The sequence below is a fragment of the Streptomyces sp. NPDC006207 genome (assembly GCF_040613835.1).
Taxonomy (GTDB): Bacteria; Actinomycetota; Actinomycetes; order Streptomycetales; family Streptomycetaceae; genus Actinacidiphila.
Genome location: NZ_JBEXSX010000016.1, coordinates 115,343 through 160,896, shown reverse-complemented (window position 1 = coordinate 160,896; position 45,554 = coordinate 115,343). Strand labels below are relative to the sequence as shown.

At 72.3% G+C, this 45,554-nt stretch carries 43 protein-coding genes (1 of these 43 cut by a window edge); 31 read left to right on the top strand and 12 right to left on the bottom strand.

The genetic code is table 11. From position 1 onward, the window contains the following. Window positions 1-84: 84 nt before the first annotated feature. The 4 genes from ABZ312_RS15935 to ABZ312_RS15920 form a co-directional block, all read right to left on the bottom strand. Window positions 85-2,631 carry a transglutaminase TgpA family protein gene (locus tag ABZ312_RS15935; protein WP_500437882.1) on the bottom strand — a complete coding sequence of 849 codons (2,547 nt, stop codon included), beginning with the start codon at window positions 2,629-2,631 and terminating at the stop codon, window positions 85-87. Beyond that, window positions 2,631-3,974: a DUF58 domain-containing protein gene (locus ABZ312_RS15930; protein WP_500329855.1), complete on the bottom strand. Its 1,344-nt coding sequence runs from the start codon at window positions 3,972-3,974 to the stop codon at window positions 2,631-2,633. The genes ABZ312_RS15935 and ABZ312_RS15930 overlap by 1 nt, the downstream gene beginning before the upstream one ends. Before the next feature lie 34 nt (window positions 3,975-4,008). Continuing rightward, window positions 4,009-4,986 carry an AAA family ATPase gene (locus tag ABZ312_RS15925; protein ID WP_500329853.1) on the bottom strand — a complete coding sequence of 326 codons (978 nt, stop codon included), beginning with the start codon at window positions 4,984-4,986 and terminating at the stop codon, window positions 4,009-4,011. Window positions 4,987-5,094: 108 nt separating this feature from the next. After that, a complete protein-coding gene (locus ABZ312_RS15920; protein ID WP_499511367.1) occupies window positions 5,095-5,637 on the bottom strand; it encodes a beta-class carbonic anhydrase in 543 nt (180 codons plus the stop codon). A 194-nt stretch (window positions 5,638-5,831) separates the two neighbouring features. Here ABZ312_RS15920 and mraZ point away from each other — a divergent pair, with 194 nt between their 5' ends. The 17 genes from mraZ to ABZ312_RS15835 all read left to right on the top strand — a co-directional run bounded on the left by mraZ (window position 5,832) and on the right by ABZ312_RS15835 (window position 24,774). Further along, the gene (gene mraZ / locus ABZ312_RS15915) at window positions 5,832-6,305 is read left to right on the top strand and encodes a division/cell wall cluster transcriptional repressor MraZ (RefSeq protein WP_500329851.1); all 474 of its coding nucleotides are present in this window, start codon (window positions 5,832-5,834) and stop codon (window positions 6,303-6,305) included. Window positions 6,306-6,461: 156 nt separating this feature from the next. Beyond that, window positions 6,462-7,430, top strand: a complete 969-nt coding sequence (gene rsmH, locus ABZ312_RS15910; RefSeq protein ID WP_500437876.1) for a 16S rRNA (cytosine(1402)-N(4))-methyltransferase RsmH — start codon at window positions 6,462-6,464, stop codon at window positions 7,428-7,430. Then, entirely contained in the window at window positions 7,427-7,864 is a 438-nt protein-coding gene (gene ftsL / locus ABZ312_RS15905; protein WP_500329848.1) for a cell division protein FtsL, read from the top strand. Before rsmH ends, ftsL begins: the two co-directional genes overlap by 4 nt. Window positions 7,865-7,937: 73 nt before the next feature. Continuing rightward, the gene (locus ABZ312_RS15900) at window positions 7,938-10,313 is read left to right on the top strand and encodes a peptidoglycan D,D-transpeptidase FtsI family protein (RefSeq protein WP_500437874.1); all 2,376 of its coding nucleotides are present in this window, start codon (window positions 7,938-7,940) and stop codon (window positions 10,311-10,313) included. 169 nt (window positions 10,314-10,482) lie between these two features. After that, complete coding sequence (locus ABZ312_RS15895) at window positions 10,483-12,078, top strand: UDP-N-acetylmuramoyl-L-alanyl-D-glutamate--2,6-diaminopimelate ligase (protein WP_500437872.1); 1,596 nt, start codon at window positions 10,483-10,485, stop codon at window positions 12,076-12,078. Then, window positions 12,075-13,499 (top strand): UDP-N-acetylmuramoyl-tripeptide--D-alanyl-D-alanine ligase, encoded by a 1,425-nt coding sequence (locus tag ABZ312_RS15890; RefSeq protein ID WP_500330486.1) that lies wholly within the window; start codon window positions 12,075-12,077, stop codon window positions 13,497-13,499. The genes ABZ312_RS15895 and ABZ312_RS15890 overlap by 4 nt, the downstream gene beginning before the upstream one ends. Further along, the gene (gene mraY, locus ABZ312_RS15885; protein WP_499511361.1) at window positions 13,499-14,563 is read left to right on the top strand and encodes a phospho-N-acetylmuramoyl-pentapeptide-transferase; all 1,065 of its coding nucleotides are present in this window, start codon (window positions 13,499-13,501) and stop codon (window positions 14,561-14,563) included. Before ABZ312_RS15890 ends, mraY begins: the two co-directional genes overlap by 1 nt. Before the next feature lie 80 nt (window positions 14,564-14,643). Continuing rightward, window positions 14,644-16,053, top strand: a complete 1,410-nt coding sequence (gene murD / locus ABZ312_RS15880; RefSeq protein ID WP_500330579.1) for a UDP-N-acetylmuramoyl-L-alanine--D-glutamate ligase — start codon at window positions 14,644-14,646, stop codon at window positions 16,051-16,053. A gap of 40 nt (window positions 16,054-16,093) precedes the next feature. Continuing rightward, window positions 16,094-17,494 carry a putative lipid II flippase FtsW gene (gene ftsW, locus ABZ312_RS15875; RefSeq protein WP_500437870.1) on the top strand — a complete coding sequence of 467 codons (1,401 nt, stop codon included), beginning with the start codon at window positions 16,094-16,096 and terminating at the stop codon, window positions 17,492-17,494. 6 nt (window positions 17,495-17,500) lie between these two features. Next, the gene (gene murG, locus ABZ312_RS15870; RefSeq protein WP_500330489.1) at window positions 17,501-18,592 is read left to right on the top strand and encodes an undecaprenyldiphospho-muramoylpentapeptide beta-N-acetylglucosaminyltransferase; all 1,092 of its coding nucleotides are present in this window, start codon (window positions 17,501-17,503) and stop codon (window positions 18,590-18,592) included. 184 nt (window positions 18,593-18,776) lie between these two features. Further along, entirely contained in the window at window positions 18,777-19,550 is a 774-nt protein-coding gene (locus tag ABZ312_RS15865; RefSeq protein WP_500330490.1) for a cell division protein FtsQ/DivIB, read from the top strand. Between the two features lie 246 nt (window positions 19,551-19,796). Then, a complete protein-coding gene (ftsZ, locus tag ABZ312_RS15860) occupies window positions 19,797-21,017 on the top strand; it encodes a cell division protein FtsZ (RefSeq protein WP_500330492.1) in 1,221 nt (406 codons plus the stop codon). Window positions 21,018-21,032: 15 nt separating this feature from the next. Next, window positions 21,033-21,773 carry a peptidoglycan editing factor PgeF gene (pgeF, locus tag ABZ312_RS15855; protein WP_500330581.1) on the top strand — a complete coding sequence of 247 codons (741 nt, stop codon included), beginning with the start codon at window positions 21,033-21,035 and terminating at the stop codon, window positions 21,771-21,773. Continuing rightward, window positions 21,766-22,506: a YggS family pyridoxal phosphate-dependent enzyme gene (locus ABZ312_RS15850; protein WP_500360106.1), complete on the top strand. Its 741-nt coding sequence runs from the start codon at window positions 21,766-21,768 to the stop codon at window positions 22,504-22,506. Before pgeF ends, ABZ312_RS15850 begins: the two co-directional genes overlap by 8 nt. A gap of 63 nt (window positions 22,507-22,569) precedes the next feature. Next, on the top strand, window positions 22,570-23,151 hold the full coding sequence (locus tag ABZ312_RS15845) for a cell division protein SepF (protein ID WP_018557119.1): 582 nt from the start codon (window positions 22,570-22,572) through the stop codon (window positions 23,149-23,151). 62 nt (window positions 23,152-23,213) lie between these two features. Then, the gene (locus ABZ312_RS15840; protein ID WP_018557120.1) at window positions 23,214-23,504 is read left to right on the top strand and encodes a YggT family protein; all 291 of its coding nucleotides are present in this window, start codon (window positions 23,214-23,216) and stop codon (window positions 23,502-23,504) included. Between the two features lie 46 nt (window positions 23,505-23,550). Continuing rightward, window positions 23,551-24,774 carry a DivIVA domain-containing protein gene (locus ABZ312_RS15835; protein WP_500330496.1) on the top strand — a complete coding sequence of 408 codons (1,224 nt, stop codon included), beginning with the start codon at window positions 23,551-23,553 and terminating at the stop codon, window positions 24,772-24,774. A 662-nt stretch (window positions 24,775-25,436) separates the two neighbouring features. Here the strand turns inward: ABZ312_RS15835 and ileS are convergent. Then, a complete protein-coding gene (gene ileS, locus ABZ312_RS15830) occupies window positions 25,437-28,598 on the bottom strand; it encodes an isoleucine--tRNA ligase (RefSeq protein ID WP_500437868.1) in 3,162 nt (1,053 codons plus the stop codon). 555 nt (window positions 28,599-29,153) lie between these two features. On the opposite strand from ileS, the gene ABZ312_RS15825 reads away from it, so the two are divergent. From ABZ312_RS15825 to ABZ312_RS15805, 5 genes are all read left to right on the top strand, one after another. Then, window positions 29,154-30,377, top strand: a complete 1,224-nt coding sequence (locus ABZ312_RS15825; protein WP_500437866.1) for a TraR/DksA family transcriptional regulator — start codon at window positions 29,154-29,156, stop codon at window positions 30,375-30,377. Between the two features lie 119 nt (window positions 30,378-30,496). Then, window positions 30,497-31,057, top strand: coding sequence for a signal peptidase II (gene lspA / locus ABZ312_RS15820; RefSeq protein WP_500330501.1), 561 nt, complete (start codon window positions 30,497-30,499; stop codon window positions 31,055-31,057). 58 nt (window positions 31,058-31,115) lie between these two features. Continuing rightward, on the top strand, window positions 31,116-32,051 hold the full coding sequence (locus tag ABZ312_RS15815; RefSeq protein ID WP_499516802.1) for an RluA family pseudouridine synthase: 936 nt from the start codon (window positions 31,116-31,118) through the stop codon (window positions 32,049-32,051). Next, entirely contained in the window at window positions 32,044-32,481 is a 438-nt protein-coding gene (locus ABZ312_RS15810) for a GNAT family N-acetyltransferase (protein WP_500330503.1), read from the top strand. The genes ABZ312_RS15815 and ABZ312_RS15810 overlap by 8 nt, the downstream gene beginning before the upstream one ends. A gap of 36 nt (window positions 32,482-32,517) precedes the next feature. Beyond that, window positions 32,518-34,113, top strand: coding sequence for a Na+/H+ antiporter (locus ABZ312_RS15805; RefSeq protein WP_500437864.1), 1,596 nt, complete (start codon window positions 32,518-32,520; stop codon window positions 34,111-34,113). Between the two features lie 17 nt (window positions 34,114-34,130). Here the strand turns inward: ABZ312_RS15805 and ABZ312_RS15800 are convergent, their stop codons facing one another. After that, window positions 34,131-35,234: a mechanosensitive ion channel family protein gene (locus ABZ312_RS15800; RefSeq protein WP_500330504.1), complete on the bottom strand. Its 1,104-nt coding sequence runs from the start codon at window positions 35,232-35,234 to the stop codon at window positions 34,131-34,133. A gap of 79 nt (window positions 35,235-35,313) precedes the next feature. On the opposite strand from ABZ312_RS15800, the gene ABZ312_RS15795 reads away from it, so the two are divergent. Beyond that, a complete protein-coding gene (locus ABZ312_RS15795; protein WP_500330506.1) occupies window positions 35,314-35,910 on the top strand; it encodes a dienelactone hydrolase family protein in 597 nt (198 codons plus the stop codon). 51 nt (window positions 35,911-35,961) lie between these two features. Further along, the gene (locus ABZ312_RS15790) at window positions 35,962-36,450 is read left to right on the top strand and encodes a hypothetical protein (RefSeq protein WP_500437862.1); all 489 of its coding nucleotides are present in this window, start codon (window positions 35,962-35,964) and stop codon (window positions 36,448-36,450) included. On the opposite strand, the gene ABZ312_RS15785 is transcribed toward ABZ312_RS15790, so the two are convergent. Together ABZ312_RS15785 and ABZ312_RS15780 are read right to left on the bottom strand one after the other, a co-directional pair. Then, entirely contained in the window at window positions 36,429-36,785 is a 357-nt protein-coding gene (locus ABZ312_RS15785; RefSeq protein WP_500330509.1) for a hypothetical protein, read from the bottom strand. The genes ABZ312_RS15790 and ABZ312_RS15785 overlap by 22 nt on opposite strands. A gap of 65 nt (window positions 36,786-36,850) precedes the next feature. Continuing rightward, entirely contained in the window at window positions 36,851-37,501 is a 651-nt protein-coding gene (locus tag ABZ312_RS15780) for a hypothetical protein (RefSeq protein ID WP_500330511.1), read from the bottom strand. 208 nt (window positions 37,502-37,709) lie between these two features. Here ABZ312_RS15780 and ABZ312_RS15775 point away from each other — a divergent pair, with 208 nt between their 5' ends. Further along, on the top strand, window positions 37,710-38,315 hold the full coding sequence (locus tag ABZ312_RS15775) for a helix-turn-helix domain-containing protein (RefSeq protein ID WP_500330513.1): 606 nt from the start codon (window positions 37,710-37,712) through the stop codon (window positions 38,313-38,315). A 315-nt stretch (window positions 38,316-38,630) separates the two neighbouring features. Here ABZ312_RS15775 and ABZ312_RS15770 read toward each other — a convergent pair whose 3' ends face one another. Both ABZ312_RS15770 and ABZ312_RS15765 read right to left on the bottom strand, forming a co-directional pair. Continuing rightward, the gene (locus ABZ312_RS15770; RefSeq protein WP_500437860.1) at window positions 38,631-39,062 is read right to left on the bottom strand and encodes an SMI1/KNR4 family protein; all 432 of its coding nucleotides are present in this window, start codon (window positions 39,060-39,062) and stop codon (window positions 38,631-38,633) included. Window positions 39,063-39,095: 33 nt separating this feature from the next. After that, window positions 39,096-39,833, bottom strand: coding sequence for a GNAT family N-acetyltransferase (locus tag ABZ312_RS15765; protein WP_500356935.1), 738 nt, complete (start codon window positions 39,831-39,833; stop codon window positions 39,096-39,098). Window positions 39,834-40,148: 315 nt separating this feature from the next. On the opposite strand from ABZ312_RS15765, the gene ABZ312_RS15760 reads away from it, so the two are divergent. Together ABZ312_RS15760 and ABZ312_RS15755 are read left to right on the top strand one after the other, a co-directional pair. Beyond that, on the top strand, window positions 40,149-40,472 hold the full coding sequence (locus ABZ312_RS15760) for a hypothetical protein (RefSeq protein ID WP_500437858.1): 324 nt from the start codon (window positions 40,149-40,151) through the stop codon (window positions 40,470-40,472). A 117-nt stretch (window positions 40,473-40,589) separates the two neighbouring features. Continuing rightward, complete coding sequence (locus ABZ312_RS15755) at window positions 40,590-40,715, top strand: hypothetical protein (protein WP_500330519.1); 126 nt, start codon at window positions 40,590-40,592, stop codon at window positions 40,713-40,715. A 228-nt stretch (window positions 40,716-40,943) separates the two neighbouring features. Here ABZ312_RS15755 and ABZ312_RS15750 read toward each other — a convergent pair whose 3' ends face one another. Together ABZ312_RS15750 and ABZ312_RS15745 are read right to left on the bottom strand one after the other, a co-directional pair. Beyond that, window positions 40,944-41,363 carry a DUF5958 family protein gene (locus ABZ312_RS15750; protein WP_500356937.1) on the bottom strand — a complete coding sequence of 140 codons (420 nt, stop codon included), beginning with the start codon at window positions 41,361-41,363 and terminating at the stop codon, window positions 40,944-40,946. A gap of 251 nt (window positions 41,364-41,614) precedes the next feature. Next, window positions 41,615-42,151 carry a VldE C-terminal domain-containing protein gene (locus ABZ312_RS15745; protein WP_500330520.1) on the bottom strand — a complete coding sequence of 179 codons (537 nt, stop codon included), beginning with the start codon at window positions 42,149-42,151 and terminating at the stop codon, window positions 41,615-41,617. Window positions 42,152-42,310: 159 nt separating this feature from the next. Here ABZ312_RS15745 and ABZ312_RS15740 point away from each other — a divergent pair, with 159 nt between their 5' ends. The 4 genes from ABZ312_RS15740 to ABZ312_RS15725 all read left to right on the top strand — a co-directional run. Beyond that, window positions 42,311-43,627 carry a DUF2252 domain-containing protein gene (locus ABZ312_RS15740; protein WP_500330522.1) on the top strand — a complete coding sequence of 439 codons (1,317 nt, stop codon included), beginning with the start codon at window positions 42,311-42,313 and terminating at the stop codon, window positions 43,625-43,627. A gap of 63 nt (window positions 43,628-43,690) precedes the next feature. Then, window positions 43,691-44,338 (top strand): hypothetical protein, encoded by a 648-nt coding sequence (locus ABZ312_RS15735; protein WP_500330523.1) that lies wholly within the window; start codon window positions 43,691-43,693, stop codon window positions 44,336-44,338. Between the two features lie 53 nt (window positions 44,339-44,391). Next, window positions 44,392-45,198: a thioredoxin domain-containing protein gene (locus ABZ312_RS15730; protein WP_499511336.1), complete on the top strand. Its 807-nt coding sequence runs from the start codon at window positions 44,392-44,394 to the stop codon at window positions 45,196-45,198. A 127-nt stretch (window positions 45,199-45,325) separates the two neighbouring features. Further along, on the top strand, window positions 45,326-45,554 hold the 5' end (the start) of the coding sequence (locus tag ABZ312_RS15725) for an alkaline phosphatase D family protein (protein ID WP_500330525.1). The gene runs 1,436 nt beyond the window's last position; only the first 229 of its 1,665 coding nucleotides appear in the window; the start codon lies at window positions 45,326-45,328; its stop codon lies beyond the right edge, outside the window.

Genomic DNA, 45,554 nt, shown 5'->3' with positions numbered 1-45,554 from the left:
GATCGCGCCCACGAAGCCGCCGCTCGCGGAGGCCACGATCACCGCCAGCGAGGTGGCGATGAACAACGCGTTGCCGATGCCCCCTCAGGAGCTCCGGCGCTGCCGCAGCGGTCGCATCACGGCGTCGCCCGCACCGCGCAGCCTGGCAGAGAAGCGGGCCGAGGCCGCCGACCAGCGCTCCGCGGACCGCCAGACGACCCGGACCGTGGAACGCGGCAGCAGCACGGCACGGATCCGCGTCATGCCGTCCGCGTTCCTGCGCAGCCCCTCCCGCACCAGTTGGACGTCCTTCGCCGAGCCCGTGGCCGCCGGCGGTCGCGGCGAGAACAGGGCCTGCTCCACCGAGGTCGCCAGACGCTGCGCCGCCTCCGCCGAGGGCCCTTCCAGCCCGCCGTCGCGGACGAGGCGCGCCGCGACCCGGCGCGGGGTCTCGGACTCGTCGGGCCGCAGACCGTAGTCCCAGGCGGTGTCGATCAGCTCCAGCCAGGCCGCCAGGGTCCGGGCACCGTCCCGGGCGCCCATGGCGTCCAGCTCGCCGGCCGTCAGGCCCTGCGATGCCCCGCCCTGCCCCTGCCCGTCGGCTCCCGCCGTGCCCCGGGCACGCCCGGTGAGCTCCAGCCATGCCGCCAGTGCCGCCGGGTCCTGGCCGCCGCCGCGCAGTCGCTGGAAACGCTGCCTGCGCCGCAAGAGCAGCGGCAGCAGCAGGACCAGGACCACCAGCGGCACCACGGCCCAGGCGAGGACGCGCAGCGTCCACGTGACGATCCGCGGCCACAGCCGCTCGTCCTGCGTGCCGACGCCCGAGGCCTGCCCCAGGGGGTCGCAGTTGCCGAGCTGGGCGTCCTTGCCCAGGCAGGACGGGGAGACGGTCGGGCCGGTGCTGGCCCCGGCCCCCGCGGACTGCTCAGGGGTGTCGGGCGCCGTGGGCCCGGAGTCGGAGGTGGCCGCCTCCTGGGTGTAGCCCGGCAGGGTGCCGCGGGTCGGCGTGGGCTCGAACCGCGTCCAGCCGACGCCCTCGAAGTACACCTCGGGCCAGGCGTGCGCGTCCTTCAGCCCCACCGCGTACGCACCGTCCGACTCCGAGGTGCCGGGCGTGAAGCCGACCGCCACCCGCGCGGGGATGCCCAGGGTCCGCGCCATCGCCGCCATCGTGAAGGCGAAGTGGATGCAGAACCCTTCCTTGTTGCGCAGGAAGCGGGTGATGGCCTGCACACCGGTGCCGGAGCGCACCGAGGTGTCGTACGAGAAGGCGCCCGAGGTGAACCACCGCTGCAGCGCGAGGGCACGCTCGTAGTCGTTGGTGGCGTCCTTGGTGACCTCCAGGGCCGTCTGCGCCACCACCGGGGGCAGCGAGTCCGGCACCTTCGTGTACTCGGCCCGCAGCCGGGCGTCGGCAGGCGGCGCGCTCGCCAGCTGCTCCGCGGTCGGCTCCAGCGCCAGGCTGCTGACCTGGTAACGGGTGTCCGAGGTGGTCTGGCCCCGGTCGCCGATGATGGTGCGGCCGGTGGGCTCGAAGCGCCAGCGCCCGTCGACCTGCACCTGTGTGGCCGGGTACGGCAGCGGCAGCCACATCTGGACGTAGCTCTTGTCCGCCGCGACCGAGGTGGCGACCTCGGTGGCCTTCACGTCGGGACCGAGCCCCTGGGGGCTGGGCAGCACCTTGGGCACGCCCGTCAGGGAGCGCTGCGCGGGCTCCCACTTGTCACCGGTGAAGCGGTCCAGCGCCACGATCCGCAGGTACATGTCCGCGTTGGAGACGGCGTTCGTCCGGTACCGGAGCACGACCCGGTCGTCGGGCTGGTTGAGGTTGTCCTGGAGCGCGACCACGGGGTTGACCGCGGAGATCGTGCCGCCGCCGCGTCCGTTGCCCGTGCCCGAGCCCCCCGTCGGCAGCAGCCCGACGCCCATCGAGGGCAGCGCCGCCGGCGCCACCAGGGCGATGCCGAGCGCCATCGCCCCTATGCGGCGCCCGGTCCGCACCGGGGCCACCGCCCCGGTCGGTCCTCCGTACCCGGCGCGCGCCCCGGACCCGACGCCGCCGAAGACCCGGCCCCAGCGCGAGATCCGGTCCCGGCCCTCGGCCAGCAGGAGCAGCAGGTAGCCGACGGCCGCCAGCAGGAAGTACGGCCAGCGGGTGCCATCGCCCCCGGCCAGCCCCGCCGCGATCGAGTACAGGGCCAGCAGCGGCAGCCCGGCCGGGGCCGCGCTGCCGTAGGTCACCGCCAGCGCGTCCACGGTCAGCCCGATCAGCAGCACGCCGCCGAGCAGCAGCAGCCGGATGCCCGGGGTGACCGGCGCCGGGATGGCGAACTGGGTCACGTCCTGCATCGCGGCCGTCAGCAGGTTGCCGAACTGGGTGAACGCCGCGGGCCCCGGCAGGAACCCGAGCAGGGCCTGTTCGCCGGCGAACATCAAGGTGAGCACCAGCAGCGTGACCACCGCCTGTGCCAGCACGGTCAGCGGGCGGGCCAGCGGCACCCGCCGGGCCAGCGCGCCCACCCCGGTCTGCAGCGCCACCAGGAAGGCGGCCTGCAGGATCCACGAGTTCGGCGTCGCCAGCGGCAGCAGCGAGCAGGCGGTCATCAGCGTCGCCGCCGCCGCGCAGACCGCGAGCCGCCCTCGTCCGCTCATCATCGCGTCCCCGCCTCCTCACGCGACCGGTACCGGTCGGCGCGCTGCCACAGGTCGGGCAGCCCGTCGCCGGCGGCGGCCGGGAGCACCGTCCAGCCCGCCTCGTGCAGCATCCGCACGGCCCGGGCCGAGCCGTCCTCCGGCGCGTCCGCGTCCGTGCCCGTCCGCGGCGCCTCGGGCCGTCCCGTCCCGTCCTCGTCCAGCGCCCCCCAGGCGGCGCTGTCCAGGACGAAGGCGACGGCGGCCCCCGCCCGCTGCCGCATCCGCCCCGCCATCGCGGCCTGCTCCTCGTCGAGGTCCCCGAAGAACGCCACCAGCAGGCCCTCGCTGCCCGTGCGTAGCACGTCCAGCGCACGGGAGAGCCCGGCGCCGTCCGAGTGGTCGACCACCGCCAGGGTGTCCAGCAGGGTGCCGGCCGCGTCCGAGGAGTCGGTGCCGCCGAAGCCGTCGTTCCCGGGCACCGTGGTGCCGGTGTCGGTGAGCAGCCGTACGGAGTAGCCGCGCTCCAGCATGTGCATCGCCACCGAGGCCGCCCCGGACACCACCCACTCGAAGGCCGAGTCCGGCCCGGCGCCGAAGTACGCCACGGCCCGGGTGTCCAGCAGCACCGTGCACCGGGCGCGGTGCGGCTGCTCCTCGCGGCGCACCATGAGCTCGCCGTACTTGGCGGTCGAGCGCCAGTGCACCCGGCGCAGGTCGTCGCCGTGGCGGTAGCCGCGCGGGATCACGTCGTCCTCGCCCGCCAGGGTCAGCGCGCGGGTGCGGCTCTCCCCGTAGCCGGAGGAGTCGCCCTTGAGCTTGACCGGCGGCAGCGGTTCCACGCGGGGCACCACGGTCAGGGTGTCGTACGCGCTGAAGGAGCGGGTCAGCTCGCACATGCCGAAGGGGTCGGTCAGCCGCAGCTGCAGCGGCCCCAGCGGGTAGCGCCCGCGCAGGTCGGAACGGACCCGGTAGGACACCTCGCGGTGGCCGCCGGGCTCCACCCGGTCCAGGATGAAGCGGGGCCTGGGCCCCAGCACGTAGGGCACCCGGTCCTGGAGCATCAGCAGGCCGGTGGGCAGCCGCGACACGTTGTCCACCCGCAGGTGCACCCGCGCCTCGGACATTGCCGGCACGCGCGAGGGCGACAGCCGGCGGCTGCCGGCGACGCGGTAGCGCGTGCGGTGGAGCACGGCCACGCAGACCAGCGGCAGCACGGCCAGCAGCAGGCCGACCCGCAGCAGGTCCGGCTGCCCCAGGACGTAGGCGCAGACGGCCGCCGCGATCCCCGCGGCGAGGAACGAGCGGCCCCGCGTGGTGAGGCCGCCCAGGGCGGCCCGGAAGCCGCTTTCACGCTCGGTCACGCGGCACCTCCAGCGTCCCCGTCCGTCGTCCGGGTCACCGGCTGCCGTACGGGTCGGGGACCGGCGTGCGCTGCACGATCTCCGCGACGACCTGCTCCGGGGTGCGCCGGTTCAACTGGGCCTGTGCGGTCGGCAGCAGACGGTGCGCCAGCACGGCGCCGGCCAGCGTCTGGACGTCGTCGGGGAGCACGTAGTCCCGGCCGTCCAGGGCCGCCGCGGCGCGGGCGGCGCGCACCAGGTGCAGCGTGGCGCGTGGGGAGGCGCCGAGTCTCAGGTCCGGGTGGTCCCGGGTGGCCGAGACCAGGCTCACCGCGTAGTGCCGCACGGCCGGGGACACGTGCACCGTCCGTACCGCTTCGACGAGTTTGACGATCTCGTGCGCGTGGGCGACCGGCTGCAGGTCGTCCAGCGGGCTGACGCCCGCGTGCACGTCGAGCATCTCCAGCTCGGCCTCCATGCTGGGGTAGCCGATGGAGACCCGGGCCATGAAGCGGTCCCGCTGCGCCTCGGGCAGGGGATACGTCCCCTCCATCTCCACCGGGTTCTGGGTGGCGATGACCATGAAGGGGCTCGGCAGCGGGTAGGTGCTGCCGTCGATGGTGACCTGCCGCTCCTCCATCGACTCCAGCAGCGCCGACTGCGTCTTGGGCGACGCGCGGTTGATCTCGTCGCCGACGACGATCTGCGCGAAGATCGCGCCCGGCTTGAACTCGAAGTCGCGGCGCTGCTGGTCGAAGACGCTGACCCCGGTGATGTCCGACGGCAGGAGGTCCGGCGTGAACTGGATGCGCCGGACCGAGCAGTCGATCGACCGGGCCAGCGCCTTGGAAAGCATCGTCTTGCCGACGCCGGGGACATCCTCGATGAGCAGATGTCCCTCGGCGAGCAGCACCGTCAGCGCAGTCCGTACGACCTCGGGCTTGCCCTCGATCACGTTCTCCACCGACCGGCGTACGCGGTCCGCCGTGGCAGTCAGATCGCTGAGGCTCGCTCGCGCGTCATAGGTCGTCACCCGGTTCTCCTCGGCCCGTTCCTGGGGACACGGTCATCCCTGGACCGGCCCTCCCCGTTATACGAAGCATTCTCCCCTTCAACTATGCTCCGCGTCACTCCGCTTCCGTTACTCGTTTGTGATTTCGCGCAGCAGGCCGGTGTGCACGTCGAACACAAACCCCCGCACATCGCCCGTGTGGGTCAGGAAGGGGGACGTCCGGACCCGCTGCATCGACTGCCGCACGTCCTGGTCGACGTCACGGAAGGACTCCACCGCCCAGGTCGGACGCTGGCCCACCTCCTCCTCCAGCTCCGTGCGGAACTCCTCGGTCAGCGACTCCAGGCCGCAGCCGGTGTGGTGGATCAGCACGACCGAGCGGGTGCCCAGGGCGCGCTGGCTGATGGTCAGCGAGCGGATGGTGTCGTCGGTGACCACACCGCCGGCGTTGCGGATGGTGTGGCAGTCGCCGAGCTCCAGGCCCAGCGCCTTGTGCAGGTCGAGGCGGGCGTCCATGCAGGCGACCACGGCCACCTGCAGAACGGGGCGGGCGTCCATGCCGGGGTCGCGGAACTGCTCCGCGTAGCGCCGGTTCGCCTCGACCAGCCGGTCGGTGACGGACGCCGTGCCGGTGCCGGCGGGAACCGCGGACTCATGCGCGTTTATCGACATGACACGACCGTAGAGGGCACGGTCTCTTCCGACCTGCTGGAGGGTCCGGCAAATCTCGGTCAAACCGGTGCACTGTGAGGTAACCCACAGGCGTCGCGCGCGCTCGCCCGTGCGGGTGATTCGGGCGCGGACGCCCACGAGGGCGCCCGTGCCAGGGCAGGCTTCTCGTTGACCGTGGGGGCCGGTGGAGTAAAGTGGCGCGAAGTGGGTCGACCAACCTGGTGCGGGAGGTGCGGATGTTCCTCGGGACGTACGCGCCACGGCTGGACGACAAGAGCCGGCTGGTCCTCCCCGCGAAGTTCCGCGAACAGTTCGCGGACGGCCTGGTCATCACCAAGGGCCAGGAGCGCTGCCTGTACGTATGGCCGGTCGAGGGCTTCCGCGCCCTCACCGAGGAGCTGCGCAGCGCCCCCCTCACCTCCAGGGCGGCACGCGACTACATGCGCGTGCTCTTCGCCGGCGCCCATGACGAGGTCCCCGACAAGCAGGGCCGCGTCACCCTCCCGCAGCCCCTGCGCGACTACGCCGGACTGCGCCGCGACTGCGCGGTGATCGGCGCCAACACCCGGGTCGAGGTCTGGGACGCGGCGGCCTGGGAGGACTATCTGGCGGGTCAGGAAGACGCCTTTTCGGCGTTGTCCCAGGAGGTGCCTCCCGGCTTACTGTGACCTCGCCCGTAGCCTGATGGCTCACGTACGAGTACGTGACGCTCGGCCTCCTCCCGCTCCCCGGTCCGCTGGCACTCCTTCCCCGGTGCCAGAAGGCCGCCCACGAGCGGGCGGGGACCCAGTGGTACGTCCCCGCGAGCAGATGAGAAGGGCTTCATGAGCACCACCCCGTCCGAGCCACGCCACGTCCCGGTCATGCTGGACCGCTGCCTGGACATGCTGGCGCCCGCCGTCGAAGCGCCGGGCGCGGTGGTCGTGGACGCCACCCTCGGCCTCGGCGGGCACAGCGAGGCACTGCTGCGGCGGTTCCCCGAGGTCCGGCTGGTCGCCGTCGACCGCGACCCCGCCGCGCTCAAGCTCGCCGGTGAGCGGCTCGCCCCGTACGGCGACCGGGCCACCCTCGTGCACGCCGTCTACGACGAGATCCCCGAGGTGCTGGAGCGGCTCGGCGTCCCGAAGGTGCAGGGCGTCCTGTTCGACCTGGGCGTCTCCTCCATGCAGCTGGACGAGGCCGACCGCGGCTTCGCCTACGCCCAGGACGCGCCGCTGGACATGCGCATGAACCAGACCGCGGGCATCAGCGCCGCCGAGGTCCTCAACACCTACCCGCCGGGCGAGCTGGTGCGGGTGCTGCGCGACTACGGCGAGGAGAAGTTCGCCCGCAAGATCGTGGAGGCGGTCGTCCGCGAGCGGGCACGCGAGCCCTTCACCACCAGCGCCCGGCTGGTCGAGCTGATCCGCGAGGCGCTGCCGCAGGCCGCCAAGCGGACCGGAGGCAACCCGGCCAAGCGCACCTTCCAGGCGCTGCGCATCGAGGTCAATGGGGAGCTGACAGTGCTGGAGCGCGCCATCCCCGCGGCCGTCGCCACGCTCGCCGTGGGCGGCCGGATCGTCGTGCTGTCCTACCACTCCCTGGAGGACCGCCTCGTCAAGGGCGTCCTCGCCGCCGGCGCGGCCATCACGGCGCCGCCCGGCCTGCCCGTGGTGCCGGAGCAGTACCAGCCGCGGCTCAAGCTGCTCACCCGCGGCGCCGAGCTGCCCACGGAGGACGAGATCGCCGCCAACCGCCGGGCCGCCCCGGCGCGGCTGCGCGGCGCCCAGCGGATCCGCGAGGCCCGGGCGTGAGGCGGCGCACCTCGGCGGCGCGCTCGCCCTTCGTCCTGCTGATCGTGCTGCTGCTGGGCGGCGGCCTGATCACCCTGCTGCTGCTCAACTCGGCGGTGAACCGGGACTCCTTCAAGCTCAGCGAGCTGCAGAAGAAGACCACCCAGTACACCGACGAGGAGCAGGCGCTGCAGCAGGAGGTCGACCAGTACTCGGCGCCGGACGCGCTGGACGAGCAGGCCCGCGACCTGGGCATGGTCCCCGGTGGCAACCCGGCCTTCCTCGCCCCCGACGGCAGGGTCCTGGGCAGGCCCGGCGCCGCGCCCTACGTGCCGGCCCCCAGCCCGAGCACGGCGCCCGCCACCGTCGCTCCCAGCGGCTCCGCGGCCGCCTCCCTGGGCCCGACGCCGTCCGCCTCCGCCAAGCCCAGCACGAGCCCCAAGGAGACCCCGTGACCGCTGCTCCGGGGCCCCGTGCCCTCCACCCGCACCGATCCGCCCGTCCGGCCGGCCGGGAAGGTGCCGGGGCGTGGTGACCCGCGACGGGGAGCCGCCGCGCGAGCGGGGCGACCGCGGCGAACGGCGTGACCGGGCCGGCCGGGAGAACGGCGCCGGCCGCCCGGGGCCCGACGCCCGGGGCCGTGGCGGCCGCGGTGACGGCGGCGGAGCCGCCCCCCGGCGCCGGCAGGTGCCCCGGGGACGCGACGGCGACGCCGGAACGCCCGCACGCGGCGGCGAGACCGGCGAGCCCCGCCGCAGGACCGCACCCGGGCAGCAGGCGGGGGCACGCCAGCCCGCCGCGCGCGGGGCGCGGCCACGTGACGACGGCGGCCGGACCGCCCGCGAGGCGGGCCGCGACCCGCGGGCCCGCAAGCCCACCCCCCGCCGCGAGGGATCCGGCGCGTCCGGCACGTCCGGCAGCGCCGGCACCTCCGGCGTGCCGCACGGACGCAATCCCGGGGCCCGCAGGCCGGCCGCCGGCGGACGCGACGCCAGGGGCGCCCGGGACCGGGCCGGCCGCGGGGCCGTACCGCCGCGGCGCAGGCCCCCGCGCCCGGTCACGCCGGCCGGTGCGCCGCTGCTGCGGCTGGGCCGGCCACGGCCGCGCCTGCGACTGGTCAGCTTCGCTCTCACGCTGGTGATGCTCACCTTCGTGATCCGGCTCTTCCAGGTGCAGGCCGTGGACGCCGCGACCTACGCCGCGAAGGCCGAGGTCAACCGCAACGTCAAGGTGACCCTCGCCGCCGAGCGCGGGACGATCACCGACCGCAACGGGGTCGATCTGGCCACCACCGTGGACGCGTACGACATCACGGCCGACCCGATGCTCTTCACCCCCAAGTACGCCGAGGTGAAGGACGCTCCGGCGCGCGCCGCGGAACTGCTCGCGCCGATCGTCGACGGCGACCAGAAGGAGATCGCGAAGCAGCTCGCCAACTACCCGGGATCGCGCAACGAGATCATCGCCCGGCAGCAGTCGCCGCAGGTCTGGAACCAGATCAAGGACCTGCAGAGCGCGCTCGCCGACCGGGCCGAGAAGGGCGACGGCGTCAACTACCTCGCCGGGGTCTTCCGGCTCCGGCACGCCAAGCGCGTCTACCCCGCGAGTGACCTCGCGGCGGGCGTGATCGGCTGGGTGAACGCCTCCGGCGCGGGCGGCGGCGGTCTGGAGAGCCGCCTCGACAAGGCACTGGCGGGAAAGGACGGCACCGTCACCTACGCCCAGTCCGGCGGCCGCCGGGTGCCCACGGCCAGCGTGCAGGAGCGCGCCGCCGAGCCCGGCACCGACGTGGAGCTGACCCTGGACCGGGACATCCAGTGGGCCGCCCAGCGGGCGATCACCCAGCAGGTGAGGGCGTCCGACGCCGACCGCGGCTACGTGATCGTCCAGGACACCCGCACCGGGCAGGTGCTGGCCATGGCCAACGCCCCCGGCTTTGACCCCAACGACCTGACCCGGGCCGACCCCACCGCCCTCGGCAACGCCGCGCTGCAGGACGCGTACGAGCCCGGCAGCGTCAGCAAGCTGATGTCCATGGCCGCGGTCCTCGACGAGGGCGTGGCCACCCCGGACACCCACGTCACGGTGCCCGGCACCCTGCCGCGCGCCGACCGCGTCTTCCACGACGACGTGGACCACGGCACCTGGCACCTGACCCTGAACGGCGTGCTCGCCAAGTCCAGCAACATCGGCACGATCCTGGCCGCCGAGCAACTCGGCAAGAACCAGAAGCAGGCCAACCGCGTCCTCTACTCGTACCTGAGGAAATTCGGCATCGGGCGGCCCACCGGGGTCGGTTTCCCCGGCGAGACGCCCGGCATCCTGGCGAGGCCGGACCAGTGGAACGCGTCCCAGCAGTACACCATCCCCTTCGGGCAGGGCCTGTCGCTGAACGCGCTGCAGGCCACCTCGGTGTACTCGACGATCGCCAACGGCGGTGTACGGGTCGAGCCCAGCCTGGTGCGCGGCACGACCGGCCCGGACGGCCGCTTCGTCCCGTCCCCGCAGGCGCCGCGGACCCGGGTGGTCAGCGCGAAGACCGCCAAGACGCTCACCACCATGCTGGAGTCCGTGGTCGGCGACGAGCAGGGCACCGGCACCAGGGCCCGCATCGCGGGGTACCGCGTCGCGGGCAAGACCGGCACGGCCAACCGGGTGGACCCGGAAACGGGCACCTACAGCGGCTACACGGCCTCGTTCATGGGATTCGCCCCCGCCGACGACCCGCGGCTGACCGTGTCCTGCGTGATCCAGAACCCGACCCGCGGCAGTTATTTCGGTGGTCAGATCTGCGGCCCGGTGTTCAAGCGGGTCATGGAGTTCGCCCTGAAGTCCCTGCAGGCGGCGCCCAGCGGAACCAAGGCCCCGAACCTGCCGGTCGAGTGGGACCCCTCGAAGCCGTGACCGGCGAGCAGGGGAGGAAGGAACGGCGGCCGTGAACGGACACGACCCCACAGCGGAAGGTACGGGCGGTAGCCCCGCGCACGCGGACCGTACCGGAGGAAGCAGCAGGCCGGAAGCCCGGCGAGGGGCTTTTGGCCCGGAGCCCGGCCCGGCGGGTACTCTCACGGCCGTGTCACACGCTGATCAGTCCCCCCGCCCCGAACCGACGCAGCCGGGCGCGCCCCGCCCCACCCGGGTCCGGCCCGTACCGACCGCGGAACTGGCCGCGCGGCTGGGCGCGGAACCGCCCGCGCCCAGCGCCGCCCCGGTCACCGGGATCACGCACGACTCGCGGGCCGTCCGCCCCGGCGACCTGTACGCCGCGCTGCCCGGCGCCCGCTTCCACGGTGCCGACTTCGCCCCGCAGGCGGCCGAACTGGGGGCCGCGGCGATCCTCACCGACCCGGCGGGCGCCGAGCGTGCGGCGGCGACCGGCCTGCCGGTGCTGACGGTCCAGGACCCCCGGTCGCGGATGGGCGAGCTGGCCGCCGAGATCTACGGCCGGCCGGGTGAGGACCTGCTGCAGATCGGGATCACCGGCACCTCCGGCAAGACCACCACCGCCTACCTCATCGAGGGCGGCCTGCGGGCGGTGCACGGCGGCGGGACGGGACTGATCGGCACGGTCGAGTCCCGGATCGGCGACGAGCGGATCAAGAGCGAGCGCACCACCCCCGAGGCCACGGACCTGCAGGCACTCTTCGCGGTGATGCGCGAGCGCGGGATCGAGTCCCTGGTCATGGAGGTCTCCAGCCACGCCCTGGTGCTGGGACGGGTGGACGGGGCGGTCTTCGACGTCGCCGTCTTCAACAACCTCAGCCCCGAGCACATGGAGTTCCACTCGGGCATGGAGGACTACTTCCAGGCCAAGGCGCAGTTGTTCACCCCGCGCCGCAGCAAGGCCGGCGTGGTCAACATCGACGACGAGTACGGCCGCCGCCTGGTCCGCGAGTCGCAGGTGCCGGTCACCACCTTCTCCGCCGACGGCCACCCCGACGCCGACTGGCGCGCCGAGCACGTCGTGACCGGGCCGCTGCGCTCCACCTTCACCGTCGTCGGCCCGGGCGGCGTGCGCATCGAGGCCGCCTCGCCCCTTCCCGGCCCCTTCAACGTCGCCAACGCCCTCGCCGCGATCGCCGCCCTGGCGGTGGCCGGGATCGACCCGCAGACGGCCGCCCAGGGCGTCGCCGCCGTCCCGGGCGTGCCGGGCCGGCTGGAGCGCGTCGACGCGGGCCAGCCGTACCTCGCGGTCGTCGACTACGCCCACAAGACCGACGCCGTCGAATCGGTGCTGCGGGCCCTGCGCAAGGTCACCAAGGGCAACCTGCACATCGTCCTCGGCTGCGGCGGGGACCGCGACGAGACCAAACGCGGCCCGATGGGCGCCGCCGCGGCACGGCTGGCCGACACGGCCGTGCTGACCTCGGACAACCCCCGCTCCGAGGATCCGCTCGCGATCCTCACCGCGATGCTGGCCGGAGCAGCCGGGGTGCCCGCGCACGAGCGGGGCCATGTCGTCGTCGAACCCGACCGGGCGGCGGCCATCGCGACCGCCGTCGCCCTGGCCCGGCCGGACGACACCGTACTGGTGGCCGGCAAGGGCCATGAGCAGGGCCAGGACATCGCCGGAGTGGTACGCCCCTTCGACGACCGAGAAGTGCTGCGCGCGGCCATCGAACGGGCCGCCGGCACACCAGCGCAGGAGAAGGACCAGGACCAGCTGTGATCCCACTCACCCTCGCCGAGGTCGCACACGCGGTCGGCGGGAGCACGTACGACATACCGGACCCGACGGTGCCCGTCACCGGGTCCGTGGAGATCGACTCCCGCAAGGTGACGCCGGGCGGCCTCTTCGTCGCCTTCCAGGGCGAGCACGTGGACGGTCACGACTACGCGGAGCGGGCCGTGGCGGCCGGAGCGGTCGCCGTTCTGGCGGCCCGGCCGGTCGGCGTGCCCGCGATCGTCGTGGACGACGTCCAGCTCGCCCTGGGCGCACTGGCCAGGCACGTCATCGAACGGCTCGGCGCGACCCTCGTGGCGCTGACCGGATCGGCGGGCAAGACCAGCACCAAGGACCTCACCGCACAGGTGCTGCAGCGGCTCGCCCCGACCGTCTGGACGCCCGGCTCGCTCAACAACGAGATCGGGCTGCCGCTGACCGCGCTGCGCGCCGACGACACCACCCGGCACCTGGTGCTGGAGATGGGCGCCCGCGGCATCGGCCACATCCACTACCTCACCGAGCTGACCCCGCCGCGGATCGGCGTGGTCCTCAACGTCGGCACCGCCCACATCGGCGAGTTCGGCGGCCGAGAGCAGATCGCCCAAGCCAAGGGCGAGTTGGTCGAGGCGCTGCCGGAGGCCGCCGACGGCGGCGTCGCCGTGCTCAATGCGGACGATCCCCTCGTACGCGCCATGTCCTCCCGCACCAAGGCGCGCGTCGTGCTGTTCGGCGAGTCCGCCGACGCAGACGTCCGCGCCGAGAACGTCCGCCTCAACGACCGAGGTCAGGCCGTGTTCACGCTCACAACGCCTACCGGGTGCAGCGAAGTGACCTTGCGCCTGTACGGTGAGCACCACGTGTCGAACGCGCTTGCCGCGGCCGCCGTAGCCCGTGAACTCGGCATGCCCGTCGACGAGATCGCCACCGCGCTCTCCGAGGCGGGGACGCTGTCCCGCTGGCGCATGGAGGTCGTCGAACGGCCGGACGGCGTGACGGTCGTGAACGACGCCTACAACGCGAACCCCGAATCCATGCGAGCCGCCCTGCGCGCGCTCGCGGCCATGGGCCGTGCCGCCGAGGCACGCGGGGGACGCACGTGGGCGGTGCTGGGCGAGATGGCGGAGCTCGGCGGGGAGGCCCTCGCGGAGCACGACGCTGTCGGACGGCTGGCCGTCCGGCTCAACGTCAGCAAGCTCGTGGCAGTCGGCGGCCAGGCGGCCGCCTGGGTGCAAATGGGCGCCTACAACGAGGGTTCGTGGGGTGAGGAGTCGGTGCACGTGTCCGACGCTGAGGCGGCGATCGACCTGTTGCGCAGTGAACTGCGTCCGGGGGACGTCGTGCTGGTGAAGGCATCGAGGGCGGTCGGCCTGGAGCGGGTCGCACTCGCGCTGCTCGACGGCGTCGAGGGCGGGGGCGCTGAGTAATGAACCAGATCCTGGTCTCGGGTGTTCTCGGTCTGTTCCTGTCCCTCGTCGGTACCCCGATGCTGATCAAGCTGCTGGCCCGCAAGGGCTACGGCCAGTTCATCCGCGACGACGGGCCCAAGGAACACCACAGCAAGCGCGGTACGCCCACCATGGGCGGCATCGCCTTCATCCTGGCCACGCTCGTCGCGTACGCGCTCACCAAGGTCATCACCTCGGAGCGCCCGACGATCTCCGGCGTGCTGGTGCTCTTCCTCTTCACGGGACTGGGCGTCGTCGGCTTCCTCGACGACTACATCAAGATCGTCAAGCAGCGCAGCCTGGGCCTGAGGGCCAAGGCGAAGATGGCGGGCCAGCTGATCGTCGGCATCACCTTCGCGGTGCTGTCGCTGCAGTTCTCCGACGCCCGCGGCGTCACCCCGGCCTCCACCCGGCTGTCCTTCACACAGGACTTCGGCTGGTCCCTCGGCCCGGTGATCTTCGTGATCTGGGCGCTGTTCATGATCCTCGCGATGTCGAACGGCGTGAACCTCACCGACGGCCTCGACGGCCTGGCCACCGGCGCCTCGGTGATGGTCTTCGCGTCCTACACCGTCATCGGCGTGTGGCAGTACGGCCAGTCCTGCTCCAACGTCATCACCGCGGGGCCCGGCTGCTACGACGTACCGCACCCGCTCGACCTCGCGGTCGTCGCCGCGGCGCTGATGGGCGCCTGTTTCGGCTTCTTGTGGTGGAACACCTCGCCGGCCAAGATCTTCATGGGTGACACCGGCTCGCTCGCGCTCGGCGGCGCCCTGGCCGGTCTGGCCATCTGCTCCCGCACCGAGCTGCTGCTGGCGATCCTGGGCGGCCTCTTCGTCCTGATCACCCTCTCCGTGGTCATCCAGGTCGGCTCCTTCCGCCTGACCGGCAAGCGGGTCTTCCGCATGGCACCGCTGCAGCACCACTTCGAGCTCAAGGGCTGGAGCGAGGTCCTGGTCGTCGTCCGCTTCTGGATCATCCAGGGCATGTGCATGGCCGTCGGCCTCGGTCTCTTCTACGCGGGCTGGGTGGCCGCGCAGTGACCTCGGCCCCCGGGCAGGAGCCCGGCTCGCGTCCGGGCGGCCTTCCGCCGGCCGCCGTCGAGGCGGCCGGGCGGCTCGGACTGCCGGGCCGCCGGGTCACCGTCGCGGGGCTCGGCGTCTCGGGCGTGCCCGCCGCCAAGGTGCTGCACGCCCTCGGCGCCCGCGTGACGGTCGTCAACGACGGCGACGACGAGCCGGCCCGGGCCCAGGCCGCCGAGCTGGAGGCGCTGGGCGTCACCGTGCGGCTCGGGGACGGCCGGACCCTGCCCGAGGGCACCGAACTGATCGTCACCTCGCCCGGGTGGAAGCCCACCAGCCCGCTCTTCACGGCCGCCGGGGCCGCGGGCGTGCCCGTGTGGGGCGACGTGGAGCTGGCCTGGCGGCTGCGCGGCCCCGGGGCGGCGCCCTGGCTCGCCGTCACCGGCACCAACGGCAAGACCACCACCGTGCAGATGCTCGCCTCCATCCTGCGCGCTGCGGGCCTGCGCACCGCGGCGGTCGGCAACATCGGCACGCCGATCCTGGACGTCGTCCTGTCCGGGCAGGAGCACGACGTCCTCGCCGTGGAGCTGTCCAGCTACCAGCTGCACTGGGCCCCCTCGGTGCGCCCGCACTCGGCCGCCGTCCTGAACCTCGCCCCGGACCACCTCGACTGGCACGGCTCGATGGAGGCCTACGCCGCCGACAAGGGCCGCGTCTACGAGGGCAACAAGGTCGCCTGCGTCTACAACCTCGCGGACCCCGCCACCGAGGCGCTGGTGCGCGAGGCCGACGTCGAGGAGGGCTGCCGCGCGATCGGCTTCGGCCTCGGCAGCCCCCGGCCCTCAGAGTTCGGGGTCGTCGAGGGCATCCTGGTCGACCGGGCCTTCGCGCCCGAGCGGCACAAGAACGCCCAGGAGCTGGCCGAGGTCTCCGACGTGCACCCGCCGGCCCCGCACAACATCGCCAACGCCCTGGCCGCGGCCGCCCTCGCCCGTGCGTTCGGGGCCTCGCCGACCGCCGTCCGGGACGGCCTGCGCGCCTTCCGGCCGGACGCCCACCGCATCGCCCACGTGGACCGGATCGACGACGTGGACTACGTCGACGACTCCAAGGCCACCAACACCCACGCCGCCGAGGCGTCCCTCGCCGCCTACGAGCACATCGTCTGGATCGGCGGCGGCCTCGCCAAGGGCGCCACCTTCGACGAGCTCGTCAAGGGCGCGGCCAAGCGGCTGCGCGGCGCCGTGCTGATGGGGGCCGACCGCGCCCTCGTCCGTGAAGCGCTCGCGCGACACGCCCCCGAGGTCCCGGTCGTCGACCTCGACCGCACCGACACTGGGGCGATGGCGGCGGCCGTCCACGCCGCGCGGGACCTCGCCCACCCGGGGGACACGGTGCTGCTGGCACCGGCCTGCGCCTCGATGGACATGTTCGCGGACTACAAGGCTCGCGGAAACGCCTTCGCGCAGGCCGTACGGGATCTGCGGGCGCCCGGCGCCGGGCAGTAGCCGGGGCCGCTCCGGCACGCACCGCGACCTAGGAGGGGACATGACGGCAGCCGACCACGGTGACGCCTCCGGTTCTCGTTCCCGCAACGCCCTGAAGGCGCCCGCCCGCCCCCCGCGGGCGGTGCCGCCCCGGCGCGGGGCGGCCGCCGCCGGGGCGCGCACCCCCGGCGGGAAGGCGTCGCGGGGCAGCGCGCTGCGGGGCGCCAGGGTCGTCCTGGACCGCGCCATGCGGACCTGGGACCGCCCGCTGACCGCGTACTACGTCATCCTCGGCAGCAGCCTGCTGATCACCGTGCTCGGCCTGGTGATGGTCTTCTCCGCTTCGCAGATCAAGGCGCTGGAGTACGGGCTGCCGTCCACGTACTACTTCCGCAAGCAGCTGTTCGCCGCCGTGCTCGGCACCGGCCTGCTCGTCGCGGCCTCGCGGGTGCCGGTGCGGCTGCACCGGGCGCTGTCCTACCCGCTGCTCGTCGGCTCGGTCTTCCTCATGGCCCTGGTCCAGGTGCCGGGGATAGGGCAGTCCGTCAACGGCAACCAGAACTGGCTCTACCTCGGCGGCCCGTTCCAGCTGCAGCCCAGTGAGTTCGGCAAGCTCGCGCTCGTCCTGTGGGGCGCGGACCTGCTGGCCCGCAAGGAGGACCTCAAGCTCCTCGTTCAGTGGAAGCACCTGCTGATCCCGTTGGTGCCGGTCGCCTTCCTGCTGCTCGGCCTGATCATGCTCGGCGGTGACATGGGCACCGCGATCATCCTCACCGCGATCCTGTTCGGCCTGCTGTGGATCGCCGGCGCCCCCACCCGCCTGTTCGCGGGCGTCCTGGGGGTCGCGGGGATGATCGGCTTCCTGCTGATCAAGACCAGCGGCAACCGCATGGACCGGCTCGCCTGCATCGGGGCCACCGACGTCACTCCCGGTGGCGGCTGCTGGCAGGCCGTGCACGGGATCTACGCCCTCGCCTCGGGCGGATGGTTCGGTTCCGGACTCGGCGCGAGCGTGGAAAAATGGGGTCAACTGCCCGAGCCGCACACCGACTTCATCTTCGCCGTGACCGGGGAGGAACTGGGGCTGACGGGGACGCTGTCGGTGCTCGTCCTCTTCGCGGCTCTAGGCTATGCGGGTATCCGCGTGGCCGGTCGTACGGAGGAGCCCTTCGTCAGGTTTGCCGCGGGAGGCGTGACGACGTGGATCACGGCGCAGTTCGTGGTCAACATCGGTGCGGTGCTCGGCCTGCTGCCGATCGCCGGTGTCCCGCTCCCGCTGTTCTCCTACGGAGGCTCGGCCCTCCTGCCGACCATGTTCGCGATCGGGCTGCTCATCTCCTTCGCGAGGAGCGAGCCCGCCGCGCGAGCGGCACTCAACGCGCGGGGGCCCGGCTACTGGCCGGGGGCAATGACACGGACGATGAGGCGGTTCGTCAGACGGCGACCGTCCGGAGAGCGGTGAATTTCGGTGCATGTCGTACTCGCCGGTGGGGGGACCGCCGGCCACATCGAGCCCGCGCTCGCGCTCGCCGACGCCCTGCGCAGGCAGGACCCGACCGTGGGGATCACGGCACTCGGCACCGAGCGGGGTCTGGAGACCCGGCTGGTGCCGGAACGCGGCTACGATCTGGCGCTCATCCCGGCCGTCCCGCTGCCGCGCAAGCCCACCCCCGAGCTGATCACCGTCCCAGGGCGGCTGCGCGGCACCATCAAGGCCGCCGAGCAGATCCTGGAGCGGACCAAGGCCGACGCGCTCGTCGGCTTCGGCGGCTACGTCGCCCTGCCCGGATACCTGGCCGCCAAGCGGCTCGGCGTGCCGATCGTGGTGCACGAGGCCAACGCCCGCCCGGGCCTCGCCAACAAGATCGGCTCCCGCTACACCGGCTACGTGGCCGTGAGCACCCCGGACAGCAAGCTCCGGCACTCCCGCTACGTCGGCATCCCGCTGCGCCGGTCCATCGCGACCCTCGACCGCGCCGCGGTCCGCGCGGAGGCGCGTGCCGCCTTCGGCCTCGACCAGAACCTGCCGACCCTGCTGGTCTCCGGCGGTTCCCAGGGCGCCCGGCGGCTCAACGAGGTGATCGCCTCCGTCGCCCCGCGCCTGCAGCAGTCCGGCGTCCAGATCCTGCACGCGGTCGGCCCGAAGAACGAGCTCCCGCACGCCGACAACATGCCCGGCATGCCGCAGTACGTCCCGGTCCCCTACCTGGACCGGATGGACCTCGCCTACGCCGCCGCCGACATGATGCTCTGCCGGGCCGGCGCCATGACCGTCGCCGAGCTCTCCGCCGTGGGCCTGCCGGCCGCGTACGTCCCGCTGCCGATCGGCAACGGCGAGCAGCGGCTGAACGCGCAGCCGCTCGTCAAGGCGGGCGGCGGCGTCATCGTCGACGACGCGGACCTCAGCGCTGAGTGGGTGCTCGGCAACGTGCTGCCCGTCCTGACCGATCCGCACCGCCTGTACGAAATGTCGCGCGCCGCGGCAGAGTTCGGCCGCCCGCACGCCGACGAGCTGCTCGTCGGCATGGTCTACGAGGCGATCGCCGCCCGCCGCGGCTGAACCCCGGTGCCGGCCGGGCACCTCCGGCACCCCCGGCGGGCGACGCCGGGGGTCCCCCGTGCTCCGTTGGGGTCACGGGGGAGGAGGCCCGGCCCGCCGGGCGGCGCGCGGCCGCCCGGGCACCCAGCACGACGACTAGCCTGCCCGGAAGCGCAAGGCAGTTCCGACGACCCCGGAGGCGAACGTGGCCGTACCGACGACCGCCCCGGCGGCCGGCGAGCAGGACGGCGGGACCGAGCGCCCGCCGCGGCGGAGCCGGCGCCTCATCGTCCTGACGGCGCTCGCCGCGGCCACCGTGCTGGGCGGCACGGGCACCTGGCTGTTGTACGGCTCCGCCTGGCTGCGCGCGACGCAGGTCCGCGTGACGGGCACGGAGGTGCTCTACCCCGACCAGGTGCGCGACGCCGCGCAGGTGCCGCTCAACGGGCCGCTGGTTTCCGTGGACACGGACGTGATCGCCCGCCGGCTGAAGGCGCGGTTGCCGCGCATCTCCGCCGTGGAAGTGGAGCGTTCGTGGCCGCACGCGATCACACTGAAAGTGACGGAGCGAACTCCCGCCGCCCTTGTGAAAGGTGACGGGTACTTCGTCGAAGTCGACGCGGACGGCTTCCGGTTCGACGAGCGGGACACTCCTCTCAAGGGTGTGCCCATCATCGAATTGAGGCCTGACCGCGACTCCGCGAGCTATCGTCTTTTTGGGACAAAACGACTATTGGCGGCGGCGGTTCAGGTCGCGGCGGACCTGCCGAAGGTCGCATACCGGGACGCACAGCTCATCGATGTGCGCTCATATGACGACATTACGGTCGAACTGACCGGTGGGCGTGCGGTGATGTGGGGGAGTGCGGATCGAGGGGCGGAGAAAGCGGTTGCCCTCGCGGCGCTGATGAAAGTCGAGCACGATGCCGAGTTCTTCGACGTGAGCGCCCCAACATCCCCTGCTGCGTCGGACAGTTGACGTCCCAGCCTTCTGTTCGACACCCTGGTTGGTCCGGCTCTGGCGTGATCACATAGGGTCAAAAGAAAAACGGGAGGTTCGGCGTGTTCGTTGAACGCGAACCGCTTGTCGATTTAGTGTCCTGTCCCAAAGACAGTGCGGGACAGACATACTGGTAACCCTAAACCTCAGGGTTAGGGTTCGGATCGGCCGGCCTTCCCGACGGTCCCCACAGGTATACGTAACTCGAGGCGAGAGGCCTTCGACGTGGCAGCACCGCAGAACTACCTCGCAGTCATCAAGGTCGTCGGCATCGGCGGCGGTGGCGTGAACGCCATCAACAGGATGATCGAGGTCGGTCTCAAGGGCGTCGAGTTCATCGCGATCAACACCGATGCACAGGCCCTGCTGATGAGCGACGCCGACGTCAAGCTGGACGTCGGCCGTGAACTCACGCGTGGACTCGGCGCCGGGGCCAACCCGGACGTCGGCCGGAAGGCCGCCGAGGACCACCGCGAGGAGATCGAAGAGGTGCTCAAGGGCGCCGACATGGTCTTCGTCACCGCGGGCGAGGGCGGCGGCACCGGTACCGGCGGCGCGCCCGTCGTGGCCAACATCGCCCGCACGCTGGGCGCCCTCACCATCGGTGTGGTCACCCGGCCGTTCACCTTCGAGGGACGCCGCCGGGCCAACCAGGCCGAGGACGGCATCGCGGGGCTGCGCGACGAGGTCGACACCCTCATCGTGATCCCGAACGACCGGCTGCTGTCCATCTCGGACCGCCAGGTGAGCGTGCTGGACGCCTTCCGCTCCGCGGACCAGGTGCTGCTCTCCGGTGTCCAGGGCATCACCGACCTGATCACCACCCCCGGTCTGATCAACCTCGACTTCGCCGACGTGAAGTCCGTGATGTCCGAGGCGGGTTCGGCCCTCATGGGCATCGGCTCGGCCCGCGGGGACGACCGCGCGGTCGCCGCGGCGGAGATGGCCATCTCCTCGCCGCTGCTGGAGGCGTCCATCGACGGCGCCCGGGGCGTACTGCTCTCCATCTCCGGTGGCTCGGACCTCGGCCTGTTCGAGATCAACGAGTCGGCCCAGCTGGTCAGCGAGGCCGCCCACCCCGAGGCCAACATCATCTTCGGTGCGGTCATCGACGACGCCCTGGGCGACGAGGTCCGGGTCACCGTCATCGCGGCCGGCTTCGACGGCGGGCAGCCGCCGACCCGCAACCGCGACAAGGTGCTCGGCTCGTACTCCTCCCGCGAGGAGAACTCCTCCTCGTCGCCGGCCCGTCCGGCCACCCCGGCCACCGAGCCGGCCCGCCCGGCCTTCAGCGGCCTGGGCAGTGTCACCCAGCGTGAGGAGGGGCCGAAGCCCGAGCCGGTCGCCGAGGTGCCGGCCCAGCCGATCGCCCCGCAGGTTCCCCCGGCGCGTCCGTACCAGGACACCGCCGCCGAGGAACTCGACGTACCCGACTTCCTGAAGTAAGCACAGTCACACGTGATAACGCTCAACCACGCACGTCCGGGCGGCGCCCACTTCGCCTTCACCGACAGGTGGGGAGGGGTGAGCGCCGCTCCGTACGACAGCCTCAACCTCGGCGGCGCGGTCGGTGACGACCCGGCCGCCGTCCTTTCCAACCGTGACCTCGCCGCACGCGGGCTGGGCCTCGACCCCGCCCGGGTGGTGTGGATGAACCAGGTGCACGGCAACGACGTCGCCGTGGTCGCCGCCCCCTGGGCCGACGGCCGGGTCCCGGAGGTGGACGCCGTCGTCACCACGCGGCCCGGACTCGCCCTCGCGGTCCTGACCGCCGACTGCGTCCCGGTCCTGATGGCCGACGCGCACGCCGGGGTGGTGGCCGCGGCCCACGCCGGCCGCCCGGGTCTGCTGGCCGGGGTCGTCCCGGCGGCGGTCGAGGCCATGGTCGGCCTCGGCGCCCGCGCGGAACGGATCACCGCGATGACCGGCCCCTCGGTCTGCGGCGCCTGCTACGAGGTGCCCGAGGCGATGCGCGAAGAGGTCGCCGCCGCCGTCCCCGAGGCCCGTGCCACCACCAGTTGGGGCACCCCCTCCCTGGACATCGCCACCGGAGTGCACGCCCAACTTGCCCGACTGGGTGTCCCGATGGGTGAGAAATCCCATATTTGTACGATGGAGTCCGGAGACCACTTCTCCTACCGCCGTGAGCGGACCACCGGACGACTCGCGGGATATGTCTGGCTGGACGGCCCGAGTGACTGACCGTACGCAAGAGCGAAGGGCCGAGCTGGCCGGGAACCTGGCCGCGGTCGAGGAGCGCATCGCGGCGGCCTGCGCGGCGGCCGGCCGGGCGCGGGACGAGGTGACCTTGATCGTGGTCACCAAGACCTACCCGGCGAGCGACGTGCGGATCCTGTCGGAGCTCGGCGTCCGCCAGGTCGCGGAGAACCGCGACCAGGACGCCGCCCCCAAGGCGGAGGCCTGTGCGGACCTACCGCTGACCTGGCACTTCGTGGGTCAGCTGCAGACGAACAAGGTGCGCTCGGTGGTCCGCTACGCGGACCTCGTGCACTCGGTTGACCGCCTCCGGCTGGTCGAAGCGCTCTCCGCGGCCGTCATGAAGTCCGAGCGGGCCGACCGTGAGCTCGGCTGCCTGGTCCAGGTCGCGCTCGACGCCGAGGCCGGGGCGCAGGGCGCCCGCGGCGGAATCGCACCCGATGCCGTCGAAGGGATCGCCGAAACCGTCGCGGCCGCCCCCGGGCTGCGCCTTGACGGACTGATGACGGTCGCACCGCTGGCGGGGCCGTACGCGGGTCAACCCCGCGCCGCCTTCGATCGGCTGGCGGAAATCGCATCCTGCCTGCGCGCGTCGCATCCGGCTGCAAACATGGTCTCGGCAGGGATGAGCGCGGACCTCGAAGAGGCCGTCGCCGCCGGTGCGACACACGTACGCATCGGTAGCGCGGTACTCGGAGTCCGGACCGGGCTCGGGTAACGTCACCAAACAAGTCGGACCACACAAAAAATATGGTCTTTCCCCGCTGAGAGGACGCAGAGCATGGCCGGCGCGATGCGCAAGATGGCGGTCTACCTCGGCCTCGTGGAGGACGACGGGTACGACGGCCCGGGCTTCGACCCCGACGACGAGTTCGAACCGGAACCCGAGCCGGAGCGCTCCCGCCGACCGCACCAGTCCCACCAGCCACCACATCAGACACAACCGGAGGAACCGGCACGCATCGTGCACGCCCCGGCCCCCCGGGAACCACGGATCGCCGCAGTGGCATCCATCACACAAGAACGCCATAGCCTGGAGAAGAACGCGCCGGTGATCATGCCCAAGGTCGTGTCGGAACGAGAGCCGTACCGGATCACGACACTCCACCCCCGGACGTACAACGAAGCCCGTACGATCGGGGAACACTTCCGCGAGGGCACGCCGGTGATCATGAATCTGACGGAGATGGACGACACGGACGCGAAGCGACTTGTCGACTTTGCCGCCGGGCTGGTCTTCGGGCTGCACGGCAGCATCGAGCGGGTGACGCAGAAGGTGTTTCTGCTGTCGCCTGCTAACGTCGATGTCACGGCGGAGGACAAGGCCCGCATCGCCGAGGGCGGGTTCTTCAATCAGAGCTGAGATACGCAACCGTACGAAACCGGCCGTGAGGGCCATGGACGAGCAAGGGAGAGGGAAGCGCGATGGACATCGCACTCCAGGTGCTGTGGATCGCGCTGATGTGTTTCCTGCTCGTCCTGATCTTCCGGTTGGTGATGGACTATGTTTTCCAGTTCGCTCGATCGTGGCAGCCCGGGAAGCCCATGGTGGTCGTCCTGGAGGCCACCTACACTGTCACCGATCCGCCACTCAAGCTTCTGCGGCGGTTCATCCCGCCGCTGCGTCTCGGGGGCGTGGCGCTCGACCTGTCCTTCTTCGTATTGATGATCATCGTGTACATCCTGCTCACCGTCGTAGGGGGCTTGCGAGGATGACCGATGCGGGCTCCCGATATGTCGACGATCACGTTGAGGTGAAGAGATGCCACTGACCCCCGAGGATGTGCGGAACAAGCAGTTCACGACCGTCCGCCTCCGAGAAGGCTATGACGAGGACGAGGTGGACGCCTTCCTCGACGAGGTCGAGGCGGAACTGACCCGACTGCTCCGCGAGAACGAGGACCTGCGCGCCAAGCTGGCCGCGGCGACCCGTGCCGCCGCCCAGAACCAGCAGCAGGGCATGCGCAAGCCCGAGCCGCAGGACGGCCGCGGTCCCGGGGCCCCCGTGCCCGCCGCCATATCGGGACCGCAGCCGGTGCCGCCCCAGCAGATGGGCGGCCCCGGTCCCCAGGGACCCGGCAGTGGCCTCGCCCTGCCCGCCGGGCCCAGTGCACAGCAGGGCCCCGGTCCGATGGGCCAGGGTCCGATGCAGGGCGGTCCCATGGGTCCCGGCCCGATGGGTCAGGGCCCCATGGGTCAGGGCCACATGGGCCAAGGCCCCATGGGTCAGGGTCCGATGGGCCAGGGCCCGATGCAGGGCGGTCCCATGGGTCCCGGCCCGATGGGCCAGCAGCACGGCCAGCACCCCATGGGTGGTCCCGGTCACCCGATGCAGCAGCAGGGCCCCGGTGGCGACAGCGCCGCCCGTGTGCTCTCGCTCGCCCAGCAGACGGCCGACCAGGCGATCGCCGAGGCGCGCGCCGAAGCGAACAAGATCGTCGGCGAGGCCCGCAGCCGTGCCGAGGGCCTCGAGCGCGACGCCCGCGCCAAGGCCGACGCCCTTGAGCGGGACGCGCAGGAGAAGCACCGCGTGGCCATGGGCTCCCTCGAGTCCGCCCGCGCCACGCTGGAGCGGAAGGTCGAGGACCTGCGCGGCTTCGAGCGCGAGTACCGCACGCGCCTGAAGTCGTACCTGGAGAGCCAGCTGCGTCAGCTGGAGAACCAGGCCGACGACTCGCTCGCCCCGCCGCGCACCCCCGCGGCCGCGTCCCTGTCCTCCGGTTCCGGCGGGATGGGCGGCACGATGGGCGGCGGCACCATGGGCGGCATGGCCACGGCCGGCGCCGGCACCATGGGCGGCAACCAGGGCTACGGCGGGCAGGGCATGGGCGGCGTCGGCGGGCAGAACCCGACGTACGGCGGCCAGCAGCAGATGTCTCCCGCTATGACGCAGCCGATGGCACCGGTGCGGCCGCAGGGGCCGGCGCCGCTGCAGCAGGCGCCGACGCCGATGCGTGGGTTCCTGATCGACGAGGACGACAACTAGTCGCCTGCGGCTTGCGTGACAGGGCCGGGCCCCAGGGAATCGCTTCCCTCGGGGCCCGGCCCTTTGGCGTGCCTCTTGCGGCCCGGTGGTTGTGTGCGGGTTGTTTGCGCCTGCGGCGGGCGTCCACCCGCCCTCCCGCCCGATTGCCCGGCGCGGTCAGTGACCGCCTCGCGCGGTCGTTGTGGGGTCGGTGGCGCGCCGGCGCACTCCCCCAGCCTTCGGCCGGGGGGACCCCCACAGCGCTCGCGGTTTGGCCCTACGTCATTCGGCACCGGGTCCGCCGCTCATCGCTTCCCGGTGTGTTGGGGCGCATGACGGCCGGTGGGGGTGAGTAAGGCATCTGCGGCGACCCCGGACCGCCCACTCACCCCCAACCAGCCGTTGGCCGCCGCTCGATACGGAGGGGGCGGGGTCGTTGGGGGCACCCCCGGCCGAAGGCCCAGCCCCGGAGGCCACGCCCCGGCCCACCATGCACGCGCGCAGCCCGCACCAATCGCGCCGGATGGGGGTCCCCCCGGCCGAAGGCTGGGGGAGGGAGGGCGGGCTGGGGAACCGCCCGCCGCAGGCGCAACCGCAACCACAAACGACCCGCGGACGACGACGCCCTCCGCCCACAGGGAACGTGGGCGGAGGGCGGTGCGTGGGGTGCGGCCCCGCGGGGGTTACCGCTTGCGGAGGTGGAAGGTGAGGCCGAGGGCCTCGTCGGTGAACGCGGGGCCGTAGCCCTCCTCCGGGGCGCCGGAGGCGAAGTCCGTCGCGAGGACCTCGTCCGCGACGAGCCGCGCGTGCTCCGCGAGGGCCTCCGCCAGTTCCACGTCCGCCGCGGCCCAGCGCAGCGCGATGCGGTCCGCGACGTCCAGGTTGCTGTTCTTGCGGGCCTCCTGGACGAGCCGGATGACGTCACGGGCCAGGCCCGCGCGGCGCAGCTCCGGGGTGATCTCGAGGTCGAGCGCCACGGTCGCGCCGGAGTCGGACGCCACGGACCAGCCCTCCCGCGGGGTCTCCGTGATGATCACTTCCTCCGCCGACAGGGCGACCGGCTCGCCGTCCACGAGGACCGACGCGTTGCCCTCGCGCAGCGCCAGCGACAGCGCCGCCGCGTCGCACTCGGCGACGGCCTTGGCGACGGCCTGGACGCCCTTGCCGAAGCGCTTGCCGAGGGCGCGGAAGTTGGCCTTGGCCGTGGTGTCGACCAGGGAGCCGCCGACCTCGCTCAGGGACGCCAGGGAGGCGACGTTGAGCTCCTCGGCGATCTGCGCCCGCAGTTCCTCGCCCAGTGCCTCGAAGCCCGAGGCGGCCACCAGGGCCCGCGAGAGGGGCTGGCGGGTCTTGACCCCGGACTCGGCACGCGTGGCGCGGCCCAGCTCCACCAGGCGGCGTACGAGGGCCATCTGGTCGGACAGGACGGGGTCGACCAGCGCCTCGTCCACCGTGGGCCAGCCGGCCAGGTGCACCGACCCGGGGGCGCCCGGGGTGACCGGGACGACCAGGTCCTGCCAGACGCGCTCGGTGATGAACGGCACCAGCGGCGCCATCAGCCGGGTCACCGTCTCGACGACGTCGTGCAGGGTGCGCAGCGCCGCCTTGTCGCCCTGCCAGAAGCGGCGCCGCGAGCGGCGCACGTACCAGTTGGACAGGTCGTCGACGAAGGACGAGAGCAGCTTGCCCGCGCGCTGGGTGTCGTACGACTCCAGGGCGTCGGTGACGTCCCGCACGAGCGCGCCCAGCTCGCCCAGCAGCCAGCGGTCCAGCAGCGGGCGGTCGGCCGGGGCCGGGTCGGCCTCGCCCGGGGCCCAGCCGGAGGTGCGGGCGTACAGGGCCTGGAAGGCGACCGTGTTCCAGTACGTCAGGAGGGTCTTGCGGACGACCTCCTGGATCGTGCCGTGGCCGACCCGGCGGGCCGCCCAGGGCGAGCCGCCGGCCGCCATGAACCAGCGCACGGCGTCGGCGCCGTGCTGGTCCATGAGCGGGATGGGCTGCAGGATGTTGCCCAGGTGCTTGGACATCTTCCGGCCGTCCTCGGCGAGGATGTGGCCCAGGCAGACCACGTTCTCGTAGGCGTTCCGGTCGAAGACCAGGGTGCCGACCGCCATCAGCGTGTAGAACCAGCCGCGGGTCTGGTCGATCGCCTCGGAGATGAACTGCGCCGGGTAGGTGCCCTCGAAGAGCTCCTTGTTCCGGTACGGGTAGCCCCACTGCGCGAACGGCATGGAGCCCGAGTCGTACCAGGCGTCGATGACCTCGGGCACGCGCACGGCCTCGGCGGAGCACTGCGGGCACGCGAAGGTGACGTCGTCGATGAAGGGCCGGTGCGGGTCGAGGCCGGTCTGGTCGGTGCCGGTCAGCTCCGACAGCTCGGACAGCGAGCCGACGCAGGTGAGGTGGCCCTCCTCGCAGCGCCAGATGGGCAGCGGCGTGCCCCAGTAGCGGTTGCGGGACAGCGCCCAGTCGATGTTGTTGTTGAGCCAGTCGCCGAAGCGGCCGTGCTTGACCGCCTCCGGGTACCAGTTGGTGCGCTCGTTCTCGCGGAGCAGGGCGTCCTTGACCGCGGTCGTGCGGATGTACCAGGACGGCTGCGCGTAGTAGAGGAGCGCGGTGTGGCAGCGCCAGCAGTGCGGGTAGCTGTGCTCGTACGGCAGGTGCCGGAAGAGCAGCCCGCGCGCCTGCAGGTCGTCGACGAGGGCCTCGTCGGCCTTCTTGAAGAACTGGCCGCCGACGAGCTCCAGGTCCTCCTCGAAGGTGCCGTCGGGGCGCACCGGGTTGACCACGGGCAGGCCGTAGGCGCGGCAGGTCTTGAGGTCGTCCTCGCCGAAGGCGGGCGCCTGGTGGACCAGGCCGGTGCCGTCCTCGGTCGTCACGTACTCGGCGTTGACGACGAAGTGCGCGCCCTCCATCTCCACCAGGTCGAAGGGCCGGTCGTACGTCCAGCGCTCCATCTCGCGGCCGGTGAAGCGCTGCCCGGTGGCCTCCCAGCCTCCCCCTGGGCCTGACGGCCCGGGAGGTGCCCCCACGCCGAGCGCCTTGCCGAGCAGCGGCTCGGCGACGACCAGCTTCTCCCGGCCGTCGGTGGCGACGACGTAGGTGACGTCGGGGTGGGCGGCGACCGCGGTGTTGGAGACCAGCGTCCAGGGGGTGGTCGTCCACACCAGGAGCGCGGCCTCGCCCGCGAGCGGGCCGGAGGTGAGCGGGAAGCGCACGTAGACCGAGGGGTCGACCACGGTCTCGTAGCCCTGCGCCAGTTCGTGGTCGGACAGGCCGGTGCCGCAGCGCGGGCACCAGGGTGCGACGCGGTGGTCCTGGACCAGCAGGCCCTTGTCGAAGATCTGCTTCAGCGACCACCAGACGGACTCGATGTACTCCGGGTCCATCGTCCGGTAGGCGTCGTCGAGGTCCACCCAGTACCCCATGCGGGTGGTCAGCTCGGCGAAGGCGTCGGTGTGCCGGGTCACGGACTCGCGGCACTTGGCGTTGAACTCGGCGATGCCGTACGCCTCGATGTCCTTCTTGCCGGAGAAGCCCAGTTCCTTCTCGACGGCGAGCTCGACCGGCAGGCCGTGGCAGTCCCAGCCGGCCTTGCGGGTCACGTGGTGGCCCTGCATCGTCTTGAAGCGCGGGAAGACGTCCTTGAAGACGCGGGCCTCGATGTGGTGCGCGCCGGGCATGCCGTTGGCGGTGGGCGGGCCCTCGTAGAAGACCCATTCGGGCTTGCCCTCGGTCTGCTCGAGGGAGCGGGCGAAGACCTTGTTCTCCTGCCAGAACGCGAGCACCTCGTGCTCGAGCGCGGGCAGGTCGACCTGGGCGGGGACCTGGCGGTACTGCGTCATCGGATTCTGCCTCCGGCGGACACGTCGCGTGCGTATTCCGTCGGAGGGACGAGAGCACGTGCTGTGACTGCTCCCGCGGTACCACCCTCCTTGGCTGCGGACGGGCCCTCGCGGGCTCGCTCCGCAACCCCCTCATTGGGGTCGCGCTACCGGGTCTACTCGCCCTCGCGGGCTTTCTTCCGGCGGCTCCGGGGTGATCTTCACGTCGCGCACACCCCCGGGCTTCCACCGTCCCCGGGTCGCTATGGGCTGCGTACGGCGCTACTCGTCCCCTTCCACGCCTTTCGCTCCGCCCAGTGTAAGGGGCTGCGGGGTGCCGTGTCGGCCGGGTTTCCGCGGGGAGCCGGTGTGACCCGAATGGCCCGGTCCGCACCCTGTTACCCGTTGGTACCGGAATACCTCGTGGAGAGCTGGGCACAACCGATGCAGACCTGCCTCCCGACCCGGCGCGGCAGGCGGATCAGGCGGCGTGCCCCGTTGCCGCGGGTCCGGAGTCGATTTATCGTTCCGGCACGATTCGCGAGCAAGATCACAATATGTGAAGGGGCCTCGGCCATGGTGGGGAAGAAGACCACCGTCACGAAGAAGACGACGGCGAAGAAGACGGCACCGGCGGCCGCCTCCGCGGCCCGCAAGAGCGCCGCGCCCACCGCGCGGAAGGCGGCGGCCAAGCGCCCCACCAGGGCCGCGTCCCCCGCTCGCAGCGACACCGCCACGGCCGGCGAAGGAGCGGCCGAGGGGAAGCGGACCCCCGCGAAGCGGGTGGTCCCCCGTACGTCCGCGCCGCCGGAGAAGGCGGCGCCGGCCACCAGGACGACCGCGAAGAAGGCCGCGGCCGGGAAGAAGGCGCCCGCGAAGAAGGCTGTCGTACGCAAGGCGGCACCCGCCGCGAAGAAGGCCGCGGCGCCCGCCGCGGGGAAGACCGCGGCCGAGGCCGCAGGAAAGAAGGCGGCCGTGGCGGAGGAGACGACGACCAAGGCGGCGTCCACACGGAAGACCGCGGCACGCACCGCGAGGAAGACCGCGCCTCCCGCCAAGAAGGCGGTCACGGCGGCGGAGAAGCCCGCGAAGGCGCCGGCCGCGGCGAAGAAGGCCGCACCGGCGAAGAAGGCCGCGCCCGCGGGGAAGGCCGCGAAGACGTCCAAGACCGCCAAGACCGCCAAGACCGCCAAGACCGCGGGTACGGCCGCGACGGCCGCACCCGCGAGGACCGCGAAGACCGGCACGACCCCCGCCCGAGCGGCGGCGAGGACCACGAAGGCCACGAAGACGGGAGCCAAGACGGTGGCAGCGAAGAAGACGGCGGCCGGTACGGCCGCGGCAGGGGCGTCCGCCTCCGCGGTCCCCACGGCCCGCATCGCCGAGGCGGCGGGCGTCGTCGCCGCGGGCGACCTGGCCGTACGGCCCGACGAGGAGCCGTGGTCCGAGGAGGAGGTGGACGCGGCGCGCGCCGAACTGCTGGCCGAGATGGACCGGCTGCGGTCCGAGATCTCCACCTCGGAGGACGCCATCACCGGGCTGCTGCGCGACTCGGGCGACGGCGCCGGCGACGACCAGGCCGACACCGGAACCAAGAACATCACGCGCGAGCACGAGATGGCGCTGACCGCCAACGCCCGCGAGATGCTCGCGCAGACCGAGCACGCGCTGGAGCGGCTGGACTCCGGCACGTACGGGCTCTGCGAGTCCTGCGGCAAGCCGATCGGCAAGGCGCGGATGCAGGCCTTCCCCCGTGCGACGCTCTGCGTGGACTGCAAGCAGCGCCAGGAACGCCACTGACCGCGGACACGGGGAATCGCGGGGCCCGAACCCCCGCAGCCCCGCTGTTCGGACGTATGTGCCGTAACCTCGTCTGCGTCAGGATCCGGACTGGCGCAGATCAGGGCTGAAGGACTCACATGGCGAAGGCACAGGAGACCGCGGCGGACACGGCCGAGGAGCCGACCGGCGGTACGGACGAGGTCACCGGCAAGGGGCCGCGGCGGATCGCCGTGCTGCTCGGCGTCGCGGCGCTCGCGTACGTCCTCGACCTCCTCTCCAAGATCTGGGTGGTGACCAGCCTGGAGGGGCACGAGCCCATCGACGTGTTCGGCAGCTACCTGCGCCTGGAAGCGGTGCGCAACGCCGGCGCGGCCTTCGGCTTCGGCCAGGGCATGACCATCGTCTTCACGGTGATCGCGGTCACGGTGATCGTGGTGATCGCCAGGATCGCCCGCAAGCTGCACAGCGTGCCGTGGGCGATCGCGCTGGGGCTGCTGCTCGGGGGCGCCTTCGGCAACCTCACGGACCGGGTGTTCCGCGCGCCGGGCTTCCTGCAGGGGCACGTGGTCGACTTCATCGCGCCGACCCACTTCGCGGTCTTCAACCTGGCCGACTCGGCGATCGTCTGCGGCGGCATCCTGATCGTCCTGCTGTCCTTCCGCGGTCTCGACCCGGACGGAACCGTCCACAAGGACTGAGCCGGGATCGGGGCGGCGGAGGACGCCCCGCGGATCCGGCATACTCGATCAGGTGAGTATGCCTGCCGAAGTTCGATCCCTTCCCGTCCCCGATGGCCTCGAGGGCGAGCGCGTCGACGCCGCCATCGCCCGCATGTTCGGTTTCTCGCGGACCAAGGCGGCCGAGCTGGCCGCCGCCGGGAAGGTGACGATCGACGGCAGCGAGGCCGCCAAGTCCGACCGGGTGTCGGGCGGTGCCTGGCTCGAGGTCGAGATGCCCGCGCCGCCGCGCCCGGTGGAGGTCGTCGCCGAGCCGGTGCCCGGCATGCGGATCGTCCACGACGACGAGCACGTGGTCGTGATCGACAAGCCCGTGGGCGTGGCCGCACACCCCAGCCCCGGCTGGACCGGCACCACGGTCATCGGCGGCCTGGCCGCCGCCGGCTACCGGATCTCCACCTCCGGCGCCGCCGAGCGCCAGGGCATCGTCCACCGGCTCGACGTCGGCACCTCGGGGCTGATGGCCGTCGCCAAGTCGGAGATCGCGTACAGCGACCTCAAGCAGCAGTTCCGGGAGCGCACGGTCGACAAGCGTTACCACGCGCTGGTCCAGGGCCATCCGGACCCGCTCAGCGGCACCATCGACGCGCCGATCGGCCGCCACCCCAACCACGACTACAAGTGGGCGGTGACCGCCGACGGCAAGCCCAGCGTCACGCACTACGACCTCGTCGAGGCGTTCCGCGCGGCCTCCCTGCTCGACATCAAGCTGGAGACCGGCCGCACCCACCAGATCCGGGTCCACATGGCCGCCCACCGCCACCCCTGCGTCGGCGACCTGACCTACGGGGCCGACCCCACCCTCGCCAAACGGCTGAAGATCACCCGCCAGTGGCTGCACGCCGTCCGCCTGGGCTTCTCCCACCCCGAGGACGGCCGCTGGGTGGAGTTCGAGAGCTCCTACCCCGACGACCTGCAGTACGCCCTCGACGCCGTGCGAGCCGACAGTGCCTGAGACCTACGAGGTCCGGGTCGCCACCGACCCGGACGACCTGAAGGCGTACTACGCGGTGCGGCACGAGGTCTTCGTCGTCGAGCAGAAGGTCCCCGCCGAGCTGGAGTACGACGCCCACGACACCGACGCCGTGCACGTCCTGGCCACCGGCCCCGGGGGCGGCCTCGGCGCGGGCCGGCTCCTCCTCGGCGAGGACGGCACCGGCATCCTCGGCCGGCTCGCCGTGACCGGCGCGTCCCGCGGGCTGGGCATCGGCGTGGCCCTGGTGCGCGCCATCGAGGACGAGGCCCGGCGGCACGGCCTGTCCGCCGTCGAGCTGCACGCCCAGTCGCACGCCGTCGGCTTCTACGAGCGCCTGGGCTACACGTCCTTCGGCGAGGAGTACGAGGAGGCGGGCATCCCGCACCTGTCGATGAGGCGCGTGCTCTGACCGGGGCGGAGGCAGCCGACATGCCACGCTAGGGGTGTGGATCAACTCGCGCTGTTCTTCGCCCTGATGCTCGCGGCCATCGTCATGGTGCCGCTGGGCGACCGGATGGGGCTGCCGTCGCCCGTGCTGATGACACTGCTCGGGGTCGTGCTGGCCCTCCTGCCGTTCGTGCCGAACGTCGAGATCAACCCCGAGCTCATCCTGCCGCTCGTGCTGCCGCCGCTGCTCTACGCCTCCGTACAGCGCACGTCCTGGCGGCAGTTCGCCGTCAACAAGAAGGCCATCTTCCTGCTGGCCGTCGCACTGGTGCTGATCACCACCGCGGCGGTGGGCGCCATCGCCAACGCCGTCGTCCCCGGCATCTCGCTGGCCGCCGCCCTCGCGCTCGGCGCGCTGGTCGCCCCACCCGACCCGGTGGCCGCGACCGCCGTCGCCGGGCGCCTCGGCCTGCCGCGCCGCATGGTGTCGACCCTGGAGGGCGAGGGGCTGTTCAACGACGTCACCGCGATCGTCGTCTACAACGTCGCCGTCGCCGCGGCCGTGACCGGCTCCTTCTCCTGGCCCGAGGCGCTCGGCGAACTGCTGCTGTCGGCGGTGGTCGCGGTCGGCGTCGGCGTCGTGCTCGGCTGGACCGCCTCCAAGCTGATGGGCGTCGTAGGGGACCCGACCCTGCAGATCGGGCTCTCGCTGCTCGTCCCGTTCGCCTCGTACGCGATCGCCGACGAGGCGCACGGCTCCGGCGTCCTCGCGGTGCTCACCACCGCGCTGTTCCTCGCCGAACACGCCCGCGACGCCGACGACGTGACCGGGCGACTGGTCGGCGCCACCTTCTGGGAGGTCGTCGACACGCTCGTCACCGGCGTCGCCTTCGGCCTGATCGGCCTGGAGCTGCACAACGTCTTCGGCGTCGGCGCCGGCCGGTGGGGCACGATGCTGAGCCCCGCGGCGATCGTCGTCGGCGCCGTCGTCCTCGTACGGCTGGCCTACCTGATGCCGGCGGCAGCGGTGACCAGACGGCTGCACAAGCGGCGCGACCTCGACGAGGACATCCCGATGTCCTGGCGGGAGACCGTCGTCATGTGGTGGGCCGGCATGCGCGGTGTGGCGTCCGTCGCCCTGGCGCTGGCCATCCCGCACACCACGGAGGCCGGTGAGGCCTTCCCGGCGCGTGACGAGATCCTCTTCATCGCCTTCTCCGTCGTCCTCACCACCCTCGTGCTGCAGGGCCTCACCCTTCCGCAGGTCGTCAAACGGCTCGGGGTCAGCAGCGACACCCAGGTGGAGCACGACATGGAGATGCTGCTCGCGCTGCGCGCCATGGCCGCCGCCAAGCAGCGGCTGAAGGAGGTCGAGGCGACCGAGGACTTCTCCGAGGAGGTCTCCGAACTCCTGCACCGCCGCGCCTTCGACGTCGGGGCCCGGATCTGCCCCGACATCGTCGACGACGAGAAGCGCGAGCGGCACACCGCCCGCGTGCGCCGCATCAGGACCGTCGAGCGCGTCCAGCGCGACATGCTCTCCGCCGCCCGGCACGAGGTCCTCGCGGCCCGCAGCGAGCCCGGCTACGACCCCGAGATCGTCGACCGGGTGCTGCGCCAGCTCGACGTGCGCAGCCTGCGCGTGTCCCGGTAACCGGCCCGGCGCGTTGCCTAGCGGGATCCGGGGCCGGGACCGATGTCCTCGGCCCCGGGTGTGGCCTGCTCCCGGTCCGGGGCCTCGGCCAGGCCGGGGGCGGTGGCGGTGTTGATGCGCGGCAGTGCGTACGGGTGCTCGCGGCGCAGCCAGTCGATCATCTGCTCCCGCACCACGCAGCGCACCGTCCAGATGTCGTCCGCGTCCTTCGCCGTGGCCAGCGCCCGCACCTCGATCGTGGACGGGGTGGTGTCCGTCACCACCAGGCCCCAGGCCCGGCCGTCCCACTGCTCGCACTCCTTGAGGACGTCGTGGAGGCGTCCGCGCATCAGGTCGACGGGCGTGGCGTGGTCCAGGTGGAAGTAGACGGTGCCGGTCATCCGGGCGTTGCCGCGGGACCAGTTCTCGAAGGGCTTGCTGGTGAAGTACGAGACCGGCATGGTGATCCGCCGCTCGTCCCAGGTGCGGACCACCAGGTAGGTGAGGGTGATCTCCTCCACCGTCCCCCACTCGCCCTCCACGACCACCGCGTCGCCGATCCGGACCATGTCGCCGAAGGCGATCTGCAGCCCCGCGAAGAGGTTGCCCAGCGTCGACTGGGCGGCTATGCCGGCGACGATGCCGATCAGCCCCGCGGAGGCCAGCATCGAGGCGCCGAAGCCGCGCATCGCGGGGAAGGTCAGCAGCATGGCCGCGATCGCCACCACGCCGACGACCGCGGTGACCACCCGCTGGATCAGGCTCACCTGCGTCCGCACCCGCCGCACCCGCGCCGCGTCCTGGGCGGCGGAGGCGTAGCGCGAGTAGGAGGCCTCCACGACGGCCGCCGCGACCCTGACGACCAGCCAGGCACAGGCCCCGATCAGCACCAGCGTCAGCACCTGCCCGATCCCGCGGGTGTGGCCGCGGGCCAGGTGCGTCTGTTCGTACGAGCCGCGCAGCAGCGAACTGCAGATCACCAGCTGGAGCGCCAGCCGGGCGCGGCGCAGCAGGTTCCACAGCGGGGTCTCCGGGTGCCGGGCGTCCGCCCGGCGCAGCGCGTGGTCCACGGCCCAGCCCACGGCGAGCGTGACGACGAGGGAGCCGCCCACCACGCCGAGCGGTCGTATGACGGAATCCATGTCTTCGACGGTAACGGGCATGATGGAGCCCGTACCCGACCGTGCGCCGATCATGGGAAGTGAAATTGTGAGCTCGGGCATGACCATCGTGCTGTTCCACTCGGCCTACGGACTCCGTCCCGCCGTGCACGCCGCCGCCGACCGGCTGCGCGCGGCCGGCCACGAGGTGCACGTGCCCGACCTCTACGAGGGCCGCACCGCGGACACCGTCGAGGAGGGCATGGCCATCAAGGACGAGATCGGCCGCGACGAACTGCTGATGCGCGCCGTCACCGTCTCCGGCCCGCTCTCCGGCCGCGGCCTGGTCTACGCCGGGTTCTCGCTGGGCGGTTCCATCGCGCAGAACCTCGCCCTCGCCGACGACAGGGCCCGCGGCCTCCTGCTGCTGCACGGCACCTCCGACATCGCCGACGACGCGGCCACCGACCTCCCCGTCCAGCTGCACGTCGCCGAGCCCGACCCCTTCGAGCCCGACGACTGGCTGAACGCCTGGTACCTGCGCATGCGCAAGGCGGGCGCCGACGTGGAGATCCACCGCTACCGGGGCGCCGGACACCTCTTCACCGACCCGGACCTCGACGACTACGACGCGGAGGCGGCCGAGCAGACCTGGGCGGTCGCCCTGGACTTCCTCGCCGACCTCGCGGCGGAGGCCGGGACGGCGGGGGAGGCGTAACGCCGTTGCGGACGGGGGCCGTTGTCAGTGCCCGCTGAGATCATCGAGGACATGGGTGTTCTCTACGGGTACTACTCCGCCGCCGACGACAAGGACGCCGCACGCGCCGTGGTCCGGGAGTTCCGTGAGCTGTGCGAGTACCGGGGGCCTCGCGAGCTCCGCGAGGCCGACGGCGACGGTCGCGACGAGCACGTGACCCAGGGCATAGACCCGGTCGTGGAGTTGCTCCCCGCGGAGGTGCTCATCACCGGCCGCGCCCCCGAGGACGTGCGCTCCGACCCGCGCCGCGGCGCCCTGGTGGGCGTGGCCGGCGAGGGCAGGGTGGTCGCCGTCTCGCTCACCGACAGTTTCCGCGACGCCCTCGCCGCCTTCGACGCGGACCTGCTGGACGACGTCGCCATGGGGTGGTCCCGCACCTCCGGGGGTCTCCACGGCGTCCACGGCCCGGACGTCCTCGGGCTGTTCCTCAAGGAACTCGCCGGGCTGGCCGGCCGCGCGGCGGCGGGCGGACGGCGGCTCTACTGCTGGATCCGCCCCTGAGCGAAGGCGGCCCCGCGCGGCCCGGCGGCCGCGGCGAGCAGCAGGAGCGCGGCCGAGGGCAGGAACACGTACATCGCCGGCACCGCGCCGATGACGGACCAGGTGACCAGCGCCAGCGCGATGACGACGCAGGCCTGGGCGAACACCCTGGGGAACCGCCCCAGGAGCGGTGGCAGCGCCAGCGGCACCACGGTCAGCACGAAGAAGCCTCCGTAGTAGCTGTCCAGCCCGAAGAGCAGCCCGGGCACGGCCGCGGCCAACGCCCCCACCGCGAGCACCCACTGCCGCCGCCCGATCCCCGCCCGCGCTTCCGGTCGCCCCACCTCAGCCCTCATGGCCGCCCCTTCCCCCTGGCGAACAGCACTTTGAACGCGTTCAACCTAGCGGATCGAGGCCCGGCTCAGTACCAGCGGCTGAACGCGGCGGCACCGAGGCCGGACCGGGCGGCGTGACGCAGCACACGCACGGGGGCGTCGAGCAGCTCGGCCCCGTCGAACTCCGGGGCGTCGCCCATGCCGCGCATCCAGCCGGCCACGCGGGAAAGGACCTCGTCCCGCCGGGCGCCGGAGACGTCCAGGGCCCGCACGACCCGGGGGAGTGCCGCCACCACCTCGTCATGGCTCAGCAGGAACTCGCCGAACCTGCCGGGCAGCAGGGCCGAAGCCTCCGCGCCGAGACCGTGCAGCAGCGCCGCGACCGGGCTCGCCTTACGGGCGACGGCGGCGAACGGGCCGTCGCCCCCGGTCGTCGGCATGAGCTCCATGAGCTCGTCCTGAAGGGTCAGCGCGGGCTCGTCGTCGGGGGCGGTGTTGCAGTGCACGAGTTCGGCGAACCGCAGCGCGGCCGGGGTGGGGGACGCGCCACCTGAGCCGTCCGCGGTGCCATCGAAGAAGCGCTCCGCGTCACCTCCGCCCGACCACCAGGCGAGCGCCTGCGCGTGCACCGGTGGCAGGTCCTCGTCTCCGGTGCCCCGCCGGGCCGCGTGCCGGGACAACGCCCGTGCCTCGTCGTCGGGGACGGCCCCGACCACCCAGACGCCCATCACGCTCACGGCCCCCACCCACCTCCCGGTTCGATCCCGACCGTATCCAAGGGGGCCGGAGGGAGCGTGGCGGGGGCGTCACGTCGTGGATGACGGTCGGCACGGCGCCTGGGCCTGCCGCCGCCACCGCCGATCGCCACGACGGCCTACGCGTGCTCGTTCCGCGCGACGGCAACGTTCGTTGCCGTTCCGGGGACGGCCGGGGTGGAATGGGCGGATGGAAGACCTGTCCTCGATCGCCGCCGCCCTGGCGGAGGTCGGCCCCCGCCTCAAACGCCTGCGCACGCAGCGGGGCGTCACGCTGGCCGCGCTGTCCGAGTCCACGGGCATCTCCACGAGCACCCTGTCCCGCCTGGAGACCGGCGGGCGCCGCCCCAGCCTCGAACTCCTCCTCCCGATCGCCCGGGCGCACCGCGTACCGCTGGACGAACTGGTCGGCGACCCGGAGGCCGGCGACCCCCGGGTACGCCTCAAGCCCCGCCGCGTGAACGGCCGTACCGTCCTGCCGCTGACCCGGCAGCCGGGTTCCCCGCAGGCCTGGAAGGTCGTCGTCCCGGCGGGCCAGTGCGAGCCCGACCTCCGTGTCCACGAGGGCTACGAGTGGCTGTACGTGCTCTCCGGACGCCTCCGACTCCTGCTGGGCGACCGCGAGGTCGTCCTCGGCGTCGGTGAGGCCGCCGAGTTCGACACCCGGATGCCGCACTGGTTCGGCAGCGCCGGTGACCAACCCGTCGAGATCCTCAGCCTCTTCGGCCGCCAGGGCGAGCGCATGCACGTCCGGGCCAGGCCCAGCCGGGGGAAGGGGCGCGGCGGTGACGGCTGAGGACGAGCTGGCTGATCGCGCTTTCCCCGTCGCAGTAACGCAGTAACCTCCGTCCGGAACGGGGGAGACGGGTGGGGACGGTGGGGGAAGTCCAGGGGCCGCTCGCGTCGGCAGAGGCCCTCATGCGCGGCGCAGCCCGGACAGGGATGCTCCGCGAATCGGACGTGGCCCTCAAAGGGGTGCTCGTCTGGGTCACGGTGGGGTTCGCCGGAACCTGGATCGCGGTCGCCGTCCGGCGCCGGCGACGCCTGTGCGCGGCCATCGCACAGCCGCCCGCACTCGTCGGTCGGCCACAAGGCCCTTTCGCCTGACCGGCTACCGGTACCAGTCGCCGCCATCGGCGAGGGCCCGCCGCAGATAATCGTCCAGCTCCCGCGCAGCCCACAGCCGACTGTCGTCCTCGTGGTCCCACACGAAGATGTCCGGACGCTTGGGCGTCTGCACGAAGGCGAACTGGTCACCCCCGCCGTTGTCACCGAAGAACAGCAGGGCGTCGAAGGGCATGTACAGGCCAGGGAACGCATCGGGAGACCAGAACAGCAGATTCTGTTCCACGATCCGATGCAGGGACCAGACGACGTCCTTGCCGTAGGTGCCGACCATCCCGTCGGCCTCCAGCAGCAGGGCGGCCAACTGCGCGGGCAGGGCCCGCCCCAGACGCTGCTCGGCCTCGGCGAGGGCTGCCCGGTCAACCGGTGGTCGAAATGCGCCGTCGGGCAGGAGCTCGGCAGCGGTCTCTTTCCACATCAGCGCAGCATATGCGGCGGGCTGGTCAACCGGTCAGCTTCCGGATACGCCGGCGCCGGTCTTGAGCCGAAAGCTCAACTGGGCCCCCACCTCTCGGAAACCGAGCGCGCCCGCAACCCTTCGGGACGGCTCGGGCCGAGCTCTCCACTGAGGTAGGAGACCCGCATCGAGAGCATGAGCCACTGCTGCGGAGGCCACGGTCTTCGCCAACCCATGACCGCGGCGCTGCGGTGCCGTGAGTACCGACACATGAGCAGTACTCCCGGGCCACAGCCGATATCCCGCTGCGGCCACGACCTCGCCGCCGTCGAGGACGACGAACGCAGGCGAAGAGATCTCATCCAGGCCGCTTTCGCCGGCGTCTTCGTGCCCCGCTGCCCCGAGCAAGGCCAGCAGGTCAGGGTGTTCCGCGGGCAGGCGCACCACAGCCCGGTCCGTGGGCGCAGGACGGAACTCCACGTCGGACAGGTAAGCGAGGGTGGCCGGACCGAGTACCTCGATGACGGGCAGTACCGTCCGGAGCGCGTCCGTCCGGACGAGGGCGTCCGGAGGAATCCCAGCGGTGGCTTTGCACAGCAGGCCGGCGACCTCGGCTGTCGGAACCGTGACGATCCCTGCTCCGCCCAGCACCACGACCCCACACCACGAAGGGGGACACAACCCCGACCCCGGTGAGACGACCACCTGGGCCGCGGAGCGTCCGAATTCGACAGGTGCGCGGGCCAGTTCCCGCCACAGGGCTTGAGCACGAGCCGTCAGGTCGTCAGGCATGCGTGGATCCTGCCATTCGAGTGCCCAGTGCGAGGCGGCGTGAGCACAGGAGCCGGCCCGATCGGCGGCCGGTGTACGGGCCCGGATCTCTTGCGACCTCCGGCGCGACGTTCGCGGGGTCGGTCCGACGCGGCCGCTACGATCACCCCATGACGTCCCATCAGGTGGATGCCGCGTAGGGCGCCGCGCGAGGTGAGGGCCGCGGGGTCCGATGAACGAGGCAGTGATGCGGTGAGCTCGTTGCTCATCGGCACGTGTCCTGGGCAGCCCGTGTGCGCCGCCGTTCACACGTACCTCTTCGTCGACGGTCTCGACATGGTCGCGCGCAGCGACAGCAGGATGGCCGGCCTCGATCCGAGGCGGCTGCTCCGGCCGGGCGGGCCGCTTTATCCGACGGACATGCCGCGTGAGGTGGAGGTGGCAGCCCAGGGGCAGGCCGGGTCGGGGCCGGGCAGGCTGGGCATCCGGCTCCGGCTCCGGCTCCGGGGCGGGACGGTCATCTGGTCCGGCCTGATGTACCCCGGCATCGATGGCAGACCCGTCGAAGAGGTGCGCTTCCGCCTCGAGCAGTACCTGGGCGAGGTGGAGCGTGCCTATGCGGTCGTCACCGCCGACCGGCGGCCCACGGCGGGTGGCTAGGCCCCTGCCCTCGTCCTCATCCGCATGCATCGGTGGACCGACACGCCCACGCCGACGGCGAGGCATCCCGGCAGGCCGGTCGAGAGTGCCACGCCGGTCTCGCCGTCAGGATCTCCGATGCCGTCAGGAGTCGGCTCGATTCCGTACCTCACCGACAACGCGGGCGCCGCCCACGTCCGCCTCTCCGCGGCCGACCTCGCCGACCTCGACGCCATACCGGCCCCCGTCGGCGCGCGCTACTGACCCGACCGCCCCGGCACGCGGGGGCGCGGGACGATACCGCGCCCCCGCGGCGTGCCTTGCCCGCTACGGATCACGTGTGCAAAGCCCGGAATCGCCGAAGGCCACGAAGGTCAGCGTCGACATGGCCAGCACCATCGACGCACACACCCGCCTCGTAGTTGAAGCGCTGCGGCGCGCGTAGCTGTGCACGAAGTCCTCATGCGGGTGCCGCCCCGCAAGCGAGCGCCGTCACGGGGCCGTCGCCCGGCTGGAGGTCAGGTGATGCCAGGGGTGGCTGCAGTTGTGGACACGGCACAGTGCCCTGCGACTGCCGTCCGCGACGGCCAGCAGGGCGATCAGGAGGCGGAAGGCCTTCAGTCGCTCGTGCTGCGGGGTCAGCCCGGCGACCCTCCCCACCTGGTCCTCGATTCGTCCTCGAACGAGCATGACCGCAGGAGTGTGGGTCGGCCGGAGACCGGAACGCCGGATGCTCTCCAGGGCTTCCTCGGCGGTGGGGTGGGCTTGGAAGCAGAACCCCGCCAGCAGGCACAGCGTCCCGGTTTGCTCGTCCTCGGGGAGGGATGCGAACCATGCGATCCCCTCGTCGAGCGGGCGCAGGTCCTGGGCGAGTTCGTTCAGGTACTCCCCGGTGCCCGCTCTGTATCGCACGGCTTTCCCTCTCTCCTCGGCAGTCCACCCATCGTCATCTGCCCGAGGCCACCGCCGCATCCCCTCTGATGGAGGGAACTGTCCCCTTTGCCGCCGTCTATTCTGGTGGCGCGACCGCAGGTTCGCGCGTGCCGCTGCACGTCGTGCCGAGGACGCGATCGGCGGGCACGATGGCCCTGTGCCGTCCCTGGGCCGTGGAAGGTCGACCAGCGTTGGCGAACGTTGACAACCAGCGGCGGCGTCAACTCTGCTCAGTAGACCGATATGTGCACGTGGTCGAAGTGGTTCTGCGTGATGGACCCGCGGTCCTCCATCAACTTCCACCCCTGTTGCGGGAGTCGGCTCGACCAGATGTGCTGCTCGTAGATGACGTACCAGATGCCGTATTCGTCCGCGTGCTCCCGCACCCAGGCCACGATGGCCTCGCCCAGGGCGTCGGACTTGCCGGTGGCCTTCTTGCCGGCGGGCATGAGCATGAAGTCGCAGGCGCGGCCGAGAGGGTGTTCGCCGCCGCCGGCGATGCCGCCTTCCTCGCGGTAGCAGCCGGGGGCGCCCTCGAGGCCGCGGGGGCCGAACTCCTTGACGACGGCCTCGCGGACGGCCTCCATGCGGGCGGTGATGTGCTGCGGCCCGCGGGGTTGCTCCTTCGGCCAGTTGGCCGCGCGGACCTGTGCGGAGAGTGTGGGCCACGCCACGGCGGCCAGTACGAGGCCGCCGATCAGCAGCAGCCCGAATATGGTGCGCCGCCGGCCGCGGCGCGCGGTGTCCCGCCCCCTGGTGGTGTTCATCGCAAGCCAGAACGCGCGACCGTGGCCGGAAGTGCCCGGTTGAACGCGGTGCGACGGTGACGCGAATAACGCCCCGCCGGGGGTCGTCCCCGGGCACGCGAGCGTACGCTCCTGCGTTGGACGCGGCAGACACGGACCAGCCCAGGAGGCACAGCACCGATGGCCACAGGCATGACGACGGACGAAGAGCGCGGCGAGCGGATCCTCGAGGTCTTCGGCACCGCGTTCGGGGAGCTGCTGGCCGCCGATCCGGCCGCGTTCCGGGTCAAGTTCCGCAAGATGGCGGCGTCGGCGTTCGCCTTCTACCGGGGCACCGCGTGCCTCTACTACGCGGACCTGGCCGACACCAAGGACGGCAGCCCGTTCCTGGACGAGCGCACCTCCCGGGTGTGGATCCACGGCGACCTGCACGCCGAGAACTTCGGCACCTACCTGGACGCCAACGGCCGCCTGATCTTCAACGTCAACGACTTCGACGAGGCCTACGTCGGCCCCTTCACCTGGGACCTCCAGCGGTTCGCCGCCTCCATAGCGCTGATCGGCTACAGCAAGGCCCTGGCCGACGACGTGATCTCCGGTCTGGTGCGCAGCTACGCCACCGCCTACCGCGAGCGCGTGCGCGCCCTCGCCCAGGGCGAGGCCGTCCCCGCGCTGACGCTGGACTCGGCGCAGGGCCCGCTGCTGGACGCGCTGCGCCACGCCCGCTCGCAGACCCGGTTCGGGCTGCTGGACTCGATGACCGAGATCCGCGCCTGGGACCGCCGCTTCGGCGCGGGGGGCGGCGCCGTGGAACTGGACGGCGGCACCCGCGAGAAGGTGCTGCGGGCGTTCGAGGCGTACCTGGACACGCTGCCGGAGACCAGCCGGATCAACCCGGAGAGCCACCGCGTCAAGGACGTCGTGGGCCGCCGCGGCGTGGGCATCGGCAGTGCGGGCCTGCCCTCGTACAACATCCTCCTCGAGGGCCACACCGACGCCCTGGAGAACGACGTCGTGATCTACATGAAGCAGGGGCAGACCCCGGCGGTCTCCCGGCACATCACCGACCCGGCGGTGCGTGACTACTTCCGCCACGAGGGCCACCGCACCGTGATCTCGCAGCGCGCGCTGCAGGCGCACGCCGACCCGTACCTGGGCTGGACCGAGCTGGACGGCGTCGGCCAGCTGGTCGCGGAGGTGTCGCCGTACGCGGTGGACCTGGACTGGTCGGACATCGACGACCCGGAGCAGATCGAGGCCGTCGTCGCCGACCTCGGCCGGGCCACCGCCGGCATGCACGCGGCCGCCGACGACGAGAGCGGGCACTCGCTGGTGCCGTTCTCCACGGAGGACGCCATCGACGCGGCCATCGCCCGGGACGAGGACGGCTTCACGGAGTCCCTGGTGGAGTTCGCCCACTCCTACGGCGCCCGGGCCCGCGCCGACCACCAGATCTTCGTGGACCTGTTCCGCAACGGGCGCATCCCGGGACTCTGATCCCGGGCGCCTTGTTCGGGGGTTTAGGCATTGCTTACACACCGGCATGGCACACTCTGCGCCATGGAAGGGACCGGACCCCGGCTGAGGGCACTGCGCGCGGGATGCTTCGCCGCGCTGTGCGTGACGCTGTCCGCGACCGCCCACATCATGCTCTCGCGGGAGCCCCTGCCGATGACGACCACGGCGGGGGCCTTCGCGGGCGTCTTCGCGGTCGCGTACGCGCTCGGCCGCCGGGAGCGCGGCTACTGGCCGATCGCCGGGCTGCTCGTCCCGCTGGAACTGGCCCTCGACACGCTGTTCACCGCGGGCCAGCACACCTGTTACGGCCCCGGGGGCGGTCCCGTCACCGGCTCGTGGCGCTCGATCAACGAGGCGCTGGCCTGCCACGGCGGCGACGTCGGCGGCTCGCTCGCCACGGGGCAGGGGATGTCCGGCGCCGGCACCTCGCCGTGGCTGCTGCTCCTGGCGCACGTCTGCGTCGGCCTGGTCGCCGCCGGGTGGCTGCGGTGCGGTGAGGACGCCCTGCACCGCCTGCTGCGTGCCGCCTTCCGGCCGCTGCTCGTCGCGGTGGCCGTCTTCCGGACGGCCGGACCGCGCGGTACCGCGCGCGCCGGCGCGGCCGGGCCCGTGGCCGCCGCCCCGGCCTTGCCCCTGCTCCTGCACTCCGTCGTACGGCGAGGGCCGCCCGCCCGTCTCGGCTTCCGCTGAGCACGGCGCCCCACCCCTCACCCACGTACGCACGAGTCGGAGATCACACCACCATGAGCAAGCGAAACAGCCAGGCCGCCAAGAACGCCGCCCGTGAGCGGCTGCGCGTCGAGCGCGAGCGGCAGGCGAAGCGGGACAAGCTGCGGCGGCAGCTCGTCGTCGGCGGCAGCGTCCTGGGCGTGCTGGCGCTCGGCGCCGGCATAGCCGTGGCCGTCGTCAAGATGAACGCGCCCACCTACTGGGAGAAGGCCGCGGACAAGCCGCTGGTGAAGCCGGCCAACTCCTCGGGCAAGAACGGCACGTCGATCGTCATCGGCGACGAGAACGCCAAGCACACGCTGAAGGTGTACGAGGACCTGCGCTGCCCGGTGTGCGCGCAGTTCGAGCAGACCTCGGGCGAGACCGTCCAGAAGGACGCCAAGGACGGCAAGTACAAGATCTCGTACACCATGGGTGCCTTCCTCGACGACCGCCTCGCCCAGGGCCAGGGTTCGAAGAACGCGCTGAGCGCGCTGGGCGCCGCCCTGAATGTCAGCAAGGACGCGTTCGTCCAGTACCACACGCTGCTGTACTCCAAGGACGTCCACCCCGAGGAGACCAAGGACGACTTCGGCAGCGACGACAAGCTGATCGAACTGGCGCAGAAGGTCGACGCGCTCAAGGGCAACAAGACCTTCGAGAACGCGGTCCGCAACGGCACCTACGACAAGTGGGCGCTGACCATGGACCAGCAGTTCACCGACGACGGCATCACGGGCACGCCGACCGTGAAGCTCGACGACAAGACCATCGACAGCGTGCAGGCGATGACCGCCGACCAGTACACGGCCGCGGTCGACCAGATCATCGGCAAGGGGTAGCACCGGCCCGTGGCCGGTTCCGCCCTCCGGTCCCCGGCGTCACGCCGGGGACCGGAGGGCGAAGTCCTCCCGAACTCTTGTGCATTCGGTCCCGGAAAGGGGTTACCGGCGCGTAATCTGACGCCCCGTGACCGATACCTCTGCACCCTCACAGACCTCATCGAGAACACCGAGCCGCCGTTCGGTCGTCAAGGCCGGCGCCGTCGTGACCGGCGCCGCGCTGATACCGCTGGCGGTCTCCGCCGCCCCCGCCTCCGCCGCGCCGGGCCCCGCCTTCCTGCACGGCGTGGCCTCCGGTGACCCGCTGCCCGACGGCGTGCTGCTGTGGACGCGCGTGACTCCCCTGCCCGAGGCCG

Excerpts from the sequence above, each read along its gene's own strand:
- ABZ312_RS15935 (WP_500437882.1), bottom strand. The coding sequence starts at position 2,631 with ATGAGCGGACGAGGGCGGCTCGCGGTCTGCGCGGCGGCGGCGACGCTG.
- ABZ312_RS15920 (WP_499511367.1), bottom strand. The coding sequence starts at position 5,637 with ATGTCGATAAACGCGCATGAGTCCGCGGTTCCCGCCGGCACCGGCACG.
- rsmH (WP_500437876.1), top strand. The coding sequence starts at position 6,462 with ATGAGCACCACCCCGTCCGAGCCACGCCACGTCCCGGTCATGCTGGAC.
- mraY (WP_499511361.1), top strand. The coding sequence starts at position 13,499 with ATGAACCAGATCCTGGTCTCGGGTGTTCTCGGTCTGTTCCTGTCCCTC.
- ftsW (WP_500437870.1), top strand. The coding sequence starts at position 16,094 with ATGACGGCAGCCGACCACGGTGACGCCTCCGGTTCTCGTTCCCGCAAC.
- ABZ312_RS15845 (WP_018557119.1), top strand. The coding sequence starts at position 22,570 with ATGGCCGGCGCGATGCGCAAGATGGCGGTCTACCTCGGCCTCGTGGAG.
- ABZ312_RS15840 (WP_018557120.1), top strand. The coding sequence starts at position 23,214 with ATGGACATCGCACTCCAGGTGCTGTGGATCGCGCTGATGTGTTTCCTG.
- ABZ312_RS15835 (WP_500330496.1), top strand. The coding sequence starts at position 23,551 with ATGCCACTGACCCCCGAGGATGTGCGGAACAAGCAGTTCACGACCGTC.
- ileS (WP_500437868.1), bottom strand. The coding sequence starts at position 28,598 with ATGACGCAGTACCGCCAGGTCCCCGCCCAGGTCGACCTGCCCGCGCTC.
- ABZ312_RS15825 (WP_500437866.1), top strand. The coding sequence starts at position 29,154 with ATGGTGGGGAAGAAGACCACCGTCACGAAGAAGACGACGGCGAAGAAG.
- lspA (WP_500330501.1), top strand. The coding sequence starts at position 30,497 with ATGGCGAAGGCACAGGAGACCGCGGCGGACACGGCCGAGGAGCCGACC.
- ABZ312_RS15815 (WP_499516802.1), top strand. The coding sequence starts at position 31,116 with ATGCCTGCCGAAGTTCGATCCCTTCCCGTCCCCGATGGCCTCGAGGGC.
- ABZ312_RS15800 (WP_500330504.1), bottom strand. The coding sequence starts at position 35,234 with ATGGATTCCGTCATACGACCGCTCGGCGTGGTGGGCGGCTCCCTCGTC.
- ABZ312_RS15795 (WP_500330506.1), top strand. The coding sequence starts at position 35,314 with ATGACCATCGTGCTGTTCCACTCGGCCTACGGACTCCGTCCCGCCGTG.
- ABZ312_RS15790 (WP_500437862.1), top strand. The coding sequence starts at position 35,962 with ATGGGTGTTCTCTACGGGTACTACTCCGCCGCCGACGACAAGGACGCC.
- ABZ312_RS15785 (WP_500330509.1), bottom strand. The coding sequence starts at position 36,785 with ATGAGGGCTGAGGTGGGGCGACCGGAAGCGCGGGCGGGGATCGGGCGG.
- ABZ312_RS15775 (WP_500330513.1), top strand. The coding sequence starts at position 37,710 with ATGGAAGACCTGTCCTCGATCGCCGCCGCCCTGGCGGAGGTCGGCCCC.
- ABZ312_RS15770 (WP_500437860.1), bottom strand. The coding sequence starts at position 39,062 with ATGTGGAAAGAGACCGCTGCCGAGCTCCTGCCCGACGGCGCATTTCGA.
- ABZ312_RS15765 (WP_500356935.1), bottom strand. The coding sequence starts at position 39,833 with ATGCCTGACGACCTGACGGCTCGTGCTCAAGCCCTGTGGCGGGAACTG.
- ABZ312_RS15760 (WP_500437858.1), top strand. The coding sequence starts at position 40,149 with ATGGTCGCGCGCAGCGACAGCAGGATGGCCGGCCTCGATCCGAGGCGG.
- ABZ312_RS15755 (WP_500330519.1), top strand. The coding sequence starts at position 40,590 with ATGCCGTCAGGAGTCGGCTCGATTCCGTACCTCACCGACAACGCGGGC.
- ABZ312_RS15745 (WP_500330520.1), bottom strand. The coding sequence starts at position 42,151 with ATGAACACCACCAGGGGGCGGGACACCGCGCGCCGCGGCCGGCGGCGC.
- ABZ312_RS15740 (WP_500330522.1), top strand. The coding sequence starts at position 42,311 with ATGGCCACAGGCATGACGACGGACGAAGAGCGCGGCGAGCGGATCCTC.
- ABZ312_RS15735 (WP_500330523.1), top strand. The coding sequence starts at position 43,691 with ATGGAAGGGACCGGACCCCGGCTGAGGGCACTGCGCGCGGGATGCTTC.
- ABZ312_RS15730 (WP_499511336.1), top strand. The coding sequence starts at position 44,392 with ATGAGCAAGCGAAACAGCCAGGCCGCCAAGAACGCCGCCCGTGAGCGG.